Genomic DNA, 54,834 nt, shown 5'->3' on the forward strand with positions numbered 1-54,834 from the left:
ATTCTGCCGATCAAGGCTGGGTGATCTGACGCTGTCAGCGAGACCATTTTGGACTCCGTTGATTGATTCGCAGAAACGCATGAACACGCGTAGCGTGTCCATCTGACTCTTCAAGGTGACTGTGTTGACCTCTTCTGAGCGAGATTTTCTGAAATGTTGGATGTCTCGGCCAGTAATCGTGTTCAGGTTTTCAATACCGTTGTCGTCGCACCACTCAGCGAACCGTTGCAGTCGGTAGCCATGGCTCTGCAAGGTTTCCTCGCTGACCTCGCTGCGTCGGTCGTCTTCGTAGAATGCGATTGCTTCTGTTGGTGCCAGCGGCTCAAGCTCATTGGGTTTCGTCATTTGATTTTGCTCCGTGTGCGGTCTACGGGAACAATGACTGCTGGGTGGTCGCTCGCGCGCACCTCCTGACCGGCTATCACCGGGAAAACACCTCATAAGAAAATTGTCAGGTATGCGATTGCTTCCTTGTGGGGTGTTTTGCGACCATACCAGCCTTCGTGGCGTCGGAAGCGAAGCGCCCGTCAGGGCGCGAGAACCGAGGTAACCGCGATTCCAAGAACGACCGTAGGGAGTTCTTGGAGTTAAATCAAGCTGATATGTTCCGACCGTCAGGGAGGAACTATCAGTTTGATGATAATTCGAATTCGCGCCGGCCCATTTTTCAACCGAACAACGACGGCGAGCGGAGCGAGCCGTCTGTGAAGTGGAAAAAAGGAATCCAAGCGAATTAGAGCAGGAAAGGCAAGTGCAGCGAGTCTTTCCGTGTTCGACATTCGCGCCGGCCCATACCATACGAACCTACTGCTCAGTAGTGTATACGGTTCTCAGAGCGAACTCGGATAGATACCTCGTGTGCCGGTGTCCAAGTCTGGCAGTAGATATTTGAATTATTTTGAGTGGGATTTGTCACCAATTACTTACCATCTCGGAAATATACGAACAAATGTTAATGTCGAGAAGTGGCCCGGAGTTCATAGAGACAGAAGAGCAGTTGTTTTCGGATATTAAGACTAAGCAGAGTGACGGGGAGATCTCTGAGGAGGCAGCAGCGGCCTTTTCGGAACTCTATGAGTTTGCCAATGAATTGGGTGACGAAGTCCGAATCGGTGACGCAAAAAATGCGAACTTTCGGATGTACGTTGATGCTCACCAGGGGTCATATCAGAAGGACCCTAGTGTATTTAGTGCGAATATCAACTATTTAGTGAAGATATGGCCGGCCGGGATGCCGCTCCCGGACGATGGTGAGCAATCTTCTGTTCAGTGGGAACGAGATGATTTCACCGCCCTCAGACAAGAATTTCAGTCGCTCCGGGGGGTTGCACATGACGACCAAGAGGTGATGTTCAGCACGATGGTTGAGAACGATACGCTGGACGAATTCAAGTCCATGATTGAGGAATTCGTGGTTACCTGTCGCCAGAAGGTATAATTAGTAATCAGTCATCTCTGTCCGTCTCTCAAATGTGAGTCAGAAAATCAGACATCGAATCACGCAATTGTAGTCCTGGGACGGTTGCGCTATACCGGCTTAGTTGCCCAGTTTTACTTGATTGTAGGACTGCGTCCGATTCAATACAAAAGCGGACGGGGAGCCAGTCTATTCAGTTGAGACGATCTTGTCCAGTAGCAGGTATTATCCTAGCAAAACCAGTAGAACAATCGCTACTAGAGAAGAAAGTAGAAAAGCAGTTCCCCAGCCAAATCGACGCGCTTCTTTATTTAGAAGATCCATATTATCATCGGACCACTTGAAATAAACTGCTGACATTATTCGTTTATATTCAGTTGAATCATAACCACTCTCCAAAGCAGAGTGTAAATTGGCAGATGAGGGGCCAGCAACTTGACCGCTAAGTTCGTAGTATCCAAGAATGTAGCTTGTAACAGCTATTGAAAGGAATATGAACGGAAGAGCTGCGAAATAGGGATTAGACTCTACCCCGAGATTATCACCTCCGAAGCGATACAGCGCAAGGTACAACGATCCTAATAAAAGAGCAACTTTTACCATTTCAATTGCCCGTTGCCGCCGGGTACTGGCTTCATTATATCCTCTAGAAAAAGTGTCCTCACCTTGTTTTAAGCTGATTTCCCAAAACTCATCGTCAACATTTTCTGCATCACCAATCGCTTCACCGATCTGGTCAAAGCTGACAGATTTCTTTGGCTCTGGATACTCTTTCGGGTCCATATGGTAGTTAGTTTAGTAGTAAAAATAAATCCGGCTGAATATATTTGAACATACAATATTTTGAGTCGCGACACTCTCAGGCTCATTGAATCCCCACCAGCACTAAGCATAAAGAGGATTCAATAGATGGGCTAAATTATGACGCGTAAGTTCTTGATCGAGTACATCGATTTGAGGATTGGAACGGTATTTGTTTTCATAGGCACTCTCCTAACATTCGTTGCTGGGTTACTACTCAGCCGACGGCCGGTGCTTGGGGCAGTGCTACTGAGTTGTGGTATTTTGCTTGAGTGGACTGTCTTCGCTTCTACTTCGTTAGAGGTGAACTCTGCACAAGAACAGATAGAGACGAGAAGGGAGGAAATTGAATCAGCACAAAATGAAATCGCTGTGGCACAGGAAGAAATTCAAACTACTGAGAGCGAAATAGAAGAGATTCAGGCTAGCGTGAATCAAACAAAAGCAGAAATAGAGTCTGCAAAAGAGGATGTATTCTCTACTTTTTCTGAATCACGCCGTGGCTTCAATACTATTGAAGAGCGAGTAGACGAGCTTGAGGACAGAGTTGGGCAGGGCTACGGAATGAATTCAGGAAGCTTATCCAAGCGTGTTTCCGATCTAGAGGACAAGGTTCGCAGTCGTAGGTTCTAGTTGCTGTCCGACTCTCACCCGAAGTCGGACGTTCTCGTGCCCGAAAACCCTCTGTTTTCAACACCACTAGCCAGTAGCATCTGGGCCTCGTCTGTATCAGCTATCACTCGCCGGTTTCACCACGTGTAACTGCATACGACTGCCCGCGGAACCGGAACCGCCGACTGTCCGAATCGTATCCGAGCACGCCGTCCACGGCCTGCTCGTCGGTCTCGACAACGACGCGACGTACGTCGCCGGTCAGGAAGGGGAGGGCGTTGCGGAGCCCGCCGTCGTACGTGGCGAATCGACCGCTCGCCATCACCTGTTCGGCGATAACCCGCTCGCCCGCGCTGTCGGTGCGAGTCAGCGAGAACGTCCCGTCTGCCGAGCGGTCGCCGTCGCCGGGTCGTCCGGTCGTCACGGTGGCGGTATCGCCCTCGCGGCTCGCCGACACGTCGTCGGTCGGCGTCACTGCAACGCTGTCGCCGCCCAGTTCGACGAGTGCGCCGCTCTCGCTCGTCGCGTGCCCGTAGCCGGCGACGACGGCGTACTCGCCACCGCCGAGATAGCCCTGCGTGAGCCCGTCGCAGGTGCAGTCGCCGGTGCTGCAGCCGACCGCCTGTCCGTTGAACGCCCGGAGGCCCCACTGTTTCCGCCCGCCTGGAACCAGGAGTCGACAGTCGGCGGTGTGGCCCGTCGGCGCGACGTGAAACCACCCGCCGTCGACGAGTTTGTAGAGGTTCCAGTGGCCACACTGCAGTCGCTCGTGGCTGTTGTTGACCATCTGGAAGCCGATTTCGGTATCCAACTCCGCGCGCTCGGTGCCGGGGCGAACGAAGGCTGGAGTCGTCCTGTCGGCGTCGTGGAACCACTGGATACCGCCGTCGCCGGGAAACGGCGGCAGCGAGCGGTCGGCGAACCGGGAGTCCGTCTCCGGACCGGGACTTCGTGTATCCCAGACGGTGACCGAGAGCGTCTCGCCCCGGCCGCGGAACTCGTAGGTCCCGGTCGGCCGCCCGGCCCGACCTGGTTCGCCGACGAGGGCGTACTCCAGGTGGACCCATTCACCGGGGGCCAACTGGTGGGTGTCGGGCAGCCACGGCCCGACGTCGTCGACGCGCCAGTACCCCTCCTCGGTCTGACTGAGTGCTGGGACTTCGTTGGCGAGTGCGTTGTCTGCCGTGGGTGCCAGATGGAGCCTGGCCTCGTGGTCGTAGCCGCGTGGCTGTCTGCTGTGGGTCCGTCCGACCCCCGGAATCCGCTCGATTCTGAACGTGTTTCCGAACTCGTTGCCGTTCCGGAGCCAGCCGCGGAGCGTGGCCGGATAGTCCTCCGTCGCCGTTCGGTCGAACCAGAGCGCGACTCGCGCCCCGTCGGCAGTGTACAGCCCTGCGGAACTGAGGGCGTAGGTCCGTGGCCCCGTCTCCAGTTCGATGACGGTCGTCGGATCTTCGGGCCGGGGTGGGTCGCCGGTGGGCGTCGCCGCGCTGTCGGGGGCTGTCCCCGTCGGCGACTGGCCCGGTCGCGGTGCAGGCGTCACGTCGTCGGTTTCGTCGGTCCCCGGGCTACCGAACGAGCAGCCGGCAAGCCCGGCCAGCGCACCGGGGACCGACGCGAGGAGGGCGCGTCTGCGCATAGCTGACAGGTTCGCCGCTCTGGATAAACCCTTTCTGGAGGGTCTGGTGGCGTTTGTAGCGTTTCCGGCGCTCCAATCCGTCGATAGACCGTGGTTTCGGCTCCGTCGATAGACCGTGGTTTCGGCCCCGCCGAACGCTTCTCTCTGCAGGGGTGTCCCTTCCCGGGTGTCGACCGACTGGACGGCCTGTTTCACACGCCGTTCAGGTACTCCGTGACGAGCTGTTGTTCGGCGCGTCGTAGCCGGTACGAGAGCGTCGACCGTGGCATGTCAAGTTTCGACGCCAGCTCGTCGAGCGTAATCTCGCTTGGCGCCCGGTAGTAGCCGTGGCGGGCGGCCGCGCGTAACGCCGTCCGCTGGTCGGGGTCGAGCGAGACTGTCCCGAGCGAGTCGTCTGCCCACCGGTCCGCGTCGCGGAGGTGACCCATCTGGAACGAGAGTTCGGACCGCAGGTTCGCGCTGAGGGTGTCGTAGAACAGGTCGACCTTCTCGTCCGACCGCATCAGGATGCGCCACTCCTGTCGGCCCTTCGACCGGCGGGAACAGAGGAGCGACCCCCGCGGGAGATAGCGACCGGCGAGCATCTGGACTGATTTGCCGCCGCCGAGTCGCTCGACGTACGTGTACAACACCCGCTCTCCGTCGGCTCGCTCCAGGACCTCGTGGTGTCCCGTTGTGAGACACTCCGTCTCGGTCACCGACTCCGTTCGTGCCTCCTCCGCAAGGTGGAGCCGTTCGACAGCTTCGAGCGCTGCTGTCGGACCACTGAGACGCTCGATGCGCCAGAAGTCCTCGTCGTTCACACAGCCGTGTAAGCTCCGTGCAACGAGCGACGGGTGGTCTATGAACACGTCCATCATCGGGTCGGTGTCGGCCTCGTAGTCGATGCTGAACGTGAATTCCCGCATCATGCGCCAGCCGGTTCGCCACGGCCACTTGATACGCCACGATCGAACGCCACCAGCGACCCCAAACGGATTCCCATCCGCAGTGAGTTGTCGGTCGACAACTAAATTATTATCTATTACCAATGTGACTGTGGCAGTGTCTAGCATGAGTTCTGATGAACGCAGTCAGTCGACGGACGCACACGGCCACGAACATCACGATGTAGAGGGACCGGGGTATCCAACGCCGGCGGCGATGCGAACCGAATCGGACCGCGAGAAGACTGCATTCGTCATGTCACTCCGAGTCGGGATGGACGTGGACGGCCCCGACCTCGTCGGCGTCGTGGATGTCGACCCCGAATCCGACACATACGCGGAGTTGATCGACACCGTCGAGATGCCGAACAAGGGCGACGAACTCCACCACTTCGGCTGGAACACCTGTTCGTCCTCGTGTCACGCCGAGGGGTTGACCCGAGATCACCTGATCGTCCCCGGGCAACGCTCCTCCCGAATCCACATCATCGACGCCTCCGACCCGCGGAACCCGGTCATCGAGACGGTGATCGAACCCGAGGAGGTGTTCGAACACGACCTCTCGGCGCCGCATACCGTTCACTGCGTTCCCGAGGGAAAGATCGTGATCAGCATGCTCGGCAACGCCGACGGCGAACTCCCCGGTGGCTTCCTCCAGCTCGACCAGGACGACTTCTCCATCGACGGCCACTGGGAGGCCGACCTGGGAGACATGGAGATGAACTACGACTACTGGTACCAGCCCCGGCACGGGGTGATGATCTCAAGCGAGTGGGCCGCCCCAGAGACGTACTATCCGGGCTTCGACCTCGATGACGTGGAGGCCGGCAAGTACGGTGACAGCATCCACATCTGGGACTGGGAGACGAAAGAGCACCAGCAGACCCTCTCCTTTGGCGAGGAGGGACTGATCCCGCTCGAGGTCCGGATGCCCCACAACCCGGAAGAGACCGAAGGGTACGTCGGCGCCGCACTCTCCTCGAACATTCTCCGCTTCTGGGAGGCAGACGACGGGAGCTGGGAGTGGGAGAAGGTCATCGATATCAATAACCGCGAACACGAGGACTGGGACATGCCGGTCCCCGGCCTGGTGACGGACCTCCTCCTCTCGCTGGACGACCAGTACCTGTTCTTCTCGAACTGGCTCCACGGCGACGTGCGGATGTACGACGTCAGCGACACGGGGAACCCCCGGCTGGTGGACCAGTGCTGGGTCGGGGGCAACTTCGCCGACCGACAGGAAGTCGACGACCGCGAGGTCCGGGGCGCGCCGCAGATGCTCCAGCTCTCTCGGGACGGCCGACGGCTCTACTGGACCTCCTCACTGTTCTCCAGCTGGGACAACCAGTTCTACCCGGATATCGGGGAGCGGGGATCGCTGATGCTGAAAGCGGACGTCTACCCCGAGGAGGGGCGGCTGGAACTCGACGAGGACTTCGTTGTCGACTTCGGGGACGCCCCCGGCGGCCCGGCCCGCGCCCACGAGATCCGCTGGCCCGGCGGCGACTGTACCAGCGACGTCTGGCAGTAGCCGCCGATGCCCCACACGGTCACACTGGAGTGGCGCAACGGCCGGGAAGCCACTGTCGAGGTTCGGGAGGCCGAGACGGTCATCGACGCTACCGAGCGTGCGGGCCTCGGTGTCCCCTACGGCTGTCTGTACGGTGCCTGTGCCACCTGCACCGGACGCCTGCTGGAGGGTGACCTCGCGCACGTCAACCGCGCGCGGGGGTTGAAACCCCGCCACCGACAGGACGGGTACGTCCTGCTCTGTGTGGCCGAACCGCGCTCGGACTGCCGGATCGAGGTGGGTGCGGAGATACAGGCCGACCTCGTCCCGAACCCGTGGAAATGACCTCGTTCGCTCGACGCACGGCCGTCGCCGCGTTCGGTGTCGCCCTGCTGTCGACGCCGGCGTCCGCCCACGGCATGGCAGCCGCCGCGACGGGACTTTCCTTCCCGCTTGTCGTCGCTGGCGTCGTCCTCGTCAGCCTGCTCGGCGGCGGTTTCGTCTTGGGCGCGTACGGCCGAGTTCAATGGTCGCCGGGGCGAGCGGCGCTCCCGGTTCTCGTGCTCGCGCTCGGCGCCGCCGCGCTGGCGCTTGCAATCACGCAGGCGACGGCATCGGCCCTCGTCGGCCTAGCCGCCGGCGTTGGTGTCGTCTCAGTCGCCCGGGATGGGATTACGGACTGTGGTACCTGTGCGGACGCTGCGCTGGGGGCCGTGACGCTTCATCGCGGTCTCGAAGGGGTCGTCCTCGCCACCGTCTACGCCGCCGATGCGGCGCTCGGTCTGGCGGGCGCCCTCGTCGTCGCCGGGCACGCCGCCGCCGAGACGGCGGCCGTCGGGTCGCTGTACGCGACCGCCGGCCGCCGGTACGCCCTCGCCGCGGTCCTCGTCGTCCAGGCGGGGTTCGTCGTCGGCGTCGGGGCGGGCTGGCAGGTCGTCGCCGGCGTACCCCCGGCCGCCGAAGCGGGCCTGCTGGCGCTCGTCGGGGGTGTTCTCCTTGCCGTCGGCACCCGGGAGACACGGCGCCGACACGTGGGGGACGTCGTGCCAGCGTAGGTCGGAGCGTCTCGTCCGCCCACAGCAACTCGAACAGCCGCGAGAACGTGGCCCGGAGGTGGCGACGGGCCCTGCCCCGTCCTCCAGAACGACCACGTCGGTCTCTTTCTCACCGAGTGTCTGCTGACCGGCCGGTAGAGTGCGAACGAACTGAGATAAACACCGGTCGAGTGAGTGACATACCCTCTCTATCCGGCACATCGTTCGTGTCTGTGCTGAGCGTCTCAACGGAGCCGTGTCTTCCTGATTCGCCGACCTCTCGAACGCGGACTGTCACCCCTCAGCGAACATCTCGACGACCCGGTCCAGGTCGGGCGACAGTTCCTGCATCACGTCTGTCGTCGTGAGAATGCCGACGCTGTTGGCCTGCCCGTCGACCACGAGCCGCTTGATGCTGTGCTCGACCATCGTGTCGATGGCCTCCTCCAGCGGGGCACCGGGGTCGGTGGTCCTTACCGGAGTCGTCATCAGGTCGCCGACCGGTGTCGTGTCCGGGTCGATTCCGTCGCTGAGGCCGTCGATGATGTCTGTTTTCGTGAGTATCCCTCGTCCGTACTCTGTTTCAATGATGACCGAGCCGACCGCCTCCGACGCGAGGAGCTTCGAAACGTCTCGGACGGCAAGCTCCCGGTCGACGGTCTTCACCGGCTTGGTCATCACCTGCTCGACAGGTGTGTCAAGTGAATTCATACCACGAGTTAGGAAACACACATAATAAGTCATTGGACTCCTGCAATCGGTGCCAGGGCCGTCCTACCAGTCGAAGGATTCGTGAATCGCCAGTCCCTCCGCCTGACATATCGGCCCGACGACGTCGGTGACGCCGTCGAGAATCTCGCTGGAGCGGACGGGCTCGTCGTGGCCGCTGAAACCGCCCACCTCGTCGTTGCTGACGCTGTACACCACCCGGCCGAGGCCGGCGTACCGGAGCCCGCCGGCACACATCGGGCACGGCTCGGTGCTCGTGTACATCGCCATCTCCGCGCGCTCGTCCGGGCCGAACTCGCGCATCGCGCGGTAGGCCAGGTGGAGCTCCGGATGGCGGCGCACGTCGGATTCGGTGAGTACGTGGTTCGACGCCTCCATGATTATCTCGTCGTCGCGAACGAGCACGGACCCGAAGGGTCGGTCGCCGCGGTCGACAGCCGTCCGGGCCAACTCGAAGGCGCGTTGCATGTGCGTCTCGTGGTCGAACTCGTCGAAGTCTGGCACAGGCATACCGTCGGTTCGAACTGCAGGCGGAAGTAGGCACGGCGGGCAACGGCCCGGGCTCGCGACGAGGAGTTCGACCGGAGCCTGACAGTAGGGTTACAACTGTGCCGGTCATAGTCTCAGTTATGCGCTGGGACCGCCGCCGCGACCTCGAAGGGGGGAAAGAACTCGGTATCTGGCTCCTCGTCGATGATAGCGGAACCGTCGAACGGGAACTGTACGTAGAATCACACGAGTATCGCGACGACGGATTCGACGTGTACACGGCCACACCATCTGGCGAGTGGACCCATCTCGAAGCGACAGACACTGCCGATGAAGCGTTTGCCCGCGCACTGGAGTACCTCGACGACAGTGGGTACGACCGGACTGACCACTGAACGTGACACGATCGTCTTAGTACGAATCTATCGGCGCGTCTCCTCATTAAAAAGCAACTATGTTACGGACCGCAATACTCGGCCTGGGCGAGGTCGCACAGTGGCACAAAACCGCAATCGAAAGCACCCCCAATGCCGTACTCACCGCTGTTGCTGATATCGATTCACAACAGGTCGAGCGCGCCGTTGCTGCGTGGGACGTGTCGGGATACACCGAGTTACAGCGGCTGCTGGCGTCCGAAGCAGTCGACTGGGTCCACGTCTGTACGCCGCTCCAGACCCACTTCGACCTCGCGATGGCGTGTATCGACGCGTCGGTCCACGTCCTGGTCGAGAAACCGTTCGTCGCTACCCGACAGGAGTTCGAACGCCTCACCGCTGCCGCGGACCGGGCTGGCGTTCGGGCGACGGTCGTCCACAACCAGGTGTATTACCGGCCGCTACAGACCGCGCTCCGACGTGTCGACCGCGGCGACATCGGGCGGCTCCACGGCGTCTCTGTCCACTGGGCGGAGGACATCGACCCGACGGTTCCGGGCCGCGGGGACTGGGTGCTCGACCTCCCCGGCGGCGAGTTCGGTGAGGGGATCGTCCACCCCATCTACGTCGGGTTGCGCGGGGCGGGCTACCCCGCGGACGAGGCTTCGGTCGACATTCGGCAGTGTCACGCGGCGGCTGACGGGGTCGCGTTCGACGGGATCGCCGTCTCGTTCGTGACGGCCGACGAGGTCGCCTGTACAATACAGCACCACTCGAACGTGCCTGACCGTCGGCGCGTCGTCTTTGCCGGGGAGAGCGGTCACCTCACCGTCGACATCGGGACACAGTCGCTCCGGTACCACCGCCACGGTTACGGCCCCAACTCCCCGTACGACCTGCCGATGCTGGCTGGGGCGCTCACCGACCTGCGGAACGCGGCCCGCGCGACCGCCAGTGCAGTCCGTGAGACCGTCACAACGCGGCTCTCGTCGTCGTACTCGACCCACGACACACATACGCCGGTAGTCCGTCGCGAAGCACGGGCAATCCAGCACGGTGGCGACGGCCCGACGCCGCGAGCGGAGGCCGACTGGGCCAACCGGCTGTTCACCTCGGTTGCCGAACTGTGAGACCCGCAATCAGCTACTTCGCCGTCCGAACAACCGGCCGACCGCCGCTCGGCTGTCGATGCACGTAAGTCGCCGACCGGCCTCGACCCTGTATGCGCCAGTTCGTCATCATCGGCCACGACGCCCCGACGACGCCGGAGTTCTCGCTCGACGACCTGGCCGGCGCTGCCGGCCGGCTCGACGTGCTCTGCCGGTGTGTCACCAGCGCGTTCTTCCTGAGCCACGCCATCCGCGAGGACGTGCGGGTCCACCTGGTTCTTGCCGACGAGTACACCGTCACATTCGAGGGGAGCGACCTCCGCCGGCTGAACCCGGACGAGCGGTCCACGGCGGCGCTGATACGGAACTCCCTGGACGAGCGCGAGGAAGCCATCGGGCACGTGCCGGTCGAAACCTCGCCGGGCGTGTCCCTCACGCGACGGGGATTCGAAGGGACGCTCGACGAGGCGGCACGCCGGGGCCCCGTCGTCCAACTGCACGAGGACGGCGACCCCATCGTCGACGTTGCGCCGCCGTCGGACCCGGTGTTCGTCCTCTCGGACCATCACGACTTCCGGGACGAGGAGGCGACGCTGCTGGCCGACCGCGCGGACGAGCGCGTCTCGCTCGGGCCCCGGGCTCTCCACGCTGACCACTCGATCACTGTCGCGCACAACTACCTGGACACGGCAGGGTTCGAGCAGTACTGACGGCGCACTGCGGGGGTTGCCAGAAGGGTTTTCCTCCGTGATTCGTTGAACAGTGTATGGAATTATTGGGCTCGGAGACAGCGCCGGGTTGCGCTGTCCGAGGACGTATCGAAACGACGGGGTATCGATGACCGACCGGGAAGCGGTGTCCCGTCGTGCGGTTCTGCAGACGGTCGCCGGGGCCGGCCTCGCGTCCGTCGCCGGCTGTTCGGCGCTGGAAGGCGAAAGCGACGACGCGGCCTCGACAGTCGAGGGCGAGCGCGCCGACGAACTCGCGCGGCGGTTCGCGCCGACGCTGTACTTCGACCGGGCAGAGCCGTGGTTCCCGACGGACCCGCGGCCGTACACTAGCGAACAGGACGGGGAGACCGTCGTCGATGGGTTCGACGCCTTCGACGGGTATCACGAGCGGATGACCGACGGGGAGCCGCCGGACCCGACGGCGTTCTACCACGTCGTCGAGTACGAGAGCTCGCCGCTTGCCGCCGTCCAGTACTGGTTCTACTCGGCGTTCGACCAGTTCACGACGAACTTCCACTGGCACGACTGGGAGGTCCTGCACGTGTTCGTCGACACGGAGACCGAGGAGCCACAGCTGTATGTCGCCAGCTCCCACTCCCGGAAGGTACCCAACAACGAGTTCCTCGACCCGGACCCGGAGATGGTCCCGCGAATCCTCTCGGAACTGGGCTCACACTCCAGCGCGCTGTCGGTCAACGACGTCCGCGACCGGTTCACCCGGCTGCCGGAAGGTGAGCGGTTCGCGGACATCACGAACAGCGCCATCGAGACGATCGAGGACCTCGCGGAGATCCCCGTCGCCTACGGGCTCCCGCGCGACGAGGGCTCCCGGCTCCCGTACCTCGTGCCGGAGTACGAGGGCGCGCCGCTGTACGAACACGAGCGGCTGCCGTCGGTCAGCCGCGAGGACCTCGTCCCCGAGTCGCTCACTATCCGCTCCTTCGATAGTCTCACCCGACCGCCGACGGACCTGCCGACGCGGGAGACCGGGCTCGTCTTCCAGCACACCGACCGTGGCGAGGCCGACCCGGACATCGAATACGAGCTCGTGTCGAGCAGCGAACTGGAACACATCGCCGATTTCACCGGGCCGCAGTTGAGCTTCGAGTTCGCCGTGCCCGAGTTCGCCGAGGACGCCGTCTCGGGCCACATCACGACGACGGGCGCCCCCTGGGACCAGCCACGGTACGAGAACCCCGCCGCGGACATCTCGGAGCCGAACCACCGGGCGGCGCTGGCCGAGCGCTACGACGCCATCGGCGCACCGGCGGAGATACGGACTGTCGTCGCCAGCATCTCGGAGGCCGTCTCGACCGACGACGCGCCCGAGGGGGAAGGGCTCACGACCGAGGACACCACCGTCGAGTCTGTCGCCCTGCTGGAGAGCGACCCCGAGGCCGTCCCGACCTTTGCGGGTCTGGCCGTCGTACAGGACGTGCCCGCGGGCGAGCACCGGTTCACGGTCAACGGCGCCGGCGTCGCGCCACACAGCGAAACGGTGTCTGTCCCCGACGCGGAGACAGCCGACGGGCCGACCAGAGCCGGCGTCGACGGCGAGCTCCCACTCGTCGCTCGGGAGAACGCGACCCGCCTCGAGGTCGACCCGTCGGGAGCCGACAGCGACCTCACCGACCTCGCCGTCGAAGACGACTTCGCCGGTCGGCTGTACGACGCCCCGCTCTCGGAACCCGACGCCGTGTACATCCACGGCGGCGGCGCGTACACGACCGAGGTCCGGGACACCGACGACGAGGTCGGCGCGTTCCGGGTGAACCCGGACCCCGGAGCCGACACTGCCGCAAAAATCGAACGGCCCCGGACCGGCAAAGCCTCGCTGGCGTCGTTCCTCGCCGACATCGCCGAGGAGACGCGGCAATCGGTCGCCGAACAGATGGACGACAGTGACGGAATCCTCGATGATGGCGGCTCCGTGAGCGCTATCCAGGGCCTCGAACGGGCGCTGGCCGCCGTCGTCGAGGCCGCCGAGCGGGCGACTGAACGCGCCGAGGCCGGCGACCGCGGGAACGCCGACAAGCAACTCCAGGCCGTCTCCGACCGGCTCCAGCGCGTCGCGACCAGAATCGAAGCGGCCAGCGACGAGCTGTCCGACCCGTTGTCGAACGCGGCCCGGAACCGCCTCGAACAGGCCCAGCGACGGGCCGAGCAGGCCCAGGCCGCCGACAAACTGTAGCGTCCCGTCGCGCTCTCAGATCCCGAACCACCGGGCCAGTCCGCCAGCGACGAGTACCAGTCCCCCGGCGATGAACGTTCCGGGGACCGGGAGGACGAACAACACGATACCGAGCAGGAGGACGATATTCGAGAGTTTCATTCCATTTATACGAAGGGCGGGGCGTCCCATCCGTCCGGTGCTTGCATTTGCGTGGACCCGTACCGGTTTTGCCGGTGGGACCCCCACTGTCGGTATGGACGAGGAACTCGCCTGGGAGACGCTCGGTGCGGAAACCGCCTACGCCTGTCCGGGGTTCGACGTCGTCTGTGAGGACGTCCGTTTCCCCGACGGCACAGAGGGGGAGTTCGACTACGTACAGCACGGCGAGAGCGTCATCGTTCTCCCGTTCACCGCCGACGGCGACGTCGTCGTCATCGAGGAGTGGCGACAGCCGGTCCGCCGGGTCAACCGCGGCCTCCCGGCCGGGACGATGGAGGCGGCGGACGACGACCCGCGGGCCGCCGCCGCCCGCGAGCTCCGCGAGGAGACGGGGTACGAGGCCGGGTCGTTCGACCATCTCTACACGGGCGAACCGGCCAACGGCAACACCGACTACGTGTTCCACTACCTCGTCGCGCGGGACTGCGAGGCGACGAGCGACCAGAACCTCGACCACAACGAATCGATTCGGGTCGACACCGCCGACTTCGACTCGCTGGTCACGTCGGTTCGCGATGGCACGCTCCGGGACAGCCGGTCAGCCGTCGGAATCATGTACTACGCCCTGTTCGAACAGCGATCGCCGACAGTTTGAAATCCTGTCAAATGGTACCAATCAACATATGGCCTCGATTCCACTCGACGAACAGACCGAGCGCCGACTGGACAAACTGCGGGCCGCTGTCCGTCGTCGGACCGGCCGCCCGATCTCGCGTGCTGACCTGCTCGAACGGCTCGTCGACGACGCCTACGAGTCCCGCGGCGAGGTGGTCGACCTGTTCCGGGCCTCACAGCCCTACGTCGCCGACGAGGAGTCGGGGACGGTCCACCGACCCGAGCGCAAACTGGTACCCGGCGGAGCGAAACGACCCGACGAGTAACGTCGCGCTGCCGGTCGGGGCGTCTGCCGGCCCGTTGTCGCGGTCTCGACTCGTCTTGTTCTGACTGTTCACAGCAGGTGCTCTTGCCCTACGTGTGCGCTCGTGGGGGAACACAACCCTTAGGCGCGCCGGCCGACGACGACGTGTAATGACGAATTTCGAGGTCCGCCAGTACGACGCAGCGGGCCGGCTGGGCGAGCTAACGGTGCCACGGGCCGGCGTCACCGTCGAGACGCCGACCATCTTGCCGGTGGTCAACCCCCACGTCCAGACGGTCGCGCCGGCGACGCTGGCGTCGGAGTTCGGGGCGGAGATACTCATCACGAACAGCTACATCCTGCACGGCTCCGAGGACCTCCGCGAGCCGGTGCTTGAACAGGGCCTGCACGACCTGCTGGGGTTCGACGGCGCCATCATGACCGACTCCGGGTCCTTCCAGCTCGCCGAGTACGGCGACATCGACGTGACCACCGAGGAGATACTGCAGTTTCAACACGAGATCGGCTCCGACATCGGCACGCCGGTGGACATCCCGACGCCGCCGGACGTGGACCGCGAGCGGGCGACCGAGGAACTGGCCACGACACAGGAGCGGCTCGAAAACGCCATGACCGTCGACACCGGCGAGATGCTCGTCAGCGCGCCGGTCCAGGGGTCGACCTACCCGGACCTCCGGGAGCGCGCCGCCGCGGATGCCGTCACTACCGGACTCGATGTGTTTCCGCTCGGGGCCGTCGTCCCGCTGATGAACGAGTACCGCTACGCCGACCTCGCCGACGTCGTCGCGGCCTGCAAGCGCGGGCTGGGGGAGGTCGGCCCGGTCCACCTGTTCGGCGCCGGCCACCCGATGATGTTCGCGATGGCGGCGGCGCTTGGCTGTGACCTGTTCGATTCGGCGGCGTACGCGCTGTACGCCCGCGACGACCGCTATCTCACGGTCCAGGGGACGGAACTGCTCGCGGAACTGACCTACTTCCCGTGTCACTGTCCCGTCTGCACCGACCACACGCCGGCGGAACTCACCGCCATGGACGCCGACGAGCGCGAGGAACTGCTCGCGCGGCACAACCTCCATGTCACCTACGGCGAAATCCGGACGGTCAAGCAGGCGATCCGCTCGGGCAACCTCATGGAACTGGTGGACAGCCGCGCCCGCGGCCATCCGGCTATGCTCGACGGCTACCGCGCGCTGCTCGACCACGCCGCGCAACTCGAACGGACCGACCCCGTCTCGAAGGACGCCTTCTTCTACACTTCGAACGAGAGCGCCCGCCGGCCCGAGGTCCGACGCCACCAGGACCGACTGGAGCGGCTCCCGGTCGAGGGCGACGACGTGTTGCTGACCGAAGGCAGTTCGAGCACACAGTACGACGAGACCTGGGGCGTCCTGCCCCCGTTTGGCCCGTATCCGCGCGAACTCGCAGACACCTACCCGCTGACTGCGGAGGTCCCGGACCGGACCGACCGGGCGGCCTGCGAGGCCGCGGCCACAGGGGTCCGGCGGCTGGTCGAACTCCATCCCGAGGTGTCGTTCACGCTGGTCCACGACGACTGGCCGGCGACGGCGCTCGACCGCGTACCCGAGGGCGTCCGCCTGCGGGACCTGCACGCGAGAGACTGACGTATCGGCGTCAGACCGTCGGGGCGTCCACGTCCTCGTCGGCCGCCTCGCGCCAGGACCGGGTCGGTTCCCAGCCCAGCAGGTCCGTGGCTTTCGTTGTCGCGTACGCCGCGGCGTCCCCTTCGACCGTGCAGTCGTTCGGAACGCGACCGTAGTGTTCGCGCATGAGTTCGACCAGCGGCCGGCCCAGGGCGTTGTCGGGGCCGACGCAGTTGAACGCCTCGTGGCCCGCGACCTCGCCCGTGAGCGCGGCCTCGACGAGGTCGACCACGTCCCGCACGTCCACGTACGACCAGTAGTTGCCCGCACCGGCCGCGAGGTCGTCGACGTACTCCTCGTCCCGACAGGGGTACTCCCCGGGGGTCTGTATCCACGACGGGCGAATCGACGCCACCGAGACGCCGTCCCGGCGGGCAATCGTCTTCCCGGTCTCCTCGGTGACGACCTTCGAGAGTCCGTAGTCGTCCTCGGGTCTGAGCGCGTGCGCTTCCGTAATCGGGAGTTCGTCCGGCACGGGCGTCTCTTCGGCGAAGAAGAAGCCGTACGCGCCGTCCGAGGAGCCCTGCACCACGTCAGCGCCGACGCGGCCGGCCGCCGAGAGGACGGTGTGTGCCGCCAGCGCGTTGTTCCGGAACAGGTCCACCCCGGGGTGGGTCCCGGCCACCGGAATCGCCGCCCAGTGGACCACCGAGTCGGGGTCGATGGCGGTGAGCGAGTCGAACACGCTCCCGGCGTCTGTCAGGTCGAGCGCCCGGTACTCGACGGCCGGATGGCCCCCGTCGCCGGGGAGGGAGCGGTCGAGTACTGTCACGTCATGCGGTCCCGCGAGCCGGTCGACGATCCAGCGGCCGGAACTGCCCCGGCCGCCGGTCACGACAACGTCCATACCTGTCCTGTGGCCGCTGGCATCCAAAACGTGGTGGTGTGGCTGTCGGTGCCGCCTGATGGCCGCTCTACAGCTCGAGCCGGAACCGCTCGCCGTGCGTGAACGTCGTCCAACCGAGGATGCGCTCGTCCCGGTGGGGCCGGTCGGGGTTGTTGATCGCTTCCTGCTGGAGTGCGGCGTAGGTCGGGACGTTCTTCACCGGCTGACCGCTCTGTGTCAGCGCCTCCAGATACCGGTCTTTCTCGTAGTACGAGTAGGCTACCTCGTACAGCGAGGAGGCGGCCTCCTGCTTTCTGGCGGGGAAGCCGTGTACGTTTTTGAACCGCTCGGGGTCGTCCTCGCCCAGCGCCTCCCAGGATTCCGGGTCGGCCACGTAGGGCGCGTGGGCGTCGAGAATCCGCTCGATGGCCCCCTTGTCACCGTCGAACTTCTGGTGCTCGTACAGCGTGGGTCCGTCGAGTCTGTCGGCGTAGAGCCGGCTGAGTTCCGCACCGGTGACCAGTGCCTTTGCGGCGTACAGCGAGTACGCCAGACTCGTCGCGCGAGTGATTTCGTTTTCCAGCAGCCCGTCCTCTCTGAGCTGGTTGAAGCCGTCTTCGCGGTTGTGCTGGATGGCCTCCCGGAACCGGTCCCAGTCCCGGAGATACACTGCACCGGCGGCGTGGGTCATCTCCTGCCAGTTGAAGATGTTCTGCTGGCCCATCGCAGTCGGAATGTCGTGGCCCACGTCGTCCAGAAAGGTGCGGATCCATTCCTGCAGGCCGGCCTCGGTGCCGACGCTGTCGCCGGTCCACGCCTCGTGACCGCGAACGAGTTCGGCACCCCACCACATCTTCGGGAGCGTGATGTACTGTTCGATGCTGTTTGTCTTCACAGGGGCCATGTAGGTCTCCGAGCTCAGGAACCAGTGATCCAATAGTTCGACGGCTTTCTCGGCGTACCGGTCCGCGCCGGTGTACTGGTAGGCGAGGCCGAGGTCACGGATCCGGTCCCCGGTTCTGATGGCGGCGACGTAGTCCTTGCGTGCCGCGGGGTCGTCGGGGCCCTTCGATTTGAACTCGTGGCCGTCGCCGTTGTCCGTGACGCTCTCCGGAGCGGCCGACATCGCGCTCTCGACATCGCTCATGAAGGCTTCGTGGGCCCCGGTCCACGGGCTGTCACCGCTCTCGACGCGGGACTGTATCGCAGCCAGTGTGTCGAGATGGACGAACATCGCGGGCCTGCTTTCGAAGGTCGCTTCGGATGCCCGGTCCGTCGGTGTTGGTTCCGTCTCCTCCGACGCGGCCCCCGTGTCCGAATCCCCTGACGGGAAGCCGGTCGAACATCCCGCCAACGCCGCGGTTGTCCCCGAAAGGGCGAGCAACACGTCTCGTCGTGTCTGTCGCTGCACGGACAGTCAGTCCGCCTCTGTAGATTTAGTTAGGACCCAGCTAATCAGCGGATAGCAGTCTGTCCGTGACACCCACGCACACATAACTGTGGCCCGGGACGACGTACGGTATCTCCGGTCGCTACCGACGGCGGTGGCACAAAGGCAAGATAGTTGGTTGCGCGTGGCTGACGCCATTGCATGACCGACTACTTCGAGGTCCACGAGCGCGACAGCGCCGCGCGAGTGGGTGAGGTGCGCCTCGCCGACTCCGTGACGACGCCGGCGCTGGTCGACGACGTGGACACAGCGACGCCGGGCGACTGCCGGCACGTCCTCGACGACGCCGGAAGCCGCTGGCCCACCGAGCGGGACGCCCCCGCAGGCGACGACTCGCTGCTCACCGTCCTGCCCCACCGCGGGTTCCCCGCCGGAACGCCGGACGAAGTCGCCGACGCATTCGCGGTCGACTATCCCGACGTCGCGTTCCCGAGCGCGGCCGTCGTTTCGCCGGACACGGCAACCGACCACGGCAGTGACGCCTACGTGCTCGCTGGCGCGCCCGGCTACGTCGGCCACGCGGCGGCGTTCGTCGACGCCGTCACGACCGTCCGTGACGCCATCCCCGCCGACACGGCGCTGTACCTGCCCGGCGTCGCCACGCCGCGTAACGTCGCGACGCTCGTCTACGCCGGCGTCGACCTCGTGGACCCCGACCGCGCCGTCGTCCGCGGGACCGAGGGACGGTATCTCACGACCGACGAGGCGTACTTCCTCGAAGACCTCGACGAACTGCCGTGTGCGTGTCCGGCCTGCCAGCAGCCACGCGAGGCGTTCGACCGCCAGGACTGCGTCGAACACAACGTCAACGCGCTCGCCGCGGAACTCCGGCGCGTCCGCCGCCGCATCCGTGACGGTCGCCTTCGGGACTACGTCGAGGGCCAGGCTCGACAGGACAACTGGCTCACCGCGACCTTCCGACGGCTGGACCAGCAGTACAGCTACCTGGAGGAGCGCACGCCGCTCATCCGGCGGGCCGACCTCTCGGCGGCCAGCGACGACTCGCTGCGTCGCGTCGAGATACAGCGCTTCGCCGAACGCGTCACCGACCGCTACGTGCCGCGTTTCGACGACCGCCCGCTCGTGCTGGTCCCGTGCTCGGCGCGGAAACCCTACAGCGACTCCCAGAGCCACAAGCAGTACCACGACGCGATTACGTGGCGCGCCCACGTCGTCTCGATGACCTCGCCTATCGGTGTCGTCCCACAGGAACTCGAACTCACCTACCCCGCCCAGCACTACGACTCCGTGGTGACGGGGGACTGGACCGCCACCGAGATCGAGTTCGTCAGCCGCGTGCTCGAACGCTATTTAGAAGGCACCGACTACCCGGAGATTATCGCCCACGTACCCGGCGAAGGGTACCGTGACATCTGCGAGCGCGTGGCCGATTCGCTGGGCCGGGCGTTCACCTACACGGTCACCGACCACCCGACAACGGCGGATTCGCTCGGCAACCTCGCCGCCGAACTGGAGGGCTGGGACCGCTACCCGAAGCGGGAACGGGAACACAACACTATCCGCGCCGTCGCCGACTACCAGTTCGGTACCGGTGCAGGCGACGAACTGTTCGAGGACCTCTCGACGCAGGGCCGGTATCCGCAACTGCGCGCCGACGACGCCGACGGGGAGCAACTGGCGGCGCTGGCCCAGCAGTACGGCGTCCTCTCACTGACGACTGCCGGGGCCCGCCGCTGGGTCGAGAGCGACGTGCCGACGAAAACCGTCGAAATCGAACCGTTCGTCCCCCACGGCTCGGTGCTCGCGCCGGGAATCACGGACGCCAGCGACGACATCCGGGTCGGCGACGACGTGGTGATCCGGGGCGATGCGGCCTTCGGCGTCGGCCGCGCCCAGATGAGCGGTCCGGAGATGCGGTCCTCGACGCGGGGTATCGCCGTCCAGATGCGTCACGTCGACGAGCAGTAGACTCCTTGCTTGGCTATCGAGAGCGATGCCATAGGCGTTCCTGTCAGACCGCGCGACTTATCCGCAGAGCGGGGCAACCGGGGGTATGGACTGGTCGGGACGCCGACGGTACCTGCCCGCTGTCGGGTTTTCTCTGTTGTTACTTGCCACCTCGCTTCTCCCGGTTCCCGAAGGGGCGGGCGAGCAGGTCCCCGCGCTCCTCGGTATCACGCTGGATAAGTGGGTTCACGCGGCGAGTTACGGCACACTGGCGGTCCTGCTCGCGTGGGGACGACAGGCCCGTGAGGTGACCGCGGTCGCAGTGCTCGTGACGATTGCTATCTGTTACGGGGCCGGGGTGGAACTCCTGCAGGGCCTCGTTCCGTCGCGTGGGGTGAGCGGCGCTGACCTGGTGGCTAACGCGGTCGGAGCCGTTCTGGCCGGGCTGGCATGGCTCGCGGCCCGACGGCCCGGCTCGCCGCCGGACCGAACGGACCCACCGTCTCGGCGGTAACGAAGCGGCTTTACGCGCTCATCGGCTACCTCGCCCCAATGAGCAAGCCCAGTCCCGAGGTCTACGAGGAGGGCAAGGGCATGGACGCCCACAACTCCGTGATGCGTGACATCCGGTCGCGCAACGATTCGACCTACGACCCTCGCGAGCCGACCCGCGTGTGGCTCGACGAGGACAACACCCCCGACGGCGTCTACCAGAGCCTGACTATCATCCTGAACACCGGCGGGTGCCGGTGGGCGCGTGCCGGCGGCTGTACGATGTGTGGCTACGTCGCCGAGAGCGTCGAGGGCGGCAGCGTCGCCCATGAGGACCTGATGGCCCAGATTCAGCACTGTCTGGACCACGAGGCCGAGAACAGCGACCGGAAGAGCGGCCTCATCAAGATATACACCTCGGGGAGCTTCCTCGACGAGCGCGAGGTCCCGGCGGAGACGCGACGGGCCGTCGCCGAGACGTTCGCGGACCGCGAGCGCATCGTGGTCGAGTCGCTGCCGGACTTCGTCGACGAGGAGACGGTCGGCGACTTCGTCGACGCCGGCCTGGAGACGGACGTGGCGGTGGGCCTAGAGACGGCGACCGACCGTGTCCGACACGACTGTGTGAACAAGTACTTCGACTTCGCCGACTTCGAGGACGCCGCCGAGGCGGCACAGGCGGCCGGTGCCGGCGTCAAGGCCTACCTGCTGATGAAGCCGCCCTTCCTCTCGGAGTCGGAGGCCGTCGAAGATATGAAGCGGTCGGTGCGTCGGTGCGCGGCCGTCGAGGGCTGTCACACCGTCTCGATGAACCCCTGTAACGTCCAGCGGTACACGATGGTCGAGGAACTGTACCACGACGGCGGCTACCGGCCGCCGTGGCTCTGGTCGGTCGCCGAGGTGTTGGAATCCACGGCTGAAGAGGACGTCATCGTCGTCTCGGACCCGGTCGGACACGGCAGCGACCGGGGCCCGCACAACTGCGGCGAGTGTGACGACAGGGTCCAGCGCGCAATCAAGGACTTCGGTCTCCGGCAGGACCCGTCGGTGTTCGAGCAGGTGAGCTGTGCGTGCGAGGCGACGTGGGACGCCGTCGTCGAACGCGAACGCAGTTACTCGCTCCCGCTCGCTCGGTAGCGCCGTCGAACCGACGATCTGTGAGTGACTTTGTGACAGACTGTCGACCAACCCTTATCCGTCTCTCGCGCCTACGCTTGTTCGATAATGACCACGACCGGGCATCCGAACGGAGACCACGACCAGCACGGGTTCAACACCCGTGGCACGGTCATGACGTGCGAGCTGTGTGGCGAGCGTCGCCAGTGCATCGATAACGACGGGATGGTTGCGTGTAGCGCATGCCAGGCCGAGCTGCTACCCTCGAGCTGGGGTTTCTGAGCGGGTCGCCGGTCTCGGTAGTGAAAGGCGGCGTTCTCACGACCCGTCTTCTTCTGACTGCTCGATAGCGGGGAGAACGCCGACGGTCGCGGTCGCCTTGAACGACGCGACCAGTTCCGCGCCAGCGGTGATGTCGAGTTTGTGGAGACTCGTGTCGGTCACAAGCGCAGACAGCGTCGTGTCCGGGCCGACAGCCAGCGCGACCAGCGCGATAGACTCGCCCTCGTCGATACGCTCGACGGTGCCCGCAAACTGGTTTCGCGCGCTCGTCCCCGTCGGTTCCGGGGCCTCGGGCGGCGCGTTCAGCGTCACCGTGTCGGCGCGGATGCCGACCTCCACCGCGTCGCCGGGACTCGCCTCGGTATCGACGATGGCCCGGACCGTCCCCGGCGGCGTCTCGACGGTCGCCAGTTCGCCGTCGCGGTCCACGACAGTCCCTCGGAGGACCGTCTCCTCTGCCGTCGCCACCCCGTCGAACTCGGCCTGCAGCCGCTGAAACCGAGCCAGCAGTTGCTCGGCGGTGTCCGTGAGTTCGCTGCCGCCGCCGCCGCTCCCGCCCCGACTCCTGTCGACCAGCGGGCCGAAGGCGTCTTCGAGTTCGACGATACGGCGCTGGGCGTGGGCGTAGGACCGGCCCAGCGCCTCGGCGGCGCTGTTTAGGGACCCGTGGGCGGCGACCGCCTGCAGGAGCCGCCGGTCGCGGGCCGTCAGCGCCACGTCGCCCTGGCCCAGTTGCACTTCCACGTCCGCAGTCGCGTCCATACGAACGCGAGGTGGAGTGTGGTCAAAGATTTTATGACTATCACGATAGAAGGGGAAGTATCGACTATGACACAACGGTCGAACTCCGACGGGACTTCCAGGCAACGAACGACACGGAGAGCGTTTCTGACTGGCGCAGGTGCCGCGACGCTGACCGCGCTCGCGGGGTGTGGCGGCGGTAGTGACGGCGGCGACGCCGAGTCAGGCGGCTCGACGGATTCGAGCGGCGGTGGAACCAGTACGGCGGACTCGACGACCGAGTCGACGCCGACCGAGTCGTCGATGGCGGATTCGATGACGATATTCCACGCGGGGAGCCTCGCACCGCCGTTCGGCGAGGCCGAACCGTCGTTCGAGGACGAGTACGGCGTCGATGTCAACCGAGAAGCGAAGGGCTCTGTCGCGTCGACACAGAAAATCACCCAGCAGGGGCGGTCGGCCGACGTGCTCGGCGTCTCGGACTTCAGGCTCATCCGGAACCGCATCCTCCCCGACTACGGGGACTGGTACGCCATCTTTACGACCAACTCGATGTCGATTCAGTACCGAGAGGACTCGCCCGGCGCGGGAGACATCTCGAAAGACAACTGGTGGGAGGTGCTGACCCGGGACGACGTCACTATCGGGCACTCCGACCCGGCCGTCGACCCCGGCGGCTACCGCGCGGTCATGACACAGCAACTCGGCAAGGAGGAGTTCAACGGGGAACGGCTCTACGACGAGTCGACCTACCAGGCCCTGCGTGACAACTCAGTGGTGCCGACGGGCACGGAGACGAACCTCGAAGGCCAGTTGGAGTCCGGCGAACTGGACTACGTGATGTACTACCAGTCCATCTCCAGTACGTCCGGCAAGCCATTCATCGACCTCCAGCAGGAGGTGGACCTCTCGCAGGCGACCAGCGAGTACGCGGCACACTACGCGAAAGCGGAGGTCGAGACCGGCAGCGGGACCTTCACCGGCGCGCCAATCGCCTACGGAGTCACGGTTCCGAGCGTCGCCGAAGCACCCGGACGCGGGGCCCAGTGGGTCGAGTACTTCGCGACCGACGCGGGTCGCTCCATCCTGGAGAACCAGGGGCTTGTCCCGGTCGACCCCATCGTCGTCCCGGCCAGCGGGGAAGACGCCGTCCCCGACCGCGTGATGGACGTCGCCAGCGCACAGAGCAACCTCGGCCCGCTGGAGCTGTAAGCGGTCGGACCTCCCCGATGACCCCCAACCACCAGACACTACACGATGGCAACTGAAACCGACACCCGGCTGGTTCGCGAACGTGTCGGCACGCGACCGCTCGTCGTCGCCTTCATCGCCTTACAGGCGGTCGCGTTCGCCGGGGCCTACACCTACGGACGGCCGACCTGGTACGCGTACTTCATGGTCGGCAGCACCGCCGTCACCGCCTACGTCCTTGATGGCTCCTCGTTCACCGTCGCGACGGCGACCGTCGGGAGTATCCTCACGGTCGCGCTCGGGCTCCCGCTGTTTCTCTTCGTCGCCCGGCAGAACCCCTCCCTCGTCGCGGAGAAGGCGACGGACCCGGGCGTCCACCGCGTGCTCTATCTCGGGGTGTACGGGCCGCTGCTCGCGGCCGTTCTCAGCCTCGTTCTCGGTGTGCCACTGGCCCATCTCCTCGCGGAGGGGTTCCCGGGCCAGCCGTTCGTCGAGAGCCTCGTGGACCTCCCGCTGGTCGTCCCGCACTCGGTCGCGGGCATCCTCATCCTGTTCGGGTTCGGACAGGGCGGCGCGTTCCCCCAGTTCTCCGTGCTCGGAACGATGACCGGAATGGTGCTCGCGATGACGTTCGTCTCGGCCCCCTACGCCGTGAACGCGACGCGCGAGTCCTTCGAGGCTATCGACACCAGACTCGAATACGCGTCGCGAATCCACGGCGCGAACAAGTGGGCGACGTTCCGCCGGGTCACCGGCCCCCTGGCTCTCCGGGGGATGGTCACCGGCGGCGTCCTCGCCTGGGCCCGCGCAGTCTCGGAGTTCGGCGCGGTCGCCGTCGTCGCCTACTCGGTGTCGTTTTTCTACCCGCTCGAGGGCGGCGAGGTCACCGCCCAGCACGCGCCGGTGTTCGTCTACAACACCTACCTCCAGGGCGGGCTCGCCGAGAGCGGTGCCGTCGCGTTTCTCCTGCTTGCCGTCTCGGCCGTCATCTTCCTCATCGTCAGGTATCTCACCGACGACAACTCGGCCACAGGGGGGATGCCGTGAACGGACTACACGCCGCTGTCGAATCGACGTTCACGGCCGACGGGGCCGAAGCGTTCACTGTCGACGCCGAAATCGAAGTTCAACCGGGCGAGAGCCTGGTGATTCTGGGGCCGAGCGGGAGCGGCAAGACCCTCCTGCTTGAAACCGTGGCTGGCTTCCACGAACACGACGGGTTCGTCGGGTTCGACGGCCGTCAGCTCACCGACCTGCCGCCCGAACGGCGCGACTTCGGCTTCGTGTTCCAGGACTACGCCCTCTTTCCGCACATGACTGTCACGGAGAACGTGGCGTACGGAACCCAGTATCACGACGAGACGGGCGACCCCGACGCGCTGCTGGCTGAACTGGGTGTGAGTCACCTCTCGGACCGGTACCCGCCCACGCTGTCGGGTGGGGAGAAACAGCGGGTGGCGCTCGCTCGGGCACTCGCTATCCAGCCGGCAGTCATGTTGCTCGATGAACCACTCGCGGCGCTGGACGTCCCGACTCGCCAGGCCCTGCGAGACGACCTGGCAGACGTGCTCGCCGACGTGACATCGGTGTATGTCACACACAACCGGACGACAGCCCGGGCGCTTGCCGACCGTATCGCGGTGATGCGCGATGGCCAAATCGTCCAGACCGGAACGCCCGAGGACGTGTTCGAACGACCCGCGTCGCCGATGGTCGCCGAGTTCACCGGCGCCAACACCGTCGATATCTCGTCGGCCCCGTCTCTGCGGCGGTTGCTGAACGGGAGCGTCTCGGCGGACGGCGACGGCAACGGCCACGCTGCGATACGACCCGAGGCTATCACGATCGGTGACTCCGGCGAGATACAGGCCTCCGTCGAACGGGTCGTCCGCGAAGATGCGACGAACAGAGTAACGCTCTCCTTTGACGGTGTCACGGTCAACGCCTTCGCCGATGACCCGCCGTCGGTGGGTGAGATGGTCGGGCTGACGGTCCCCGAAGACCGGGTCCATCACTGCGGGTCAGCCGGCCCTGATAGCCGCGCTCGTCAACTGTAACTGCAGATTACACTTACACCTCGGTAAGCACGTATTTATACGGCTTGACCACCAAACTCGGTTTAGGGACCGCCGGGCTATGTCACACGCTCCGCTGGTCCCTCCCCTTTGAAACGAACTCGGAGAGCGGCGCGGCTACACTGACGTGTCTCCTGTGAAACTACCGCGGTAACAGCCGAACCTGCCGGCGCTACTCGGCGAAGCCCTCGAGCACGCCTCGGCCGTCGACCCGACCCAGGTCCGAAAGCGTCGCCCGCTCGGGGTGGGGCATCATGACGGCGACGTGCTCGTCCTCGCCGGTGACGCCGGCCACGCTGTGTTTCGAGCCGTTCGGGTTCGCCTCCGGCGTGACCTCGCCGTTCTCGTCGCAGTACTTGAACAGAACCCGGCCCTCGGCTTCGAGTTCGTCCAGACGGTCGTCGGGAATCTCGTAGCGCCCCTCGCCGTGGGCGATCGGGAGTTCGACGACCTCACCGGCCTCGTACTGGCTGGTCCAGGGGGTGTCGGCGTTCTCGACGCGCAGGCGGACGTGTTCACACTGGAACCGGGCGCTCTCGTTTGTCGTGAACGCGCCGGGAGTCAGCGACGACTCGCAGCCGATCTGTGCGCCGTTGCAGATGCCAAGCACCGGCGTGCCCTCGCTTGCGGCCTCCCGGACCTCGGCCATGATGGGCGAGCGGGCGGCCATCGCGCCGGCACGGAGGTAATCGCCGTAGGAGAAGCCGCCGGGGAGGACGACGCCGTCGACGTCCTCGGGGAGGCCGTCCTCGTGCCAGACGAGGTCGGCGTCGAAGCCCAGCGACTCCAGGGCCTGTACGGAGTCGCGGTCGCAGTTCGAGCCGCCGAACTGGATGACGGCGATAGTCACAGTGACCACCCCGTGTGGGAACCGACTATCGCCGTCAGTTTCGAGGCGACGGTCACGCGAGCCACCCCGTGTGGGAACAGCGAATCGCCGTCAGTTTCGAGGCGACGCTCATTCTGCCTCGGTCACCTCGATGTCGTAGTCGTGGATCGTAGGGTTGGCCAGGAGACGCTCGGCCATCTCATCGGCGCGGTCGGCCGCGTCCTCGGCGCTGTCGGCGTCGAGGTCGAGTTCGAACACGTCCGCCGAGCGGAGGTCGTTCAGGTCGAAACCTAGCCGTTCCAGGGAGCGCTGTGTCGTCTCGGCCTCGGGGTCGAGGACGCCCCGCTTGAGCCGGACGGTGACGGTCGCGGTAAAGGCGGTCATTACTGGCAAGCGAGCGGGCAGCGGAGAAAACGCTTGTGTTCTCCCGATAGTTCAGATGCCAGGTTCGACTGGCGTCCAGTTCGTCGGCTGGTCACGCAGGCCGGCCACACGGAGTTCGAGGTCGCCCGCGTCGGCCCGAACGTCGACCCGGCCGTCGAAGAACTGCGCCACGCTCTCGACGACCTGCTCCTCGTGTGCGTCGGGGTCGAGCACGCAGACGCCGAGCCCGTCCGCGGTGCCGATGCGGCCGGTGATAGTGTTGAGAAACCGGTACACCGCCCGGACGTCGTCGCTGTAGACGAGCAGCGGCGTCAGCGTGACGATGCCGGTCCGGACCCGCGTGTGGCCGCTGGCGTACATCGACTCGTAGTGGCCGGAGTACTCGATACCGATGCCGGTCAGGTCAGCCGGCGTGCTGATATCGGACACGCTGTCTTCCGGGAGGGCGCTCCCCTCCTGTGCGCAGTCGATGACGCGGACCCGGCCGCGGTCGAGCACGCCGCCGTGGCGCTCGAAGTCCTCTAGCATCGTCGCGGCGTCGCTGTCCGTCGCGACGAGGACGGTCCCGCCGTCGGCGTCGGGACTACAGAGGAGTCGCAGCCCCAGCTCCCGCGCTCCGCTCAGAACCGGGCCGGTCACGAGCAGGCTCGTCCCCGGTTCGACCGGATTCAGCGGCAGTCCGTCGAACGCGTATCGACCGTCCCGGCGCTGTGACATCAGGGACCCCTCTGGAGCCGTCGCCGCAACAGCAGTTGCTCCTCGACCTCGTCGGCGAACCGCCGGAGGTCGTCAAGCTCGGTCCGCGTGTAGCGCCGTGGCTCCCCGTCGGTACAACAGACCGCACCGATCGCGTTCCCTTCCCCGTCCGTGATCCGGACGCCGGCGTAGGACCTGATGTCGAGCCGTTTCAGCGCGTCGACGCTGGCAAAGCGGGGGTCTTCGTGGGTGTCCTCGACGACCATCGTCTCGTCCGAGAGAATCGTGTGGGTGCAGATGGAGTCCTCGCGGGAGAGGGTCCGCCAGTTGGCCCCCTCACACGCCAGGAACCGCTCCTCGTGTTCGTCCATGAGGCCGACGAAGGCCACGTCGATGTCGAAGTGACTGGTCATAAGCGCCGTCAGCCGGTCGAACGCGTCGATTGCCGCCAACTGGTCGACGTCGTATCGCTGGACAGCGGTTAGCCGCTCCGCCTCGGTCTCCGGAACGGGGTAGGCCGCCTGCGTCACCTCGGCGGCAGCCATGGCAGCGATATCGGCGAGCCGCTCCCGGGACTCCGGCACCGTCTGTGGCACGTATTCGACGACCTGTTCGGGACCGCCGCGAGGGAGGTCCGAGGGCGCGTGTTCCGTATAGAGGATTACCACACAGTCGGGGTTCACATCACGGACCGCATCTACCACGTCGAACCCGTCCCCGTCCTCGAAGTCGAAGGCCGTCACGACGCAGTCGATAGACCGGTCAAGTGCCGCGTCCAGTGCGTCGACGGTCCCCACTTCCTCGACAGCGAGTCCGGCGTCGGCAAGCGCGTCGGCCGTCCGCGCGCGCTCGCCGGCGTCGCGCTGGGCACAGAGGACGGTCGGCGAATCACTCGTCACGGTCGTACATACATGGACCGATACACAAAGCGTTGATGTACGCTGTAGTAACAGTTCTGCCCACAAACCGTATCATTGCAGCCGTCCGGTCGGGCGTGAGGTAATTCTCGACGGCGACCGTAGGCGGAAAACGAAGGTTTTTGCCGTGGGACTGCCGACTCTGGGGCAAATGAATCCCGACGCTGTCCGGAGGTGGGTATCGTGACCCGCGGTCTGACCGAGATTACGGTCGTCGGCGAAGACGATACGGGTCTCATCGCGGAAGTGACCTCGCTCCTGTTCGAGCGCAGCATCAACATCGAGGACCTCGACCAGGCCGTCCGGGAGGGCGTCTTCCGGATGACCATGCGCGTCGACACGTCCGGGATGGTGACGACGGAGGAGAAACTCCGCGACGACCTCACCGAACTCGGCGACGACCTCGGCGTCGACGTGCAGGTCCGGTTCCCCGCCGACCGCGAGACCCAGACAATCGCCGTCCTCGCCACGAAGGAGTCACACTGCCTGGAGGCGCTGTTCGAGGCGTGGGCCAACGGCGACCTCGGGGCGGACATCGAGGTAGTCATCGGGAACCACGACGACCTCGAGCCGCTGGCGGCCAAATACGACGTCCCGTTCCACGACATCGGCGACGAGAAGGGGACGCCGGACGAGGAGCAACTGCTCGACCTGCTCGCGCAGTACGACGCCGACCTCATCGCGCTGGCCCGGTACATGCGTATCCTCTCGCCCGATGTCGTCTTCCGCTACGAGAGCCGCATCATCAACGTCCACCCGAGCCTGCTGCCTGCCTTCCCCGGCGCGTCGGCGTACATGCAGGCCATCGAGGAGGGCGTCCGCATCGCCGGGGTCACTGCCCACTACGTGACGACGGACTTGGACCAGGGACCGATTATCACCCAGCGGGCGTTCAACGTCCCCGACGACGCCACCGAAGAAGAGCTCCGGCAGATCGGCCAGCCGCTGGAAGCCGAGGCGCTCATCGAGGCCATCAAGCTCCATCTTAACGACGAGGTGACCGTCCACCGTGGCCGGACGAAACTTCGGGACCCGGAGGAAGCGGACACACAGCTCGGCGCACCGGAGAAACTCGACCACCTGAACCCCGACCGGCCGATCGACGGACTCGGCGAGTTCGTCGCCGACGACGACGAGGTCGAAGCGGACGACTGAGCTCTCCGGACGGCAGCGGCAGCGAGCGGCCCACGAAAACGGTACCAGAATCCGGGCGTCACATTCTCACCGACACGGAGCGTTCACCGGCCGACGGCTCAGCCGACGAGAAGCGACAGGACCACCGCGACGGTCATTATAGGCTGAACAGGCGCAATACCACGCCGTTCACGGCGTGGATACGCGCCGTCACTCAGTGACTCTTTCCACCGACTCCGACAGGCCGGATATTCCATGTCAAACACATACTTTAGTACACTCTGTTTCATAACTGGTTATGAACACAGTACGATGCTGAAGACGACCCGCACCTATGTCGCACGCATCACGAACCACAGTCAAGTTCGTGACGACCTCAATCTGTGCGGGTTTGCTGCATCGAAACTGTGGAACGTCGGTCGCTACTATATCCAACAACGGTGGGATGACGATGGCGAAATACCCGACGAAGCCGAACTGAAATCGGAGTTGAAAGGCCACGAACGCTACAGTGACCTCCATTCTCAGTCAAGTCAGCGAGTTCTCGAAGAACTTGCTGAGGCGTTCACGGGCTGGTACAACTCCGACGACGGCAACAACCCACCGGGCTACCGGAAACGTGGCGACGACCATCCACGCTCCACCGTGACGTGGAAACAGAAGGGCATCAAACACGACGACAAGCACGGCCAACTCCGGCTCTCAAAAGGCTTCAACCTGAAAGAGAATCGGTCTGACTACATCCTCGCGGAGTACGAAACCCGCCCCGACGTACAGGTGGAGAACATCCAACAGGTGCGTGCCGTCTGGACCGGCAACCGCTGGGAACTGCACCTCGTCTGCAAGAAGGAAATTCCCGTCGAGGACGCCCCCGGCGAGAAGACGGCGGGTATCGACCTCGGCATTAGTAACTACCTCGCCATCGACTACGAGGACGGTCCCTCGGAGCTGTATCCGGGGAATGTGTTGAAAGAGGACAAGCACTACTTCACCCGCGAGGAGTACCAGACCGAAGGCGAGAACGGCCCAAGCAAACGTGCGCGAAAGGCTCGTCGGAAACTCTCCCGGCGCAAAGACCACTTCCTCCACACGCTCCCGAAACACATCGTTGAGCGGTGTGTCGAAGAAGGCGTGGAGAAGATAGCAGTTGGCGACCTCAGTGAGATTCGAGAGGACGACGACGGCGGGTCACGGGATTGGGGAGCGTCGGGGAACAAGAAGTTGCACGGCTGGGAGTTCGACCGATTCGCCCGTCTGCTTGAATACAAAGCCGAAGAACACGGTATCCTCGTTGACCGCGTTGACGAGGAGAACACCTCTAAGACGTGTTCGTGTTGCGGGCAGATTCGAGATAGCAACCGTGTGGAGCGTGGTCTGTACGTTTGTTCGTCGTGCGAGACGACGATGAACGCAGACGTGAACGGAGCGGTGAACATCCGACGAAAGATAACTCAGAGTCCCCCAACCGGGGATATGAGTAACGGCTGGTTGGCACAGCCCGGAGTCTACCTGTTCGACCGCGAGAGCGGACGGTTCACACCGAGAGAACAGGGAGACTGCAAACCCTAATATCCCAACGCTCGGGATTCCTCCGACTTCAGGCGGAGGAGGATGTCAAGACGAACAGCACGACGAGCATCCAGAACATGAAGCGGTCGGCTCCGTCCATATCTCGAGTGGCAGGTCGGCCGACACAAAAACCGCACTCCGGACTGTCCGGAACTGCACTGTGGCTCGTCCTGCCGGCCGTAAGCGCTGCAGGACTCTCGCCACCCGATATCTCCACGAAGTTTCGTCCAACAGTCTCAGTCGAGATACGGCCGGACACGCGATGGCAGGTCGAACCGGTCGACGAGTCGCTCCGCGACGACGAAGGCAACCACTCCGATTACCACGCCGGCCACGGTGTCTGAGAGGTAGTGCGTGCCGAGGTACACCCGAGAGAACGCGATCGTCGCAGCGAGGGCGACCGCGACGCCGTACGGGAGCCGCGGCGACTTCCGCGCGGTCATCGCGAAGACCACGACGGCGGCCGCGTGGCCGGAGGGAAACGACGTGGCGACGCTCTCGGTCTCCCCGGTCATACACACCGGGCTCGGCGGGAACGGCCGCTGTACCGTCTGCATGAGCACCCCGACGACCACGCCGGTCAGTGCCAGCGCCACACTGGCCCACAGGAGCTCTTCCTCCCAGCCGGCCAGATAGAACAGGCCCAGAAACACGACCGCTGCCGAGGCCGAGCCGAGGCCGGTCACCGACGTCATGACCTTCGTGGCGAGGGGGCCGCGGAGGTCGAGTATCAGCGACACGCTCCGCTCGTCGATCTCGACGACGAACTCGAGTACGTCCGTGAGGAACTGCTCCATGTACTCTGTCGGGAGGGGCCGCCACGGTAAATTGTCACTGGACGGTGGAACCGTGCCGCGGTCGCCGCTTGGCCGCGGGGTATCGCCGAGAAGCGGTCGGCTCGGTCACTACACGACCACAGCACGGCAGCGAGGCGTGTCGGGAAGCGCACGGCCCACCGGATGCGGGGTCGCGTATCAATCCCGTCCGCTCGCGAGCGACCCGGGCAGCCGCCCACTGACAGCGAGGGAATCACGACCGAACACCAGTAGCGACGGCGCGAGCACGACCGGTGCGGCTGTCCAGACGAGCGCCGCCGGGACCGTCGGGACCAGCGCGACCGTAATGAAGGCCATCTGGACGCCCGCCAGGTACTTCCCGAGGTTGCTGTCCGGCGTGTCGTACACCGGCCGGTCCCGGTACTGTCGCCAGTAGATAACGGACAGAAACAGGTAGCGGGCCGCCGATATCGAGAGGTACCAGACGGGAAGTCGCCCCCACAGTACCGCGACCAGCGGGGCCGCAACGAAGCCGAACGTGTCGAAGGCCATGTCGAGGCGAGTGCCCAGTTCGGTTTGCTCGCCGACGGTCCGGGCCACGGCCCCGTCCAGCCGGTCTAGCACTGCGCCGGTCCCGTAACAGATTGCGGGGAGCCACGCGAGGCCGGTAGACGGTGGGACGACGACGAACCCGGCGACGACGGCGTACAGCCCGCCACGCAGGACCGTCAGGCCGTTCGCCAGCCCGACGAGGGTGCTGACGATTCGGGTCGTGTCGACGGAGCGGCCGACGTACCACAGCTGGCCGGCCCAGCAACAGCCGGCGATGCTCGCGGGATGGAACACCCACCGGAACATCTCGTCCGGCGGGAACAGGCCCCGGAGCAACACGGCGAGCACGAGCGCGCCGACGACCGGCATCGCCACGCGCAGGCCGACCCGGACCGGCAGGTCACCGTACCGCTCTGCCATCGCCACCTCCCGACCCGGACTGGCGGACGCGACAGCTGGCTCCTGGGAGACGACGCAGTCCGGCACCGATGTGGCTCGCTCGAATCATCCGATTGTCACTACTTCGTGGCGGGCACGCTTAAGCGCAGGACCAAACTGGTCAGGACTGCTGGCGGAGCAATACGACGAGAACCGCGAGGAGTACGACCTGGGCGACCTTGTCGATACCACCCAGCGTTCCGATATCACCCGGGAACGACTTCGGGCCGGCGGCGAAGTTGAGGTAGTACCAGGCGACAATCTGGACCAGCGTGAACGGGATACCCGCGGCGTACACCGCCTGCCGACGGTAGTCCACCAGCACGAGCGCGACCGCTCCGAGAAAGCCCAGGCCGGCGAGGATGAAACTGATGCCAAGCGGCGACGGGGCGAACCCGACGCCGAGTCTGATGTGAATGACCGCGGAAACCAGAGCGGCGACGATACCCGTCCACTCCAGTCCACCGAGCGACGCAGTACGGAGGGACAGCCCCTGTGTTTCGGCTGTTGCCATACCGGACCGTTTGGGTGTCTCTCACATAACCGTACTGCCAGAACACTCGGCTCACTGCTCGAAACCTGGACCCGCAGCGCTCCGATGCATCATCACCCTAGCGCCCACGAACAGGCTGGTTCACACGCACACGGTGGCTGGCGGGTGAGACGACGGAACAGCAATCCCTCCGCTCTACAGTTCGCTGGCGGCGCTGACGGCGTCACCGAGCGGTGGCGCGTCGAACACGTCCCCGCCGACGTAGGCGTTCGTGCCGGCACAGTAGAGGTCGCGCGCGACCCGAATCACGCTGTCATCAAGCGGTGCGGGCGACTCGTCACAGAGCGATTTCCAGTCGGCGATGCCCTCCGCGTCGGCCCGCTGTTTGGCCTCGCTCACGGCCTCGACCCACTCGGGCTGGGTGCGCTTGTGGTACTGGCGGATGACCTCCTTCGAGACCTGCTGGCCCCCGTAGGAGAAGCGGTTCTCGTCGAACGTGCCGACCACGTCGGCCACGCGGATCTCCCCGTCGTGGTACAGACACTCGATTTTCCCGTCCTCGTGGACCAGGTCGGCCTCGGCGGCCTGCCTGGTGACGATGTGGTTGACCGCGCGAGCCAGCTCTTCCAGGCGGTCGATGCTGGCGGTGCCGGCGATCCGGTCGGCCGCTTCCCGGTCGAGATACCGGTCCTGCTCCTCGTATTTCGTCGAGAACTCCACGATGGGCTCCTCGAGGTCGACGACCTCCTCGGGCCAGGTGTCGTAGTCGAGCCCGTGGTCTGTGGGGTCAGTCCGGGACCGCAGCGACGACCCGACGCCGACGCGGTTCCGGAAGACTATCTCCAGCGGGACGAGGTAGTTCTCGTTTGCCGCCTCGTGGTAGGCGTCGTAGTCGTAGCTCCCGCCCTCGAAGGGTAGGTCCAGGACCTGTGTGAGTGCGATGACCATCTCCTCGGGGGCGGTGTCGGCCGACAGCGCCTCGCCGAGGTCGAGCACTTCGTCGCCGTCGGGGAGCCTGACGCCCTCGTAGTGTGTCGGGACGTGGTTCTCCTCCAGCAGCTGGAAGTTGTAGGCGCCCATCGTACACAGCGACGCGCCCTTGTCCGGAATCTGGTCCGGCATCTTGCCCCAGTCGAACACGGAGTAGTCGTCCGTGAACACGAACGCGCCGCGGCCGAGCCCCTCGGCCGTCGCCGGTTCGTCCACGCGGAATTCCTTGACGCTCGTCATTGTGCCCGCCTTTCGCGCCGGGGACAAAGACGTTTCTCACTCGCCCTCGGAGGGCAGTGTTTTCCGTCGCGGTCCCGACCGGTCGCCTGATGGCTCCCAGTCTGCTGGTCGAGGCTGTGATCATCGTCGCCGCGACGGTCGCTATCTGGAAAGGGAGCGACTGGCTCGAGTCCTCGAGCGAACGGCTCGCGACCTACTACGGGCTCCCCGAAGTCGTCCAGGGCGCGATAATCGTCGCCGTCGGGTCCAGTTTCCCGGAGGTCGCGACCGTCGTCGTCGCGGCGCTCGGCGGGTCGATGCCGCTCGGCGTCGGCGCGATCGTCGGCTCGGCCATCTTCAACGTTCTCGTCATCCCCGCAGTCGCGGGCGTCGCGACCGACGACCCGCTCGAATCGAACCGGACGCTGGTGTACAAGGAAGCCCAGTTCTACATGCTGGCCGTCTCCGTGTTGCTCATCACGTTCGCGCTGGCGGTCATCTACTACCCCGGCGAGGCGACGCTGACCGGCGTCGTCACGCGACCGCTGGCGGCGATTCCGCTCGCGCTCTACGGGCTGTACGTCTTCATCCAGTACCAGGACACGGCCGACCACGACCCGGGAGCGGACTGGACCGCCGATATCGCCGTCAGGCGGCAGTGGCTCTTTCTCCTGCTCGGACTCGCCGTCATCCTCGTGGCCGTGGAGAACCTGGTCCACGCCGTCGGCGTCGTCGGACGCGCCGCCGGCGTCCAGGAGTTCCTGCTCGGCGTGACGATTCTCGCGGCGGCGACGAGCCTCCCCGACACGCTCGTCAGCGTCAGGGCGGCCCGCGACGACCGCGGGGTCACGTCGCTTGCCAACGTCCTCGGCTCTAACACCTTCGACCTGCTCGTCGCCATCCCGCTCGGCGTGCTCATCGCCGGCGCCTGGACCGTCGACTTCGCGATGGCCGTCCCGATGTTCGGCGTCCTGACCGCCGCGACGATACTCCTGTTTACCGTGCTCCGGACCGACCTCGTGTTGAGCGAACTCGAATCGTACGCGCTGCTTTGCGCCTACGCGGTATTCGTCGCCTGGGTCATCGTCGAGACTGTGGGCTGGGTCGGCGGCGTATTGCCGAGCTGATGGGGCGCCCCGCGAACCGCGGCCATCGGTGGCCGGTCGCTGTCCCGCAACACGGGGACCTGTCGACCCTGTGGGCCGTGTGCGGACCCATACGCTTTTAGCCGTTCTTTCCCTCCTGTCCAGCAATGCCGGACGTCCCAGAGACCGTCGGTACGCCGGACGGGTCCGTCGAGTTCGAGCACCGTCCGACGACTGACCAGTCGTTCGAGAACGCGCTTGCCAAGGCGAGAAACGGGACGCGACTGACGGTCGCCGACGCAGTCGAACTCCTCACCACGGGCACCGACCGGGACGGCATCGACCGCTACCGGAAAGAACAGGTGCTCGAAGCGGCCGACCGGCGCCGGGCCGAGGTCGTCGGCGACGAGGTCACCTTTGTCGCGAACCTCAACAACAACGTCACGACGGCCTGCAACACCGGCTGTCTGTTCTGTAACTTCAAGGACCGCTCCGAGCAGTTCCGCAGCGACTACCAGGAGGACCACGGCGGCTTCACCAAGACGCCGGCCGAATCCCGCGAAATCGTAGAGAACGCCCTCGACCGCGGCATCTACGAGGTCTGTTCGGTGTCGGGCCTCCACCCCGCGCTCGCGCTGGACGACGAACACCGGGAGCGACTGGAGACGAGCGACCGCGGCGACCTGAACTACCGCTCGCCCGAGGAGTACGAGAAAGACCCGGCCACCTACTGCGAGCAACTACGGGCGATGAACGTCGGCGGCGTCCACCTCCACTCGATGACCCCTGAGGAGGCCTACCACGCCCGCCGTGGCACCGACTGGTCCTACGAGGAGGTGTTCAGCCGGCTCAAAGACGCCGGCCTCGACAGCGTTCCGGGCACGGCCGCGGAGATTCTCGTCGACGAGGTCCGGGACGTCATCTGTCCGGGGAAGATTCGAACCGACGAGTGGCTCGAGGCGATGGAGGCGGCCGCGTCGGTCGGCCTCGACATGACCTCGACGATGATGTACGGCCACGTCGAGAACGAGCGCCACCGCGCGCTGCACCTGAAGCGCATCCGCGACCTGCAGGACCGGACCGGCGCTATCACGGAGTTCGTCCCGCTGTCGTTCGTCCACGAGGAGACGCCGCTGTACGAGCGGGGCATGGTCGAGTCGGGCGCGACGGTCGACGAGGACGAACTGCTGATAGCCGTCTCGCGACTGTTCCTCGACAACGTCGAGCACATCCAGTCCTCGTGGGTCAAATACGGCGACACGCAGGGCCTGAAGATGCTCACCTGCGGCGCGGACGACTTCATGGGGACCATCCTCTCCGAGGAGATCACCAAGCGCGCCGGCGGCGACTACGGCGAGTTCCGGTCGTTCCAGGAGTACGCTGACATGGTCACGGCTATCGGGCGGACGCCGGTCGAGCGGTCGACGGACTACGAACAGCGCCGCGTCATCGACCCCGACGCCGACACGCTTGGGCCACAACTCGGGCCACAGGCCGACGGAACGCCGTTGCTCGACTGAATCTGAGAAAGTAGACCACGGCTGGACACTGGCCGTGGCCGACGTGGTAGAGTATTTCGCCTGGAACGGCTGTCAGAGGCACGTCCAGGCATGATATATATTGGTGCGCCAGCGTATGTGTAGATACTGCCTAGAGGACTAGGCGATTAAAACCAACAGTGTGTCCCGACTGTGACGACTGCTCAGACGCAGCGGTCGGTCGCCGGTGTCACAGATTTACGCCCCGGTCCAGTATCGACCGGAACCGGCTGCCGGCGTCGTCGTCGGCCTCGATGGCCGCCTCGATGGGCTCCGAGAGCCAGCCGCCCTCCGCGAAGCGGTCGTAGACGGGCAACCGCTCCGTCAGGGGGACCTCGGCGGCGTCGGCGACGGCCGTCAGTTCCTTTAGCGCCGGCCACTCGTACTCGGGGTTGATGTGGTCGACTGTGACCGGCGAGACGCCGCCCAGGTCGTCGATGCCGCAGTCGGTCAGGTCCCGGGCGGGCGCGAGGTTCGGGGGGACCTGCACGGATACCTCCTCGGGAAGCCCCGCGCGGGCCATCGCCGTCACCCGGCGCATCGTCGCCAGGTCCGGGGAGCCGCCCTGCCAGCGCTCGTTCTCGACGACGGGCTGGACGATGACCTCCTGGATGTGGCCGTACCGTTCGTGCATCTCGCGGATGGCGAGCAGGCTCTCGGCCCGGTGGTGCCAGTCCTCGCCGATGCCGACGAGGATACCGGTCGTGAACGGAACGCCGAGTTCGCCGGCCACGCGGAGGGTGTTGAGCCGCTGGCCGGGGGTCTTCGCCCGCGGACCGCCGTGGGCCTGGACGTCCGTGGTCGTCTCCAGCATCACGCCCATCGAGGCGTTCAGGTCGGCGACGTGGGCCATCTGCTCGCGCGTCTGGTCGCCCGGATTCGCGTGCGGGAGCAACCCCTCCTCCAGCGCGATTTCGCAGGCCTCCCGGAGGTACTCGTGGATCGAGTCGTGGCCCCACTCGGCGAGTCGGTCGTGGACGGCGGTGTAGCGGTCGTCCGGGTCGTCGCCGAAGGTGAACAGCGCCTCGGTACAGCCGGCGTCGGCCCCGCGGCGACAGGTCTCCCGGATTTCGCCGGGGTCCATCAGCTCCGCCTGCCCCGGCGGGTCGTAGTACGTGCAGTACGTGCAGGTGTACCGGCAGGCGGTCGTCAGCGGCAGGAACACGTTCCGGCAGTACGACAGCGCCGACGCGGCCTCGACGTCCTCCGGCATCACCGACAGCAGTTCCTCGATGTCGGCGTCCCGGATCTCGATATCGATGTCGTACGCGTCCGTGCCGGGTATCACGTCCCGGGGTCTGCACCCCACGGACAAAAACCTTCACTCGCGGCTCACGGTGACACGGCCGTCTGTGAGCGACAGACTGAAACCGGCGTCGTCGAGCCAGTCGGCGGCCGCGCCGTCGCTGTGTAACAGCACCTCCGCGAGGTCGCCCGGTTCGTCGATGTCGGTCGCGAGCAGCCGGGAGTCGACCTCGGCGACGCTCGCGCCCGCCTCTCGGGCGAGCCGCCGGTGGTCGCGTATCGACGCGCCGTGGTAGTCGACCCTGAACTCGGGGTGCCGGCAGACGAAGGCGTTCGTCCCGCCGCCCAGCCCCGGGGCCAGCACAACGTCTGCGTCGGGGGCGAGCAGTCGCTCGACGGTTTTCGAGGTTGCGAGCGGCAGGTCCGCCATCACGACTGCGAGCGTCCCGTCACCTTCCTTCACCGTCGATTCGAGCAGGGCGTTGACGAGGGCGTCGAGCCCGCGGTCATCGACAGTGACCGGCGCGGCACAGTCGAGCGGTGCCGTCGAGACGACCTCGGGTTCCCGGCCCGCCGCTGTCACCGCGTCGACGACGTCCGCGAGCATCGCTTCGGTGAACTCGCGGCGCTCATCGGGAGACAGAACGGATGCAAGCCGCGTTTTGGGGTCAGACCCCGAGACGGGGACGACGAGACGCATTACAGCTTGGAGTAGTCGTCCCCACCCATCTGGGTGTACGCGTAGTAGCCGCCACCGACCAGCAACAGGAGGACGACGAGCCCGCCACCGACCAGCAGGAGCGTTCGCTGGGTCTGGGCGCTCTGCTGGGCCTGCTGGGCCTGCCCCTCGGCCTGCCCGGCGAGGTCCTGGGCGTTCTGGAAGTTGCCGTTCTCGTAGGAGGAGACGGCGCTATCGACAAGGTCCTCGGCGTCCTCGTTCCCGCCGGCCGCGTCGATTGCGGCCTGTGCGTCGTCGATTGCCTGCCTGGCCGCCTGACTCTCTTCGGTGTAGTGGTGTGCGGTGTCGTTGCGGAACTCGTCCTCGTTGTTCCCGCTGATCCGGCTGAGGGAGGCGACCTGGTAGTTCTGTGCCGGCTCGTACGTGTAGTTCGAGATAGCCGGCGCCGTGCCGACGAGCTCGACGCGAACCTCGTCACCGTTGTCGTCGATGTCCAGGTCCTGCTCGAAGGACTGGTCGCCGTAGGTCTCCTGGCTCACCTGGTCACCCGCGCGCAGTACGGTGACCGTCCAGCTGACGTTCCGGAGCTCGGTCGAGCCGGCGAGCGCCCACTCGTTCGGTGCGTCGGTGAACGGGTCGTCTATCGTGTACGTCACCGATACCTCCTCGTTGACAGCCGTCTCGCTCGGAACGCCGTCGGCAGAGACAGAGAACGCACTCGCTGTGCCGGCAGTCGCGAGCAAGGCGACAACACAGAGGAGTGCGGCGGTCTTGTTAGAACAGCGGATCAAGTTCATCTTCGTCGTCTTCGACTAAGTCCTCTAAGTTATCTTCGCTTTGGTTACGGATATCGTCGATGTTATCCTGGGCCTCGATGGCGACCTGCTGGAGTTCCTTGATTCGCGGAACGTTGTGCACGCCGGCCAGCATGATAGATGCGGCCACTTTCGGGGCGTTTGTCGGGTAGTCGCCGCCGCGGACCTCCATCGAGCCGGTCTGCTCCTCGAGCCACTTCCGGCCGCGCTCGATTCCCTTCCGGTTCAGATGCTCCGGCGGGCCGGCCATCACGAGGAGGGCGCGCTCCGCGCCTTCGATCTCACAGGGGAGCGTCAGCCGCCCGAGCGCGGCTTTCCGGACGAGCGACGTGATGCGGTTCGTCGTGTTCGCCGTGTCCATCCCGTCGTCAGACGAGTCGTCGCCTTTGAACCGCGAGAGCAGGCCGCCGCCGCCCGAGGATACTTCCACGTCCTCGGAGGCGTAGCCGACGGTGGAGACGCCGCCGCCGTCGAGCGTGTTGATGATCTCCGAGGAGTCGACGACGCTCTCGGCGACGTTGTCGCCGGCCTCGACCTCGCCGGCCCCGAACAGCACGCCGAAGCGCCGGACGATCTCCTCGTTGATGTGGTCGTAGCCGCCCTCGACGGACTCGCCGGTCTGTCGCCAGGCGTCGTTGTCGAACACCATGAGGTTGTCCACCTCGCGGACGAACGTCTGGAACGAGCGGGCGGCGTTGAGGGTGTAGATGCCACCCTCGTCGCTGCCCGGCAGGACGCCCAGGCCGTACACCGGTTCGGTGTAGATACGCTTGAGGTGTTTCGCGACGACCGGCGACCCGCCCGACCCCGTCCCGCCGCCGAGCCCGGCGACGATGAGGAAGGCGTCGACTTCGTGGACAGGGATGTTGTCGATCGCGCCCTGAACCTCGTCGATGTCCTCTTCGGCGATTTCCGCGCCGAGTTCGTTGTCTGCGCCCACGCCGTGGCCCTTCACGCGGGCCTGGCCGATGAGCACTCGATTCTCCTCCGGAATGTGTTCTAGCCCAAGCAGGTCTGCTTTGGCTGTATTAACTGCAACAGCCGAGCGGACGATTCCCGAGCCGGTCTCCTTGTCGTACTCGAGGAACTTGTCCACGATTTTGCCACCGGCCTGCCCGAAGCCGATCATCGCCAGTTTCATTATATGGTTCTCCGCTTAAAGGGTCAAAGAGCGATAGCGAGTATAAGTGTTTTGCCCGGCTCTCAGCCCTGAGAATCATAGTTGAAAATCAATACTGCCTAACACGATAGTCTGTAGGAGGAAGCTACTGTCGCTACTTATCCGCGGAGATACCCGCTGAGTGTGGTTAAAGAGTCACTACTGACGCCGAACGCGTCGATGTCGTTCGTCGCTGGACTGTTATCGAATTTGAGTGAGCGGTACTGGTCGGCACCCATCGGGAACCCGACGCTCCCGAGGACAGAGAGACCGACTTTCGCCAGCGGCATCGGGAGCGGGACGATGGTTACCGAAGACCCCTCAGCATCGTACACCTGGTTGGTCACATCCCTGAGCGTCAGCACCTCCGGCCCACCAATCTCGTAGGTCTCGCCGACGTGGTCATCGGATTCGATACTGTCGACGAGCATCGGGACGAAGTCGCCGACCCAGATGGGCTGGAACTTCGTCTGCTTTCCGCCGCCGGGGAGCGGATACAGCGGAACGCCCGGCGCGAACATCCCCTTGAGGCGCTTCGTGAAGGAGACGAACTCCCCGCCCTCGCCGAAGACGACCGACGGCCGGAAAATGGTCCAGTCCAGCGAGGACTGCGTGACGACCTGCTCGGCACGGCCCTTCGCCCGGATGTAGTGTGTGTCGCCGTCGGGGTCCGCACCCAGCGCACTTAACTGGACGAACCGGTCGACGCCGTGCTCTTCTGCGGCCTGTACGCTGTTTTCGGTCCCGCCGAGATGGATGCGCTCGTGCATCTTGTCGCCGCCATCTGGCTTGAACAGGGGCGACAACGCGACCAGATAGTACACCGCGTCCTGGCCCTCGAACGCGCTCTCGATGCTGTCGTACTCCGTGACGTCCCCGGCGACGGTCTCGACGCCGTCGGGAAGCGTCGCGTCCGCCGGTGACCGGGACAGCGCAGTGACAGCGTGTCCCTGATTGTCGAGTTCACGGCACAGGTGCTGCCCGATGAATCCAGTCCCGCCAACGACAAGTACGTCCATGCCACCCTGTAGGACCGGTACGCCCGTAAAAGTGAGCGTATTCAATCGGTCCGCGGTCCGTCCCTCCCTGTCAGATAGCGCACCTTTCCCGTCGGTCGGGGCGCTTACGTCCCCCCACACAGATTGTGTGGTATGCTCGTCACGCTCGAAGGACTGGACGGGAGCGGCAAGACGACTGTGTGGGACCGACTGCGAAGCGACGACGCGGTCCCCGACGATGCCGTGTTCACGCGCGAACCGACCGACACCTGGTACGGGGACGCCGTCCAGCGCTCCATCGACGACGACGACGCGGACTCGCTGGCCGAACTGTTTCTCTACACGGCTGACCACGCCGCGCATCTCTCGGATACGGTCCGGCCGGCGCTCCGCGAGAATCGGCTCGTCGTCTCCGACCGCTACAGCGACTCGCGGTACGCCTATCAGGGCGCGACACTCGCGGAACGGGGGACCTTCGACGACCCGCTATCGTACGTCCGTGACGTCCACGCCCCCTGGACCCGGCCGCCGGACCGGACCGTGTATCTGGACCTCGACCCCGAAACCGCCGCACGGCGAAGCGGCGCGACGAACAAGTTCGAGACCGCAGACTATCTCACGACGGTTCGTGACAACTACGAGCGACTCATCGAAAGCGACCCGGAGCGGTTCGTCCGCGTCGACGCGACCGCCGACCCGGACACCGTGTACGAGCGGGTCCGAGCGGCGGTTCTGGGCTAGTCCATCGACGCCGGCAGTTCGACCTCGTCCGGGGCGGGCATCCAGAAGTAGTCGAACGTGATCCCGATAGCGAGTGGAATGACGACCGTCACGAGGATGACGGCCGTCTGGCTCCCGAGGTTCGCACCGAGTCTGAACACCCCACTCAACACCAGCAGGAAGACGACCATGACCACCGGACAGAGGAGCAGCGAGTAGACGAGACTCCCCCACCGCGTGTGCAAGCGGACGCGGAAAAAGCGCGTCATGAGCGCCGTCACAGCACTGTTGACCAGCACGATGACGAGCAGGCCGATGATACCGGCGACACTGACCATACCTGCCGTAGGGCGGCAAGTCCCTTTGCCGTGTCGGAACAGCCCGGTTACTCCAGGCCTTTGCCGTGTCGGAACAGCCCGATTACTCCAGGCACATGTACGTGCGCGTGTCGGCGACACCGTCGAGGTCCCTGACGTGACCCGAGACCGACTTCATGATGTCGTACACCTCTGTACCCGTCGCTTCGGCGATGATGTCGTACTGCCCGGCGACGATGTGTGCCTCGGTGATGCCCTCGGCCTCACGAACTGCCGCGAGGAGCTCTTCGGATTTACCGGCAGCCGTCTTGATCATAATGAACGCGCTAACCATGTCGTGGTATGTCGCAGCATAGCACGAAAAAGGTTCGGTCACGGGAAAACAACGTCTGTAATGTTTGCCGGCGTGGTCATGGCGTCCGGTGGTTCTACCGGGTGGGTACTTTTATTCACCCCCGTCCCATAGGGGTGGGTATGCGATTCGTTATCGTGGGTGCAGGCCGTGTCGGACTCCGGACGGCTCGCGTCCTGCAAGAGAGTGGCCACGAAGTTGTGCTCATCGAGCGCGATGAGAACGCGGTCGAGCGCGCACGGACGGCCGGCTTCGAGGTGATTGCGGGCGACGGCGCCATAGAGGAGACGCTTGGCAACGCCGATCTGGAAGCCGCCGACGCGCTCGGAGCGCTCACCGGCGATTTAAACGACAACTTCGTCGCCTGTATGATCGCCAAGGAACACGGTTGTCGCACCGTCATGCGCATCGACGAGGACTACCGCGAGGAGATCTACCGACGCTACGCCTCCGACGTCGACGAGATTATCTACCCGGAACGGCTGGGGGCTATCGCCGCGAAGAACGCGCTGCTGGGCGGGAACATCCGCGCAGTCGCCGACATCGCACAGAACCTCCAGCTCGTGGAGTTCACCATTCAGAAGCAATCGCCGATGGAGGGGTACTCGCTGTCGGAACTGGAGCTCCCGTCGGACTCCCGGCTGATGGCCCACAGTAAAGGCGAGGCCCCGCTTGCCATCCCCGACCCGGACGAAACGCTGGACGCGGGCGACCGGGTCGTGATACTTGCCGACTTCGAGACGCTTTCTGACGTCCGCAGCATCGTTGTCGGCGAGGCAGGTCGTGCCACCGCGCTCGGAGGTGCCTGAACATGGTCATTGCCTACGTTATGGTCAAAGCCCACACTGGTGACGCGGACCGTCTGAAAGACGACATCGAGGCCGTCGACGGCGTCGTCGAGGCCCACATCGTCGCCGGCGACGTCGACTTCATCGCGAAAGTGAACGTGGAGACGCCCGCTGAAGTCAAGGACGTCGCGGCGACGCACATCCAGGACATCCAGGGCGTCGAAACGACACAGACCTATATCGCGATGGACTGACAGGGACTGCTGGCCCACGACCGCCGACTGCGGGCAGTCCATGCGGACGTGAAGTCTCCGTCTGTGCGACGCGGCCGCGGTTTTCCGCACAGACCGGGACAGCTACAGCGGCGTCCCGCCGCGGGTCCCGTCGCTCCCGCCGGTACTCGCCGAATCGAGCAGGTCAGCCACGACGCCGACGTAGTCGTAGCCGGGGATGACGCCCTCGACGTACGTCCCCTCGACGTACTCGACGAAGGTTTTCGCGACGTCCGCGGCCTGCCGTTCGCCGCCCATCGTGTACTCGAAGGTGACCACGACCTGCTCGCCGTCCTCGACGACGCTGTAGTCGTCCAGTTCGACGGCCGTGCGGGTCGCTTTCGGCGCGTCCTCCAGCCGCCGCTCCAGCGTCTCGAACCAGCCGTCGATGACGGCGGCACCGACCTCGTCGCTCGTCGCGGCCTGCAGCGACGGCGCTTTGACCGTAACCTCGTAGTTCGTCCGCCACTCTTCCCCCTCGGTCGCGGTTACGCGGCCGTCGAAGTTCGTCGTCTCGACAGCGTAGCTGTCTCCGGCCGGGACGAGCGCATCGTGTCGGTCGAACGCCTCGGCAACGTCGTCTGGCACATCAGTCATTACGCCGGTATAGGCCGTAGACGAGCAAAAACGCGTCGTGTCCGGACCGTCCGAGTCGCCTGTCGCTTCCTACGTGCCGTCCGAACGGCGACCCGAATCTGTGGCCCACACATCTGTGCCACATCTGGCGTGAGTGGAACTGCCGAGTGTGTCACAGACAGCGTCGGCACAGCAGACCCTGTGACTCACTGGCTGTTCGCGACAGAACCCGAGGGATTCACACGCTCTCACCGTCGTTCGAGCGAACTCATGCGAGGGATGGGATTCGAACCCACGGACCCCTACGGGAGCGGGTCTTAAGCCCACCGCCTTTGGCCAAGCTCGGCTACCCTCGCGCAGATTGAACTCTGCGGGGGCTGATGAATGGTCCTTTCGATATGCCTGTGATACCTGTGGCAAATGTGCCACGCCGAGGATACGAACTAGACTGCTGCTTTGGACTGATTATACGCCTTCTGCATCAGGTTCTGTGAGAGTATTACCCGGAAACAACCCATGGATTTATTATAGCAACACTTCACGATATCAGTGGGTCACGTTAGCATGACGCTGCCTGAGTCCTCCAACCGATCCGGCGTATCACGGCGACAACTGTTACGAGCGCTTGCGGGCGGTAGCGCGGCTGCCTTCCTCGCTGGCTGCCAGGGTCCGACTGACGGTGGCGACGGCGGCGGCGGGACCGGTGAGGGTGGCGGCGGTGGCGGCAGCGACGGCGAGAGCGGTGGCTCGCGGCTCCGGCTCGCACAGGCGAAGTCGCCGGTGGAGTTCGACCCTGTCGTTCTCAACGACGTCCCGTCGCTGGAAGTGGCGATGATGATCTTCGACCCGCTGTACGCGTACAACGAGGACGGGACCGAACTCGTGCCGAAGGTCGCGGCGGAGATGCCGACCGTCGAGCGGGACGGCCAGCGGTGGATCGTCCCGCTGAACAGCGACGTGACGTTCCAGAACGGCGACACCGTCACTGCGGAGGACGTGAAACACACGTTCCTCGCGCCGGTCGAGGAGGAGACGGAAAACGCCGGCGAGGTCAACATGATCGACTCCATCACCGCCGTCGACGAGGAGACGGTGCAGTTCGATCTGAAGTACCAGTTCGGCGCGTTCAAGTACTACACGAACCGCAATATCGTCCCCAAGAGCGTCCGGACGGAGGACCGCGAGGCGTTCAACAAGGACGACCCGGTCGGCTCCGGCCCGTTCACGCTGGAGCGCTGGAGCGAGGGCGAATCCGTGGTGCTCTCCCGGTGGGACGACTACTGGGACGAACCGATGCCGAACCTCTCGACGCTCGAGTTCGTCCCCGTCGAGGAGCCGACCACCCGCATCACGACGCTGAAAAACGGGAAGAACGACGTCGTGAAGAACATTCCGCCGAAGTCGTGGGGCACGGTCGAGGAGATGGGCGGCGCGAACATCGAATCCGCCCTCGGCATGAGCTACTTCTACCTCGCGTTCAACTGCAACGAGGGGCCGACCGCAGACCCCGAGGTCCGGGAGGCCATCGACTACGCCTTCTCGATGCAGACGGCTGTGGAACGGTTCGTCGAACCCTCCGGCGTGCGGGCCGTCTCGCCGATCCCAAAGACGCTCGCGGAGGCCTGGGAGTTCCCGCAGGACGAGTGGGCCGAGATAACACACGAGCAGGACATCGACCAGGCGAAGTCGATGCTCGACGACAACGACAACGTCCCCGACGACTGGCAGGCCCGCATCATCGTCCCGCCGGACGAGAAGCGCGAGCAGATCGGCACCTCGGTCGCAAACGGGCTCAAGGAGGCCGGCTACGACGCCTCGGTCCAGCGACTGGACTGGGGCGCGTTCCTCGACCAGTACGTCTCGGGGAGCGCCGACGACTACAACATGTTCACGCTGGGCTGGTCCGGGTCGCCCGACCCAGACACGTTCATGTACTTCCTGTTCTCCCAGGAGCAGATCGGCGTCACCAACGGGACGTACTACCGCAACGACGAGGTCGACTCGGCCATCATGGACGCCCGCCAGGAGACCGACCGCGAGACGCGCCGTGAGCTGTACGCGTCTGCGGTGGAGACGATCGTGCAGGACCGGCCACACATCCCGTCGTACACGCTGAAAAACAGCTTCGGCGTCCGCGACCGGGTGCAGGACTTCATGGCCCACCCCATAGACCAGTTCTCGCTCGTCAGCGAGTTCAACAACGCCTCCGTCCAGTAGACCGGCCGGCTCTCTCGAGTACATATGAGTCTGTTACGCTATTCGGGGCGACGGGTCGTCCAGGCCGTGCCCGTACTCCTCGGTGTCGTCGCCATCACGTTCGCGCTCATCAACGCCGCGCCGGGCAACCCCGTCGAGATAATGCTCGGCCCGTCGCCGAACCAGGCGGCCGTCGAGACGCTCAAGGCCAAGTACGGCCTCGACCAGCCGCTGTACGTTCGCTTCTGGAAGTACCTCGTCAACCTCGTCCAGCTCGATATGGGCCGGAGCATCTACTACGACGCGCCGGTCACGACGAAAATCGCCCAGCGGCTCCCGCAGACGGTCCTGCTGATGACGTCGAGTTTCGCCTTCGCCATCGCGACGGCGGTCCCGCTCGGCGTCATCTCGGCCAAGCGCCGGAACAAGCCGACCGACCACGTCACCCGAATCGTCTCGCTCGTCGGCGTGAGCACGCCGTCGTTCTGGATCGGGCTGGTCCTCATCGTCCTGTTCTCGTACAACCTCGGCGTGTTACCGGCGACGAACCTCGTCATGCCGTGGGCCCATCCCTCGACCGTCACCGGCGCGAGCACCCGGCTCGGCGTCCTCTACGTCGCGGGCGCACACCTCCTCCTGCCGATGCTGTCGCTCGGAACGCTCCAGATGGCGGCGATAACGCGCATCGAGCGGTCGTCGATGCTTGAGGTGCTGTCCGACGACTACGTCCGCCTCGCGCGTGCCTACGGGGTCAAGGAGCGGACGATTCTCCGGAAACACGCCTTCCGGAACGCACAGCTGCCGGTCATCACCATCATCGGCCTGCAGTTGACGACCGCAATCGGCGGGGCGGTGCTGACCGAGACTGTGTTCGAGATCAACGGGATGGGGCGGCTCATCGTCAGTTCCATCTCACGACAGGACTTCCCGGTCGTGATGGGGACGACGCTCGTGTTCGCGTTCGTGTTCGTCGTCGGCGTCATCATCACGGACATCTCCTACGCGTACGTCGACCCGCGGGTCTCATACGGTGATCAGGAGTAACTATGGCTACGACACATTCGGATTCGGAGACGATGGGCGGCGAATCGGTTGACGACGTCGAGCAGTCGGCCGCTCCGGTCGAGGCCCGCGTCGGCTGGCGCTACACGCTCGCCCAGGTGCGGAAAGACCCGACGGCCTTCGCCGGGCTCGTTATCATCGCGGTCGCCTCGTTCGTCGCACTGGTGACGACTATCGACGCCGTCGTCTTCGAGTATCTGGCCCAGTATCAGGTGTTCGCCCAGTTCGGCGTCGAGAAGTACTGGTTGGCCAAGACCCTCTGGATGAGCCCGACGGCGGAGCCGGCCGGGACGACCACCCTGTTGCCGCCAGTCGGCATGGAGAACACGTTCGGCCAGGGGACCTGGGCGCATCCGCTCGGCACCGACGACCGCGGCCGGGACATCCTGCTTCGCCTGATATACGGGACGCGCATCGCGATACTGGTCGGCGTGCTGGCGACCACGATCGGTCTCGTCGGCGGGATGGTCATCGGGGCCGTGTCGGGGTACTACGGCGGCTGGACCGACGACGTGCTGATGCGTCTCGCCGAGACGCTGTACGCCATTCCCTTCCTCGTTCTGGTGCTTGCGTTCATCGCCGCGTTCGGCCGCAGCATCACCTTCGCGATGATCGGCGTCGGCGTCGCCTCCATCCCGAAGTTCGCGCGACTCATCCGCTCGCGCGTCGTCAGCGTACGGGAGGACGAGTACGTGGAGGCGGCGAAGGCGGCCGGCGTCCGGGACCGGAACATCATCTTCCGGCACGTCATCCCGAACAGTTTCGCGCCGGTGCTCGTCCAGGCGACGCTGCAGGTGGGGACGGCCATCATCATCATCGCCGGGCTCTCCTTTCTCGGGTTCGGTATCCAGCCCCCGACCCCGTCCTGGGGACAGATGCTGTCGGTCTCCCGCAACTACATGATTCAGAACCCGTGGTTCAGCGTCTGGCCGGGGCTGTGCATCCTCGTCACCGTGGTCGCGTTCAACATGTTCGGTGACGGCCTCAGAGACGCGCTCGACCCCCGACTCAACAACTAACCATGTCTCCCCCACTCCTCCGCGTCGACGACCTCGAAGTCCAGTTTTTCACCGAAGACGGCGTCGTCCGGGCCGTCGACGGCATCAGTTTCGACGTCCACGAGGGCGAGCTGGTCGGCCTGGTCGGCGAGTCCGGAGCCGGCAAGAGCGTCGCCGTCTCGGCGATCATGCGACTGGTCGAGTCGCCGGGTCGGATTGTCGGCGGCCGCATCGAGTTCAACGGCGAGACGCTCATCGAAGTCGAGCGGGACGCCGACGGCGAGCCCTACCGCACCGACGCGACGATACCGGCCGGCGAACTCCGCGAGCGAATCCGTGGCCGGGAGATCGCGATCATCTTCCAGGACCCGATGGAGTCGCTCAATCCGGTGTTTACCGTCGGCAGTCAGCTCCGGGAGTTCATCGAGCTCAACCGCGACCTCTCGGCGGGGGACGCTCGAGAGATGGCGGTACAGATGCTCCGCGAGGTCGGTATTCCGGAGGCCGCGGCCCGGTACGACGACTATCCCCACCAGTTCTCCGGCGGGATGCGCCAGCGCGTGCTCATCGCGATGGCGCTGGCCTGCGAGCCGTCGCTCATCATCGCCGACGAGCCGACGACGGCGCTTGACGTGACCGTCGAGGCCCAGATCCTCGACCTCGTCGAGGAGCTACAGGACCGGTACGACACCAGTTTCGTCTGGGTGACTCACGACATGGGCGTCGTCGCCGAAATCTGCGACCGGGTGAACGTGATGTACCTCGGCGAGATCGTCGAACAGGCCCCCGTCGACGACCTGTTCTACGACACGAAACACCCCTACACCGAAGCGCTACTGGACTCCGTCCCGCGGCCCGACGAGACCGTCGAGGAACTGAACCCGATCAAGGGGGTGATGCCGGAGGCGATAAACCCGCCCGCGGGCTGTCGGTTCCACACGCGCTGTCCGGAGGCCCGCGAGGCCTGCAAGACGACGAATCCCGACTGTCGGGATGTCACCGACGCCACCACGGAACACCGGGCCGCCTGTCTCAAACACGACGTTTTCGAGACGGCATACGAGGGGTCGCCGCCGCTTGAGACCGGGAGCGGCGGCGGGTTCGACGTGTCACTGTCGGGCGGTGAGACCGATGACTGAACGCGCCAGTTCGGTGTCCGAGGGCGCAGACACCGTCGGCTTCGGCGAGCCGCTCGTGGAGCTACAGAACGTCAGCAAGTACTTTGCGAACGACGAGGGGATGTTCTCCTGGCTCTCTTTCGACCGCGACGCCGACGGGCTCCCGGTCGGAACCGGTCGCGAATGGGTCAGAGCCGTCGAGGATGTCTCTTTCACCATCCGCAAGGGCGAGACCCTGGGACTGGTCGGGGAGTCGGGCTGTGGCAAGAGCACGCTCGCACGGACCGTCCTCCGCCTGCTGGAGCCGACCGAGGGGAGCATCTACTTCAAGGGGACCGACCTGGCCGACCTCTCGGGCGAGCGGCTCCGGAACACCCGCAAGGACATCCAGATGATCTTCCAGGACCCCCAGTCGTCGCTGGACCCCCGGATGAAAGTCGGGAAGATCGTCGAGGAGCCGATGCAGGCCCACGGAATGCTGGACCGCGAGGGCCGGGCCGCCCGGGCCCAGGAACTGCTGGAGAAGGTCGGTCTGGACCCGCAACACTACAACCGGTACCCCCACGCCTTCTCCGGCGGGCAACGCCAGCGCATCAACCTCGCCCGGGCGCTGTCGGTCAACCCCGACTTCATCGTCTGTGACGAACCGGTCAGCGCGCTGGACGTGTCGATCCAGGCGCAGGTACTGAACACCATGCGGGACCTCCAAGAGGAGTTCGGCCTCACCTACCTGTTCATCGCCCACGACCTCTCTGTCATCAGGCACATCTCCGACCGCGTGGCGGTGATGTACCTGGGGCAACTGGTCGAACTGGCCGACAAGCGGGAGCTGTTCGAGCACCCGAGCCATCCGTACACACAGGCGCTGCTGGACTCGATTCCCGTGCCGGACCCGCGGGCCGACGGCCACCGCGGCGTGCTGGAAGGCGACGTTCCCTCGCCCATCGACCCGCCCTCTGGCTGTCGGTTTCGGACCCGCTGTCCGGAGCTCATCGCCCCCGCGGAGTACGACCTGACCGACGGCGAGTGGGAGCAGGTGCGGTCGTTCACCCGTCACGTCAAGCGCCGTGATTTCACCGAGACGGACCCCGACGCCCTCCGAACGCGGTTCTTCGACGGCTCGCTACCCGGCGGCGAGGCCGGCGCTCTCCTGTCGGACGCGATAGACGACATCGCCGCCGGGGACTGGGAGACGGCGTCAGAGCGGCTGCTCGAGGGGTTTGCCGAACAGAGTATCTGCGCAAAGGAGGAGCCCGAGTACGAGGTCGAACCGGAACACGGGACCGACCGCCACACGGTCGCCTGCCACCTCTGTCGCGACGGCCAGGACTGACCCGGAGCCAGTCTCGTTCCGATCTCGGGCGTTTACTACCAGTCGACGGAGAGGGACCCGTCACCGTTAGGGTCCGGCGCGATCTCCTCGTTGGTCCGCCGGTCGATGACGTGGATGATGCCCCGGTCTTTCTTCGCCGGACAGGCCTCCGCGGCCGCGACGTTGTGGTCGAGGTCGTCCTCGCCGAAAAAGTACGTCTCGGGCTTGGCGATAGCTGTGTCGAGGTCCAGCGTCCAGTTGCGCGACTTCTCGGCGCACTTGCCCGCGCCGAAGCACTTGTTGGCCTCGAAGATAATCTTGTAGGGCTTCTCCTCGACCGGGGGGCCGTCCTGTTCGCCGAACTCGCTCGGGTCGACGGGGTCGTCGGCGTCTGCCATTAGCCCCTCTTCGGGGCGGACCGTCTTTCGATTGTCGGTCTCGCTGTCGCCCCTCGCTATGGCTCGGCCGCCGACACGACCTCGACGGGGTCCCCGACGGTGAGGGTCGCCCCGCGGTCGTTCTCGGGGACGCGGGCGATGAGCATCAGAGTGTAGAAGTGGTCGAAAGCCTCCTGGTCGGCCCACTCCGGAAACGTCTCCCGCCGGCGTTCGACGAACCGTTCCCTGAACCCCGGGGTTTCCTCGCCGGTGTCGGGGTCCCGCTGTGGGACGACGCAGCGACCGCAGGGGGTCACCCCCCCAAAGCGAACGCCACCGGCCCGGAACGCAGGCGCGTCGGCGCCGACGAAGCGGTCCTCCCAGAACGCCGGGACCCCGCCGACTTCGACGTTCGCCCGGAGTCGCCGTCGCAGTCCCTCGACGCTCACGTCGTCGAACCACGACGCCACGGCCTCCAGCGTCGCGGTACTGATGACCGACGGGCCCATCCCCCGCCGGTCGACGTAGCCGAGCGTCTCGTCGCGCTCGACGGTCAGGTCCACGTTGAAAACCGCGCCGAGCCAGTCGGCTGCTCGAGTGCGCTCGCCCGCGTCCCGGAGTTCGAACGACGCGCTGTCGCCGTCGCTGGCGACCGACAGCGTTCCCGTTTCGGTGTCGTAGCCGGCGTGGATGTCGTGGACGCGGTCCGTTCGCTTCCCGTTGACCACGTCGCCGCCGGCGTCGAACATGGCGAACTCGCGGTCGTGAGCCAGCGTCCCGCCCGGGCGGATCGATACCGATTCGCAGTCCGTGCCGTCCAGCGCCTTGACGAGGTAGACGGTGAGTCGCTCGACGTGTGCCACTGTCAGCGGTTTCGGCGGCCAGGCCTATAGCAGTGTCCTGTTCCGGGGACGGCCCGGCGGCGTAGCGACCCAGCGCGACGACGATGCGGCGAAGGGGCTCGGGAAACCGTATTCCGGCGTGTTTCCGGGAGCGCCACGCTTCTCGCTCGACGGCGTCCCGCTCGGTCGCAAGCGAAGCCGACGCGAAGTCCTCCGCCCAGGGCAGCCGAAACCGGGACGGAAAGGGGGTGTCCGTGGAACCAATTGAGCGATACTATTACGTAGCGACTGGGGTAATCAGTTGCCAGACGAATGGTCGAACACACTCGAACGCTGGACTTCAAGATCGCGTTCGCGATCGGGCTGGGGACGATGATCGCGGCCGGGATCTTCTCGCTGTCCGGCACCGCCGTCGCAGCGATCGGGTCGAGCGCAGTCATCGCGTTCGTCATCGCCGCCGTCATCGCGGGCGTCACCGCCGCCGCCTACTCCGAGTTCGCGTCGGTCTACTCCGAGAACGGCGGCGGCTACCTCTTCTGTTCGCGGACCTTCGAGGACCGAGACCTGCTGACCTACAGCATCGGGATGTCGCTGTTTCTCGGCTACACCGGCACGACGGCGTTCTATCTCGCGACGATGGACGAGTGGGTCGTCCGCTTTCTCCTCCCCGAATCGCTTCACTTCCTGCCCCACGGGACCGCCGGCGTGGCGACGGCGCTCCTGCTCGGAACCCTCAACGCGCGGGGGACCGAAGAGAGCGGGAGCTTCCAGCTCATTGTCACTGGCGCGAAGGTCGCCGTCCTGATGGCGTTCATCGGCGGCGCGTTCGCCTTCCGCGGTCCGTCGGTGGCCGTCGGCAAGTTCGCCGCTAACTTCGGCGGCGGCCCCGTCGATATCCTCACCATCTCGGCGCTGGCGTTCATCACGTTCTTCGGTTTCTCGGCCATCGCGGCCAGCGCGGGCGAGATTATCGAGCCAAAGCGGACTGTCCCTCGTGCCATCG

The 54,834-nt window shown here is 65.2% G+C and carries 60 protein-coding genes and 1 tRNA gene (2 of these 61 running past the window's edge); 32 read left to right on the plus strand and 29 right to left on the minus strand.

The window, feature by feature from the left end; all coding sequences use genetic code 11:
* On the minus strand, positions 1-345 hold the 5' portion of the coding sequence (locus tag KZ498_RS05320; RefSeq protein WP_312617454.1) for a site-specific integrase. It extends 327 nt beyond the left edge of the window; only the first 345 of its 672 coding nucleotides appear in the window; it begins with the start codon at positions 343-345; its stop codon lies off the left edge, out of view.
* 610 nt (positions 346-955) lie between these two features.
* Here KZ498_RS05320 and KZ498_RS05325 point away from each other — a divergent pair.
* Positions 956-1,438 (plus strand): hypothetical protein, encoded by a 483-nt coding sequence (locus KZ498_RS05325; RefSeq protein ID WP_312617455.1) that lies wholly within the window; start codon positions 956-958, stop codon positions 1,436-1,438.
* 204 nt (positions 1,439-1,642) lie between these two features.
* Here KZ498_RS05325 and KZ498_RS05330 read toward each other — a convergent pair whose 3' ends face one another.
* Positions 1,643-2,200: a hypothetical protein gene (locus KZ498_RS05330; RefSeq protein WP_312617456.1), complete on the minus strand. Its 558-nt coding sequence runs from the start codon at positions 2,198-2,200 to the stop codon at positions 1,643-1,645.
* A 138-nt stretch (positions 2,201-2,338) separates the two neighbouring features.
* On the opposite strand from KZ498_RS05330, the gene KZ498_RS05335 reads away from it, so the two are divergent.
* Positions 2,339-2,851 carry a hypothetical protein gene (locus tag KZ498_RS05335; RefSeq protein ID WP_312617457.1) on the plus strand — a complete coding sequence of 171 codons (513 nt, stop codon included), beginning with the start codon at positions 2,339-2,341 and terminating at the stop codon, positions 2,849-2,851.
* Between the two features lie 103 nt (positions 2,852-2,954).
* On the opposite strand, the gene KZ498_RS05340 is transcribed toward KZ498_RS05335, so the two are convergent.
* Entirely contained in the window at positions 2,955-4,469 is a 1,515-nt protein-coding gene (locus KZ498_RS05340; protein WP_312617458.1) for a hypothetical protein, read from the minus strand.
* Positions 4,470-4,660: 191 nt separating this feature from the next.
* Positions 4,661-5,380, minus strand: coding sequence for a helix-turn-helix domain-containing protein (locus tag KZ498_RS05345; RefSeq protein WP_312617460.1), 720 nt, complete (start codon positions 5,378-5,380; stop codon positions 4,661-4,663).
* Between the two features lie 142 nt (positions 5,381-5,522).
* Here KZ498_RS05345 and KZ498_RS05350 point away from each other — a divergent pair, with 142 nt between their 5' ends.
* Genes KZ498_RS05350 through KZ498_RS05360 form a run of 3 tightly spaced genes read left to right on the plus strand, consistent with a single transcriptional unit; the run spans position 5,523 to position 7,960 of the window.
* Positions 5,523-6,926 carry a selenium-binding protein SBP56-related protein gene (locus KZ498_RS05350; RefSeq protein ID WP_312617461.1) on the plus strand — a complete coding sequence of 468 codons (1,404 nt, stop codon included), beginning with the start codon at positions 5,523-5,525 and terminating at the stop codon, positions 6,924-6,926.
* 6 nt (positions 6,927-6,932) lie between these two features.
* Entirely contained in the window at positions 6,933-7,250 is a 318-nt protein-coding gene (locus KZ498_RS05355) for a 2Fe-2S iron-sulfur cluster-binding protein (RefSeq protein WP_312617462.1), read from the plus strand.
* On the plus strand, positions 7,247-7,960 hold the full coding sequence (locus KZ498_RS05360; RefSeq protein ID WP_312617463.1) for a hypothetical protein: 714 nt from the start codon (positions 7,247-7,249) through the stop codon (positions 7,958-7,960). Before KZ498_RS05355 ends, KZ498_RS05360 begins: the two co-directional genes overlap by 4 nt.
* Before the next feature lie 273 nt (positions 7,961-8,233).
* Here the strand turns inward: KZ498_RS05360 and KZ498_RS05365 are convergent, their stop codons facing one another.
* Positions 8,234-8,650: a CBS domain-containing protein gene (locus KZ498_RS05365; RefSeq protein ID WP_312617465.1), complete on the minus strand. Its 417-nt coding sequence runs from the start codon at positions 8,648-8,650 to the stop codon at positions 8,234-8,236.
* Between the two features lie 63 nt (positions 8,651-8,713).
* Complete coding sequence (locus KZ498_RS05370; protein WP_312617467.1) at positions 8,714-9,178, minus strand: nucleoside deaminase; 465 nt, start codon at positions 9,176-9,178, stop codon at positions 8,714-8,716.
* A gap of 119 nt (positions 9,179-9,297) precedes the next feature.
* Between KZ498_RS05370 and KZ498_RS05375 the strand changes: the two genes are divergently transcribed.
* From KZ498_RS05375 to KZ498_RS05390, 4 genes are all read left to right on the plus strand, one after another.
* A complete protein-coding gene (locus KZ498_RS05375; RefSeq protein ID WP_312617468.1) occupies positions 9,298-9,552 on the plus strand; it encodes a hypothetical protein in 255 nt (84 codons plus the stop codon).
* Between the two features lie 59 nt (positions 9,553-9,611).
* On the plus strand, positions 9,612-10,661 hold the full coding sequence (locus KZ498_RS05380) for a Gfo/Idh/MocA family oxidoreductase (protein ID WP_312617469.1): 1,050 nt from the start codon (positions 9,612-9,614) through the stop codon (positions 10,659-10,661).
* A 92-nt stretch (positions 10,662-10,753) separates the two neighbouring features.
* The gene (trmY, locus tag KZ498_RS05385) at positions 10,754-11,350 is read left to right on the plus strand and encodes a tRNA (pseudouridine(54)-N(1))-methyltransferase TrmY (protein ID WP_312617470.1); all 597 of its coding nucleotides are present in this window, start codon (positions 10,754-10,756) and stop codon (positions 11,348-11,350) included.
* Between the two features lie 127 nt (positions 11,351-11,477).
* Entirely contained in the window at positions 11,478-13,562 is a 2,085-nt protein-coding gene (locus tag KZ498_RS05390; RefSeq protein ID WP_312617471.1) for a hypothetical protein, read from the plus strand.
* A gap of 15 nt (positions 13,563-13,577) precedes the next feature.
* On the opposite strand, the gene KZ498_RS05395 is transcribed toward KZ498_RS05390, so the two are convergent.
* Positions 13,578-13,703, minus strand: coding sequence for a hypothetical protein (locus tag KZ498_RS05395; RefSeq protein WP_312617473.1), 126 nt, complete (start codon positions 13,701-13,703; stop codon positions 13,578-13,580).
* 94 nt (positions 13,704-13,797) lie between these two features.
* Between KZ498_RS05395 and KZ498_RS05400 the strand changes: the two genes are divergently transcribed.
* The 3 genes from KZ498_RS05400 (at position 13,798) to tgtA (ending at position 16,265) form a co-directional block, all read left to right on the plus strand.
* A complete protein-coding gene (locus KZ498_RS05400) occupies positions 13,798-14,358 on the plus strand; it encodes an NUDIX hydrolase (RefSeq protein ID WP_312617474.1) in 561 nt (186 codons plus the stop codon).
* Between the two features lie 28 nt (positions 14,359-14,386).
* Positions 14,387-14,644, plus strand: coding sequence for a hypothetical protein (locus KZ498_RS05405; RefSeq protein WP_312617476.1), 258 nt, complete (start codon positions 14,387-14,389; stop codon positions 14,642-14,644).
* Positions 14,645-14,792: 148 nt separating this feature from the next.
* Positions 14,793-16,265 carry a tRNA guanosine(15) transglycosylase TgtA gene (gene tgtA, locus KZ498_RS05410; RefSeq protein ID WP_312617478.1) on the plus strand — a complete coding sequence of 491 codons (1,473 nt, stop codon included), beginning with the start codon at positions 14,793-14,795 and terminating at the stop codon, positions 16,263-16,265.
* Positions 16,266-16,275: 10 nt separating this feature from the next.
* Here tgtA and KZ498_RS05415 read toward each other — a convergent pair whose 3' ends face one another.
* Together KZ498_RS05415 and KZ498_RS05420 are read right to left on the minus strand one after the other, a co-directional pair.
* On the minus strand, positions 16,276-17,151 hold the full coding sequence (locus KZ498_RS05415; protein WP_312617480.1) for an NAD(P)-dependent oxidoreductase: 876 nt from the start codon (positions 17,149-17,151) through the stop codon (positions 16,276-16,278).
* 67 nt (positions 17,152-17,218) lie between these two features.
* The gene (locus KZ498_RS05420) at positions 17,219-18,364 is read right to left on the minus strand and encodes an alginate lyase family protein (protein ID WP_312618499.1); all 1,146 of its coding nucleotides are present in this window, start codon (positions 18,362-18,364) and stop codon (positions 17,219-17,221) included.
* A gap of 357 nt (positions 18,365-18,721) precedes the next feature.
* Between KZ498_RS05420 and arcS the strand changes: the two genes are divergently transcribed.
* The 3 genes from arcS to KZ498_RS05435 all read left to right on the plus strand — a co-directional run bounded on the left by arcS (position 18,722) and on the right by KZ498_RS05435 (position 22,117).
* Complete coding sequence (gene arcS / locus KZ498_RS05425) at positions 18,722-20,509, plus strand: archaeosine synthase subunit alpha (RefSeq protein ID WP_312617482.1); 1,788 nt, start codon at positions 18,722-18,724, stop codon at positions 20,507-20,509.
* A gap of 85 nt (positions 20,510-20,594) precedes the next feature.
* Positions 20,595-21,002, plus strand: coding sequence for a VanZ family protein (locus tag KZ498_RS05430; protein ID WP_312617484.1), 408 nt, complete (start codon positions 20,595-20,597; stop codon positions 21,000-21,002).
* A gap of 38 nt (positions 21,003-21,040) precedes the next feature.
* Positions 21,041-22,117 (plus strand): archaeosine biosynthesis radical SAM protein RaSEA, encoded by a 1,077-nt coding sequence (locus KZ498_RS05435; RefSeq protein ID WP_312617486.1) that lies wholly within the window; start codon positions 21,041-21,043, stop codon positions 22,115-22,117.
* A 297-nt stretch (positions 22,118-22,414) separates the two neighbouring features.
* Here the strand turns inward: KZ498_RS05435 and KZ498_RS05440 are convergent, their stop codons facing one another.
* Positions 22,415-23,140: a TOBE domain-containing protein gene (locus KZ498_RS05440; protein WP_312617488.1), complete on the minus strand. Its 726-nt coding sequence runs from the start codon at positions 23,138-23,140 to the stop codon at positions 22,415-22,417.
* A gap of 66 nt (positions 23,141-23,206) precedes the next feature.
* Here KZ498_RS05440 and KZ498_RS05445 point away from each other — a divergent pair, with 66 nt between their 5' ends.
* The 3 genes from KZ498_RS05445 to KZ498_RS05455 are packed head-to-tail and all read left to right on the plus strand — an operon-like array spanning position 23,207 to position 26,367.
* Positions 23,207-24,331 carry an extracellular solute-binding protein gene (locus tag KZ498_RS05445; protein ID WP_312617490.1) on the plus strand — a complete coding sequence of 375 codons (1,125 nt, stop codon included), beginning with the start codon at positions 23,207-23,209 and terminating at the stop codon, positions 24,329-24,331.
* Between the two features lie 45 nt (positions 24,332-24,376).
* Positions 24,377-25,357 (plus strand): ABC transporter permease, encoded by a 981-nt coding sequence (locus KZ498_RS05450; RefSeq protein WP_312617491.1) that lies wholly within the window; start codon positions 24,377-24,379, stop codon positions 25,355-25,357.
* Complete coding sequence (locus tag KZ498_RS05455) at positions 25,354-26,367, plus strand: ABC transporter ATP-binding protein (RefSeq protein WP_312617492.1); 1,014 nt, start codon at positions 25,354-25,356, stop codon at positions 26,365-26,367. Before KZ498_RS05450 ends, KZ498_RS05455 begins: the two co-directional genes overlap by 4 nt.
* Positions 26,368-26,557: 190 nt before the next feature.
* Here KZ498_RS05455 and purQ read toward each other — a convergent pair whose 3' ends face one another.
* From purQ to KZ498_RS05475, 4 genes are all read right to left on the minus strand, one after another.
* On the minus strand, positions 26,558-27,235 hold the full coding sequence (purQ, locus tag KZ498_RS05460; RefSeq protein ID WP_312617493.1) for a phosphoribosylformylglycinamidine synthase I: 678 nt from the start codon (positions 27,233-27,235) through the stop codon (positions 26,558-26,560).
* A gap of 108 nt (positions 27,236-27,343) precedes the next feature.
* A complete protein-coding gene (purS, locus tag KZ498_RS05465; RefSeq protein ID WP_312617495.1) occupies positions 27,344-27,598 on the minus strand; it encodes a phosphoribosylformylglycinamidine synthase subunit PurS in 255 nt (84 codons plus the stop codon).
* 51 nt (positions 27,599-27,649) lie between these two features.
* A complete protein-coding gene (locus KZ498_RS05470; RefSeq protein ID WP_312617496.1) occupies positions 27,650-28,315 on the minus strand; it encodes a hypothetical protein in 666 nt (221 codons plus the stop codon).
* Positions 28,315-29,193 (minus strand): GAF domain-containing protein, encoded by an 879-nt coding sequence (locus tag KZ498_RS05475; protein ID WP_312617497.1) that lies wholly within the window; start codon positions 29,191-29,193, stop codon positions 28,315-28,317. Before KZ498_RS05475 ends, KZ498_RS05470 begins: the two co-directional genes overlap by 1 nt.
* Before the next feature lie 192 nt (positions 29,194-29,385).
* Between KZ498_RS05475 and KZ498_RS05480 the strand changes: the two genes are divergently transcribed.
* The gene (locus KZ498_RS05480) at positions 29,386-30,366 is read left to right on the plus strand and encodes a formyltetrahydrofolate deformylase (protein ID WP_312617498.1); all 981 of its coding nucleotides are present in this window, start codon (positions 29,386-29,388) and stop codon (positions 30,364-30,366) included.
* Positions 30,367-30,657: 291 nt separating this feature from the next.
* A complete protein-coding gene (locus tag KZ498_RS05485; RefSeq protein ID WP_312617500.1) occupies positions 30,658-31,914 on the plus strand; it encodes a transposase in 1,257 nt (418 codons plus the stop codon).
* 236 nt (positions 31,915-32,150) lie between these two features.
* On the opposite strand, the gene KZ498_RS05490 is transcribed toward KZ498_RS05485, so the two are convergent.
* From KZ498_RS05490 to KZ498_RS05505, 4 genes are all read right to left on the minus strand, one after another.
* A complete protein-coding gene (locus KZ498_RS05490; RefSeq protein ID WP_312617502.1) occupies positions 32,151-32,711 on the minus strand; it encodes a phosphatase PAP2 family protein in 561 nt (186 codons plus the stop codon).
* Positions 32,712-32,888: 177 nt separating this feature from the next.
* Positions 32,889-33,662 (minus strand): CDP-alcohol phosphatidyltransferase family protein, encoded by a 774-nt coding sequence (locus tag KZ498_RS05495; protein ID WP_312617504.1) that lies wholly within the window; start codon positions 33,660-33,662, stop codon positions 32,889-32,891.
* Positions 33,663-33,801: 139 nt separating this feature from the next.
* A complete protein-coding gene (locus tag KZ498_RS05500; RefSeq protein ID WP_312617506.1) occupies positions 33,802-34,194 on the minus strand; it encodes a hypothetical protein in 393 nt (130 codons plus the stop codon).
* A 174-nt stretch (positions 34,195-34,368) separates the two neighbouring features.
* A complete protein-coding gene (locus tag KZ498_RS05505; RefSeq protein WP_312617508.1) occupies positions 34,369-35,403 on the minus strand; it encodes a phosphoribosylaminoimidazolesuccinocarboxamide synthase in 1,035 nt (344 codons plus the stop codon).
* Between the two features lie 89 nt (positions 35,404-35,492).
* Here KZ498_RS05505 and KZ498_RS05510 point away from each other — a divergent pair, with 89 nt between their 5' ends.
* Both KZ498_RS05510 and cofH read left to right on the plus strand, forming a co-directional pair.
* Positions 35,493-36,509, plus strand: a complete 1,017-nt coding sequence (locus KZ498_RS05510) for a sodium:calcium antiporter (RefSeq protein ID WP_312617509.1) — start codon at positions 35,493-35,495, stop codon at positions 36,507-36,509.
* A gap of 125 nt (positions 36,510-36,634) precedes the next feature.
* Entirely contained in the window at positions 36,635-37,987 is a 1,353-nt protein-coding gene (gene cofH, locus KZ498_RS05515) for a 7,8-didemethyl-8-hydroxy-5-deazariboflavin synthase subunit CofH (RefSeq protein WP_312617510.1), read from the plus strand.
* Between the two features lie 208 nt (positions 37,988-38,195).
* Here the strand turns inward: cofH and cofG are convergent, their stop codons facing one another.
* The 5 genes from cofG to KZ498_RS05540 form a co-directional block, all read right to left on the minus strand.
* Positions 38,196-39,293, minus strand: a complete 1,098-nt coding sequence (cofG, locus tag KZ498_RS05520) for a 7,8-didemethyl-8-hydroxy-5-deazariboflavin synthase subunit CofG (protein ID WP_312617511.1) — start codon at positions 39,291-39,293, stop codon at positions 38,196-38,198.
* Between the two features lie 33 nt (positions 39,294-39,326).
* Positions 39,327-39,950: a 2-phospho-L-lactate guanylyltransferase gene (gene cofC / locus KZ498_RS05525; RefSeq protein WP_312617513.1), complete on the minus strand. Its 624-nt coding sequence runs from the start codon at positions 39,948-39,950 to the stop codon at positions 39,327-39,329.
* Positions 39,950-40,726: a hypothetical protein gene (locus tag KZ498_RS05530; protein WP_312617514.1), complete on the minus strand. Its 777-nt coding sequence runs from the start codon at positions 40,724-40,726 to the stop codon at positions 39,950-39,952. The genes cofC and KZ498_RS05530 overlap by 1 nt, the downstream gene beginning before the upstream one ends.
* Positions 40,704-41,885, minus strand: coding sequence for a tubulin/FtsZ family protein (locus KZ498_RS05535; RefSeq protein ID WP_312617516.1), 1,182 nt, complete (start codon positions 41,883-41,885; stop codon positions 40,704-40,706). The genes KZ498_RS05530 and KZ498_RS05535 overlap by 23 nt, the downstream gene beginning before the upstream one ends.
* Before the next feature lie 137 nt (positions 41,886-42,022).
* Positions 42,023-42,922 carry a complex I NDUFA9 subunit family protein gene (locus tag KZ498_RS05540; RefSeq protein ID WP_312617518.1) on the minus strand — a complete coding sequence of 300 codons (900 nt, stop codon included), beginning with the start codon at positions 42,920-42,922 and terminating at the stop codon, positions 42,023-42,025.
* Between the two features lie 132 nt (positions 42,923-43,054).
* Here KZ498_RS05540 and tmk point away from each other — a divergent pair, with 132 nt between their 5' ends.
* Positions 43,055-43,642: a dTMP kinase gene (gene tmk / locus KZ498_RS05545; RefSeq protein ID WP_312617519.1), complete on the plus strand. Its 588-nt coding sequence runs from the start codon at positions 43,055-43,057 to the stop codon at positions 43,640-43,642.
* On the opposite strand, the gene KZ498_RS05550 is transcribed toward tmk, so the two are convergent.
* Positions 43,639-43,959, minus strand: coding sequence for a hypothetical protein (locus KZ498_RS05550; RefSeq protein WP_312617521.1), 321 nt, complete (start codon positions 43,957-43,959; stop codon positions 43,639-43,641). The two genes, tmk and KZ498_RS05550, sit on opposite strands and share 4 nt — an antisense overlap.
* An 82-nt stretch (positions 43,960-44,041) precedes the next feature.
* The gene (locus tag KZ498_RS05555; protein WP_312617522.1) at positions 44,042-44,272 is read right to left on the minus strand and encodes an Lrp/AsnC ligand binding domain-containing protein; all 231 of its coding nucleotides are present in this window, start codon (positions 44,270-44,272) and stop codon (positions 44,042-44,044) included.
* A 140-nt stretch (positions 44,273-44,412) separates the two neighbouring features.
* Here KZ498_RS05555 and KZ498_RS05560 point away from each other — a divergent pair, with 140 nt between their 5' ends.
* Both KZ498_RS05560 and KZ498_RS05565 read left to right on the plus strand, forming a co-directional pair.
* Positions 44,413-45,099 (plus strand): TrkA family potassium uptake protein, encoded by a 687-nt coding sequence (locus tag KZ498_RS05560; protein ID WP_312617523.1) that lies wholly within the window; start codon positions 44,413-44,415, stop codon positions 45,097-45,099.
* A gap of 2 nt (positions 45,100-45,101) precedes the next feature.
* Entirely contained in the window at positions 45,102-45,332 is a 231-nt protein-coding gene (locus KZ498_RS05565) for an Lrp/AsnC ligand binding domain-containing protein (RefSeq protein WP_312617524.1), read from the plus strand.
* A 102-nt stretch (positions 45,333-45,434) separates the two neighbouring features.
* On the opposite strand, the gene KZ498_RS05570 is transcribed toward KZ498_RS05565, so the two are convergent.
* Both KZ498_RS05570 and KZ498_RS05575 read right to left on the minus strand, forming a co-directional pair.
* Positions 45,435-45,947 (minus strand): DUF5813 family protein, encoded by a 513-nt coding sequence (locus KZ498_RS05570; RefSeq protein WP_312617526.1) that lies wholly within the window; start codon positions 45,945-45,947, stop codon positions 45,435-45,437.
* A 250-nt stretch (positions 45,948-46,197) separates the two neighbouring features.
* Positions 46,198-46,282: transfer RNA gene (locus KZ498_RS05575), tRNA-Leu, on the minus strand.
* 208 nt (positions 46,283-46,490) lie between these two features.
* On the opposite strand from KZ498_RS05575, the gene KZ498_RS05580 reads away from it, so the two are divergent.
* From KZ498_RS05580 to KZ498_RS05600, 5 genes are read left to right on the plus strand one after another with little or no spacing between them, the layout of a single operon-like run.
* Positions 46,491-48,143 carry an ABC transporter substrate-binding protein gene (locus KZ498_RS05580; protein WP_312617527.1) on the plus strand — a complete coding sequence of 551 codons (1,653 nt, stop codon included), beginning with the start codon at positions 46,491-46,493 and terminating at the stop codon, positions 48,141-48,143.
* Between the two features lie 24 nt (positions 48,144-48,167).
* Positions 48,168-49,166 (plus strand): ABC transporter permease, encoded by a 999-nt coding sequence (locus KZ498_RS05585; RefSeq protein ID WP_312617528.1) that lies wholly within the window; start codon positions 48,168-48,170, stop codon positions 49,164-49,166.
* A 2-nt stretch (positions 49,167-49,168) separates the two neighbouring features.
* A complete protein-coding gene (locus KZ498_RS05590; protein WP_312617530.1) occupies positions 49,169-50,203 on the plus strand; it encodes an ABC transporter permease in 1,035 nt (344 codons plus the stop codon).
* A 2-nt stretch (positions 50,204-50,205) separates the two neighbouring features.
* Positions 50,206-51,321 carry an ABC transporter ATP-binding protein gene (locus KZ498_RS05595; protein WP_312617532.1) on the plus strand — a complete coding sequence of 372 codons (1,116 nt, stop codon included), beginning with the start codon at positions 50,206-50,208 and terminating at the stop codon, positions 51,319-51,321.
* Entirely contained in the window at positions 51,314-52,633 is a 1,320-nt protein-coding gene (locus KZ498_RS05600; RefSeq protein WP_312617534.1) for an ABC transporter ATP-binding protein, read from the plus strand. Before KZ498_RS05595 ends, KZ498_RS05600 begins: the two co-directional genes overlap by 8 nt.
* A 35-nt stretch (positions 52,634-52,668) precedes the next feature.
* On the opposite strand, the gene KZ498_RS05605 is transcribed toward KZ498_RS05600, so the two are convergent.
* Together KZ498_RS05605 and KZ498_RS05610 are read right to left on the minus strand one after the other, a co-directional pair.
* Positions 52,669-53,010: a ferredoxin gene (locus KZ498_RS05605; protein ID WP_312617535.1), complete on the minus strand. Its 342-nt coding sequence runs from the start codon at positions 53,008-53,010 to the stop codon at positions 52,669-52,671.
* Positions 53,011-53,066: 56 nt separating this feature from the next.
* A complete protein-coding gene (locus KZ498_RS05610; protein ID WP_312617536.1) occupies positions 53,067-53,852 on the minus strand; it encodes an MOSC N-terminal beta barrel domain-containing protein in 786 nt (261 codons plus the stop codon).
* On the opposite strand from KZ498_RS05610, the gene KZ498_RS05615 reads away from it, so the two are divergent.
* Entirely contained in the window at positions 53,830-54,099 is a 270-nt protein-coding gene (locus tag KZ498_RS05615) for a hypothetical protein (protein ID WP_312617537.1), read from the plus strand. The genes KZ498_RS05610 and KZ498_RS05615 overlap by 23 nt on opposite strands.
* 44 nt (positions 54,100-54,143) lie before the next feature.
* Positions 54,144-54,834: the 5' end (the start) of an amino acid permease gene (locus KZ498_RS05620; protein WP_312617538.1), read on the plus strand. The gene runs 1,646 nt beyond the window's last position; the window shows 691 of its 2,337 coding nt (coding positions 1-691); it begins with the start codon at positions 54,144-54,146; its stop codon lies beyond the right edge, outside the window.

It is taken from the genome of Haloarcula sp. 1CSR25-25 (assembly GCF_032027985.1).
GTDB lineage: Archaea > Halobacteriota > Halobacteria > Halobacteriales > Haloarculaceae > Haloarcula.

Bases quoted from the DNA above. Each gene is read 5' to 3' on its own strand.
- KZ498_RS05325 (WP_312617455.1), top strand. From the start codon at position 956: ATGTCGAGAAGTGGCCCGGAGTTCATAGAGACAGAAGAGCAGTTGTTT.
- KZ498_RS05330 (WP_312617456.1), bottom strand. From the start codon at position 2,200: ATGGACCCGAAAGAGTATCCAGAGCCAAAGAAATCTGTCAGCTTTGAC.
- KZ498_RS05335 (WP_312617457.1), top strand. From the start codon at position 2,339: ATGACGCGTAAGTTCTTGATCGAGTACATCGATTTGAGGATTGGAACG.
- KZ498_RS05340 (WP_312617458.1), bottom strand. From the start codon at position 4,469: ATGCGCAGACGCGCCCTCCTCGCGTCGGTCCCCGGTGCGCTGGCCGGG.
- KZ498_RS05345 (WP_312617460.1), bottom strand. From the start codon at position 5,380: ATGATGCGGGAATTCACGTTCAGCATCGACTACGAGGCCGACACCGAC.
- KZ498_RS05350 (WP_312617461.1), top strand. From the start codon at position 5,523: ATGAGTTCTGATGAACGCAGTCAGTCGACGGACGCACACGGCCACGAA.
- KZ498_RS05355 (WP_312617462.1), top strand. From the start codon at position 6,933: ATGCCCCACACGGTCACACTGGAGTGGCGCAACGGCCGGGAAGCCACT.
- KZ498_RS05360 (WP_312617463.1), top strand. From the start codon at position 7,247: ATGACCTCGTTCGCTCGACGCACGGCCGTCGCCGCGTTCGGTGTCGCC.
- KZ498_RS05365 (WP_312617465.1), bottom strand. From the start codon at position 8,650: ATGAATTCACTTGACACACCTGTCGAGCAGGTGATGACCAAGCCGGTG.
- KZ498_RS05370 (WP_312617467.1), bottom strand. From the start codon at position 9,178: ATGCCTGTGCCAGACTTCGACGAGTTCGACCACGAGACGCACATGCAA.
- KZ498_RS05375 (WP_312617468.1), top strand. From the start codon at position 9,298: ATGCGCTGGGACCGCCGCCGCGACCTCGAAGGGGGGAAAGAACTCGGT.
- KZ498_RS05380 (WP_312617469.1), top strand. From the start codon at position 9,612: ATGTTACGGACCGCAATACTCGGCCTGGGCGAGGTCGCACAGTGGCAC.
- trmY (WP_312617470.1), top strand. From the start codon at position 10,754: ATGCGCCAGTTCGTCATCATCGGCCACGACGCCCCGACGACGCCGGAG.
- KZ498_RS05390 (WP_312617471.1), top strand. From the start codon at position 11,478: ATGACCGACCGGGAAGCGGTGTCCCGTCGTGCGGTTCTGCAGACGGTC.
- KZ498_RS05395 (WP_312617473.1), bottom strand. From the start codon at position 13,703: ATGAAACTCTCGAATATCGTCCTCCTGCTCGGTATCGTGTTGTTCGTC.
- KZ498_RS05400 (WP_312617474.1), top strand. From the start codon at position 13,798: ATGGACGAGGAACTCGCCTGGGAGACGCTCGGTGCGGAAACCGCCTAC.
- KZ498_RS05405 (WP_312617476.1), top strand. From the start codon at position 14,387: ATGGCCTCGATTCCACTCGACGAACAGACCGAGCGCCGACTGGACAAA.
- tgtA (WP_312617478.1), top strand. From the start codon at position 14,793: ATGACGAATTTCGAGGTCCGCCAGTACGACGCAGCGGGCCGGCTGGGC.
- KZ498_RS05415 (WP_312617480.1), bottom strand. From the start codon at position 17,151: ATGGACGTTGTCGTGACCGGCGGCCGGGGCAGTTCCGGCCGCTGGATC.
- KZ498_RS05420 (WP_312618499.1), bottom strand. From the start codon at position 18,364: ATGTTCGTCCATCTCGACACACTGGCTGCGATACAGTCCCGCGTCGAG.
- arcS (WP_312617482.1), top strand. From the start codon at position 18,722: ATGACCGACTACTTCGAGGTCCACGAGCGCGACAGCGCCGCGCGAGTG.
- KZ498_RS05430 (WP_312617484.1), top strand. From the start codon at position 20,595: ATGGACTGGTCGGGACGCCGACGGTACCTGCCCGCTGTCGGGTTTTCT.
- KZ498_RS05435 (WP_312617486.1), top strand. From the start codon at position 21,041: ATGAGCAAGCCCAGTCCCGAGGTCTACGAGGAGGGCAAGGGCATGGAC.
- KZ498_RS05440 (WP_312617488.1), bottom strand. From the start codon at position 23,140: ATGGACGCGACTGCGGACGTGGAAGTGCAACTGGGCCAGGGCGACGTG.
- KZ498_RS05445 (WP_312617490.1), top strand. From the start codon at position 23,207: ATGACACAACGGTCGAACTCCGACGGGACTTCCAGGCAACGAACGACA.
- KZ498_RS05450 (WP_312617491.1), top strand. From the start codon at position 24,377: ATGGCAACTGAAACCGACACCCGGCTGGTTCGCGAACGTGTCGGCACG.
- purS (WP_312617495.1), bottom strand. From the start codon at position 27,598: ATGACCGCCTTTACCGCGACCGTCACCGTCCGGCTCAAGCGGGGCGTC.
- KZ498_RS05470 (WP_312617496.1), bottom strand. From the start codon at position 28,315: ATGTCACAGCGCCGGGACGGTCGATACGCGTTCGACGGACTGCCGCTG.
- KZ498_RS05485 (WP_312617500.1), top strand. From the start codon at position 30,658: ATGCTGAAGACGACCCGCACCTATGTCGCACGCATCACGAACCACAGT.
- KZ498_RS05490 (WP_312617502.1), bottom strand. From the start codon at position 32,711: ATGGAGCAGTTCCTCACGGACGTACTCGAGTTCGTCGTCGAGATCGAC.
- KZ498_RS05495 (WP_312617504.1), bottom strand. From the start codon at position 33,662: ATGGCAGAGCGGTACGGTGACCTGCCGGTCCGGGTCGGCCTGCGCGTG.
- KZ498_RS05500 (WP_312617506.1), bottom strand. From the start codon at position 34,194: ATGGCAACAGCCGAAACACAGGGGCTGTCCCTCCGTACTGCGTCGCTC.
- KZ498_RS05505 (WP_312617508.1), bottom strand. From the start codon at position 35,403: ATGACGAGCGTCAAGGAATTCCGCGTGGACGAACCGGCGACGGCCGAG.
- KZ498_RS05510 (WP_312617509.1), top strand. From the start codon at position 35,493: ATGGCTCCCAGTCTGCTGGTCGAGGCTGTGATCATCGTCGCCGCGACG.
- cofH (WP_312617510.1), top strand. From the start codon at position 36,635: ATGCCGGACGTCCCAGAGACCGTCGGTACGCCGGACGGGTCCGTCGAG.
- cofC (WP_312617513.1), bottom strand. From the start codon at position 39,950: ATGCGTCTCGTCGTCCCCGTCTCGGGGTCTGACCCCAAAACGCGGCTT.
- KZ498_RS05530 (WP_312617514.1), bottom strand. From the start codon at position 40,726: ATGAACTTGATCCGCTGTTCTAACAAGACCGCCGCACTCCTCTGTGTT.
- KZ498_RS05535 (WP_312617516.1), bottom strand. From the start codon at position 41,885: ATGAAACTGGCGATGATCGGCTTCGGGCAGGCCGGTGGCAAAATCGTG.
- KZ498_RS05540 (WP_312617518.1), bottom strand. From the start codon at position 42,922: ATGGACGTACTTGTCGTTGGCGGGACTGGATTCATCGGGCAGCACCTG.
- tmk (WP_312617519.1), top strand. From the start codon at position 43,055: ATGCTCGTCACGCTCGAAGGACTGGACGGGAGCGGCAAGACGACTGTG.
- KZ498_RS05550 (WP_312617521.1), bottom strand. From the start codon at position 43,959: ATGGTCAGTGTCGCCGGTATCATCGGCCTGCTCGTCATCGTGCTGGTC.
- KZ498_RS05555 (WP_312617522.1), bottom strand. From the start codon at position 44,272: ATGGTTAGCGCGTTCATTATGATCAAGACGGCTGCCGGTAAATCCGAA.
- KZ498_RS05560 (WP_312617523.1), top strand. From the start codon at position 44,413: ATGCGATTCGTTATCGTGGGTGCAGGCCGTGTCGGACTCCGGACGGCT.
- KZ498_RS05565 (WP_312617524.1), top strand. From the start codon at position 45,102: ATGGTCATTGCCTACGTTATGGTCAAAGCCCACACTGGTGACGCGGAC.
- KZ498_RS05570 (WP_312617526.1), bottom strand. From the start codon at position 45,947: ATGACTGATGTGCCAGACGACGTTGCCGAGGCGTTCGACCGACACGAT.
- KZ498_RS05580 (WP_312617527.1), top strand. From the start codon at position 46,491: ATGACGCTGCCTGAGTCCTCCAACCGATCCGGCGTATCACGGCGACAA.
- KZ498_RS05585 (WP_312617528.1), top strand. From the start codon at position 48,168: ATGAGTCTGTTACGCTATTCGGGGCGACGGGTCGTCCAGGCCGTGCCC.
- KZ498_RS05590 (WP_312617530.1), top strand. From the start codon at position 49,169: ATGGCTACGACACATTCGGATTCGGAGACGATGGGCGGCGAATCGGTT.
- KZ498_RS05595 (WP_312617532.1), top strand. From the start codon at position 50,206: ATGTCTCCCCCACTCCTCCGCGTCGACGACCTCGAAGTCCAGTTTTTC.
- KZ498_RS05600 (WP_312617534.1), top strand. From the start codon at position 51,314: ATGACTGAACGCGCCAGTTCGGTGTCCGAGGGCGCAGACACCGTCGGC.
- KZ498_RS05605 (WP_312617535.1), bottom strand. From the start codon at position 53,010: ATGGCAGACGCCGACGACCCCGTCGACCCGAGCGAGTTCGGCGAACAG.